This window comes from Pseudonocardia sp. GCM10023141 (assembly GCF_042653605.1).
The window spans coordinates 57,672-115,342 of record NZ_JBHSIR010000064.1 but is presented as its reverse complement, the minus strand read 5'-3'; the positions used below and the strand labels follow the sequence as shown (position 1 = coordinate 115,342).

44 protein-coding genes and 1 pseudogene (2 of these 45 cut by a window edge) are annotated in these 57,671 nt (G+C 72.8%); 23 read left to right on the top strand and 22 right to left on the bottom strand.

What is annotated here, in order from left to right; genetic code table 11:
• On the bottom strand, positions 1 to 5,974 hold part of the coding region annotated (locus tag ACFPFQ_RS36545; protein ID WP_379627275.1) for a DUF4781 domain-containing protein (this coding region is incomplete at its 3' end). The annotated region extends 14,635 nt beyond the left edge of the window; 5,974 of 20,609 annotated nt are visible.
• Between ACFPFQ_RS36545 and ACFPFQ_RS36540 the strand changes: the two genes are divergently transcribed.
• On the top strand, positions 5,952 to 6,719 hold the full coding sequence (locus ACFPFQ_RS36540) for a hypothetical protein (protein WP_379627273.1): 768 nt from the start codon (positions 5,952 to 5,954) through the stop codon (positions 6,717 to 6,719). The two genes, ACFPFQ_RS36545 and ACFPFQ_RS36540, sit on opposite strands and share 23 nt — an antisense overlap.
• A gap of 463 nt (positions 6,720 to 7,182) precedes the next feature.
• On the opposite strand, the gene ACFPFQ_RS36535 is transcribed toward ACFPFQ_RS36540, so the two are convergent.
• Positions 7,183 to 8,199 (bottom strand): MinD/ParA family ATP-binding protein, encoded by a 1,017-nt coding sequence (locus ACFPFQ_RS36535; RefSeq protein WP_379627272.1) that lies wholly within the window; start codon positions 8,197 to 8,199, stop codon positions 7,183 to 7,185.
• A gap of 141 nt (positions 8,200 to 8,340) precedes the next feature.
• Positions 8,341 to 9,003: a GntR family transcriptional regulator gene (locus tag ACFPFQ_RS36530; protein WP_379627279.1), complete on the bottom strand. Its 663-nt coding sequence runs from the start codon at positions 9,001 to 9,003 to the stop codon at positions 8,341 to 8,343.
• A gap of 440 nt (positions 9,004 to 9,443) precedes the next feature.
• Here ACFPFQ_RS36530 and ACFPFQ_RS36525 point away from each other — a divergent pair, with 440 nt between their 5' ends.
• Positions 9,444 to 11,783, top strand: a complete 2,340-nt coding sequence (locus ACFPFQ_RS36525) for a hypothetical protein (RefSeq protein WP_379627271.1) — start codon at positions 9,444 to 9,446, stop codon at positions 11,781 to 11,783.
• A gap of 128 nt (positions 11,784 to 11,911) precedes the next feature.
• Here the strand turns inward: ACFPFQ_RS36525 and ACFPFQ_RS36520 are convergent, their stop codons facing one another.
• The 6 genes from ACFPFQ_RS36520 to ACFPFQ_RS36495 form a co-directional block, all read right to left on the bottom strand.
• The gene (locus ACFPFQ_RS36520; protein WP_379627270.1) at positions 11,912 to 12,970 is read right to left on the bottom strand and encodes a MinD/ParA family ATP-binding protein; all 1,059 of its coding nucleotides are present in this window, start codon (positions 12,968 to 12,970) and stop codon (positions 11,912 to 11,914) included.
• A gap of 87 nt (positions 12,971 to 13,057) precedes the next feature.
• Positions 13,058 to 13,969 carry a MinD/ParA family ATP-binding protein gene (locus ACFPFQ_RS36515; RefSeq protein WP_379627268.1) on the bottom strand — a complete coding sequence of 304 codons (912 nt, stop codon included), beginning with the start codon at positions 13,967 to 13,969 and terminating at the stop codon, positions 13,058 to 13,060.
• A 249-nt stretch (positions 13,970 to 14,218) separates the two neighbouring features.
• The gene (locus ACFPFQ_RS36510) at positions 14,219 to 14,968 is read right to left on the bottom strand and encodes a DivIVA domain-containing protein (RefSeq protein ID WP_379627266.1); all 750 of its coding nucleotides are present in this window, start codon (positions 14,966 to 14,968) and stop codon (positions 14,219 to 14,221) included.
• Between the two features lie 124 nt (positions 14,969 to 15,092).
• Positions 15,093 to 15,575, bottom strand: coding sequence for a pantetheine-phosphate adenylyltransferase (coaD, locus tag ACFPFQ_RS36505; protein WP_379627264.1), 483 nt, complete (start codon positions 15,573 to 15,575; stop codon positions 15,093 to 15,095).
• 25 nt (positions 15,576 to 15,600) lie between these two features.
• On the bottom strand, positions 15,601 to 16,152 hold the full coding sequence (gene rsmD / locus ACFPFQ_RS36500) for a 16S rRNA (guanine(966)-N(2))-methyltransferase RsmD (RefSeq protein WP_379627262.1): 552 nt from the start codon (positions 16,150 to 16,152) through the stop codon (positions 15,601 to 15,603).
• A 199-nt stretch (positions 16,153 to 16,351) separates the two neighbouring features.
• A complete protein-coding gene (locus ACFPFQ_RS36495; RefSeq protein WP_379627260.1) occupies positions 16,352 to 19,729 on the bottom strand; it encodes a pyruvate carboxylase in 3,378 nt (1,125 codons plus the stop codon).
• A 548-nt stretch (positions 19,730 to 20,277) separates the two neighbouring features.
• Between ACFPFQ_RS36495 and ACFPFQ_RS36490 the strand changes: the two genes are divergently transcribed.
• Positions 20,278 to 21,075 (top strand): hypothetical protein, encoded by a 798-nt coding sequence (locus ACFPFQ_RS36490; protein ID WP_379627258.1) that lies wholly within the window; start codon positions 20,278 to 20,280, stop codon positions 21,073 to 21,075.
• Between the two features lie 21 nt (positions 21,076 to 21,096).
• On the opposite strand, the gene ACFPFQ_RS36485 is transcribed toward ACFPFQ_RS36490, so the two are convergent.
• Positions 21,097 to 23,325 (bottom strand): ATP-dependent DNA helicase RecG, encoded by a 2,229-nt coding sequence (locus ACFPFQ_RS36485; RefSeq protein ID WP_379627256.1) that lies wholly within the window; start codon positions 23,323 to 23,325, stop codon positions 21,097 to 21,099.
• Positions 23,326 to 23,329: 4 nt separating this feature from the next.
• Positions 23,330 to 24,985, bottom strand: coding sequence for a DAK2 domain-containing protein (locus ACFPFQ_RS36480; RefSeq protein ID WP_379627254.1), 1,656 nt, complete (start codon positions 24,983 to 24,985; stop codon positions 23,330 to 23,332).
• A gap of 126 nt (positions 24,986 to 25,111) precedes the next feature.
• Here ACFPFQ_RS36480 and rpmB point away from each other — a divergent pair, with 126 nt between their 5' ends.
• Entirely contained in the window at positions 25,112 to 25,303 is a 192-nt protein-coding gene (gene rpmB / locus ACFPFQ_RS36475; protein WP_379627252.1) for a 50S ribosomal protein L28, read from the top strand.
• A 75-nt stretch (positions 25,304 to 25,378) separates the two neighbouring features.
• Here rpmB and ACFPFQ_RS36470 read toward each other — a convergent pair whose 3' ends face one another.
• The 6 genes from ACFPFQ_RS36470 to ACFPFQ_RS36445 form a co-directional block, all read right to left on the bottom strand.
• On the bottom strand, positions 25,379 to 25,594 hold the full coding sequence (locus ACFPFQ_RS36470) for a hypothetical protein (RefSeq protein ID WP_379627250.1): 216 nt from the start codon (positions 25,592 to 25,594) through the stop codon (positions 25,379 to 25,381).
• A gap of 152 nt (positions 25,595 to 25,746) precedes the next feature.
• The gene (locus tag ACFPFQ_RS36465; protein ID WP_379627277.1) at positions 25,747 to 26,427 is read right to left on the bottom strand and encodes a uracil-DNA glycosylase; all 681 of its coding nucleotides are present in this window, start codon (positions 26,425 to 26,427) and stop codon (positions 25,747 to 25,749) included.
• Positions 26,428 to 26,429: 2 nt separating this feature from the next.
• Entirely contained in the window at positions 26,430 to 26,954 is a 525-nt protein-coding gene (locus ACFPFQ_RS36460; RefSeq protein ID WP_379627249.1) for a gamma carbonic anhydrase family protein, read from the bottom strand.
• Positions 26,955 to 27,262: 308 nt separating this feature from the next.
• The gene (locus ACFPFQ_RS36455; RefSeq protein WP_379627247.1) at positions 27,263 to 27,520 is read right to left on the bottom strand and encodes a hypothetical protein; all 258 of its coding nucleotides are present in this window, start codon (positions 27,518 to 27,520) and stop codon (positions 27,263 to 27,265) included.
• A 31-nt stretch (positions 27,521 to 27,551) separates the two neighbouring features.
• Positions 27,552 to 29,234 (bottom strand): sodium:solute symporter family protein, encoded by a 1,683-nt coding sequence (locus tag ACFPFQ_RS36450; RefSeq protein WP_379627245.1) that lies wholly within the window; start codon positions 29,232 to 29,234, stop codon positions 27,552 to 27,554.
• Between the two features lie 100 nt (positions 29,235 to 29,334).
• Positions 29,335 to 29,865 carry a GNAT family N-acetyltransferase gene (locus ACFPFQ_RS36445; protein WP_379627243.1) on the bottom strand — a complete coding sequence of 177 codons (531 nt, stop codon included), beginning with the start codon at positions 29,863 to 29,865 and terminating at the stop codon, positions 29,335 to 29,337.
• A gap of 108 nt (positions 29,866 to 29,973) precedes the next feature.
• Here ACFPFQ_RS36445 and ACFPFQ_RS36440 point away from each other — a divergent pair, with 108 nt between their 5' ends.
• From ACFPFQ_RS36440 to ACFPFQ_RS36430, 3 genes are read left to right on the top strand one after another with little or no spacing between them, the layout of a single operon-like run.
• Positions 29,974 to 30,867 (top strand): carbohydrate ABC transporter permease, encoded by an 894-nt coding sequence (locus ACFPFQ_RS36440; protein ID WP_379627241.1) that lies wholly within the window; start codon positions 29,974 to 29,976, stop codon positions 30,865 to 30,867.
• Positions 30,864 to 31,682, top strand: coding sequence for a carbohydrate ABC transporter permease (locus tag ACFPFQ_RS36435; RefSeq protein WP_379627239.1), 819 nt, complete (start codon positions 30,864 to 30,866; stop codon positions 31,680 to 31,682). The genes ACFPFQ_RS36440 and ACFPFQ_RS36435 overlap by 4 nt, the downstream gene beginning before the upstream one ends.
• Before the next feature lie 10 nt (positions 31,683 to 31,692).
• Positions 31,693 to 32,973: an extracellular solute-binding protein gene (locus ACFPFQ_RS36430; RefSeq protein ID WP_379627237.1), complete on the top strand. Its 1,281-nt coding sequence runs from the start codon at positions 31,693 to 31,695 to the stop codon at positions 32,971 to 32,973.
• A gap of 84 nt (positions 32,974 to 33,057) precedes the next feature.
• Here ACFPFQ_RS36430 and ACFPFQ_RS36425 read toward each other — a convergent pair whose 3' ends face one another.
• Entirely contained in the window at positions 33,058 to 35,187 is a 2,130-nt protein-coding gene (locus ACFPFQ_RS36425) for a malate synthase G (RefSeq protein ID WP_379627235.1), read from the bottom strand.
• 146 nt (positions 35,188 to 35,333) lie between these two features.
• On the opposite strand from ACFPFQ_RS36425, the gene ACFPFQ_RS36420 reads away from it, so the two are divergent.
• From ACFPFQ_RS36420 to ACFPFQ_RS36410, 3 genes are read left to right on the top strand one after another with little or no spacing between them, the layout of a single operon-like run.
• Entirely contained in the window at positions 35,334 to 36,788 is a 1,455-nt protein-coding gene (locus ACFPFQ_RS36420; RefSeq protein ID WP_379627233.1) for an FAD-linked oxidase C-terminal domain-containing protein, read from the top strand.
• Positions 36,785 to 37,948 (top strand): FAD-binding oxidoreductase, encoded by a 1,164-nt coding sequence (locus tag ACFPFQ_RS36415; RefSeq protein WP_379627231.1) that lies wholly within the window; start codon positions 36,785 to 36,787, stop codon positions 37,946 to 37,948. Before ACFPFQ_RS36420 ends, ACFPFQ_RS36415 begins: the two co-directional genes overlap by 4 nt.
• Positions 37,945 to 39,252 carry a (Fe-S)-binding protein gene (locus ACFPFQ_RS36410; RefSeq protein WP_379627229.1) on the top strand — a complete coding sequence of 436 codons (1,308 nt, stop codon included), beginning with the start codon at positions 37,945 to 37,947 and terminating at the stop codon, positions 39,250 to 39,252. Before ACFPFQ_RS36415 ends, ACFPFQ_RS36410 begins: the two co-directional genes overlap by 4 nt.
• 161 nt (positions 39,253 to 39,413) lie before the next feature.
• Here the strand turns inward: ACFPFQ_RS36410 and ACFPFQ_RS36405 are convergent, their stop codons facing one another.
• Positions 39,414 to 40,916 carry a PucR family transcriptional regulator gene (locus tag ACFPFQ_RS36405; protein ID WP_379627227.1) on the bottom strand — a complete coding sequence of 501 codons (1,503 nt, stop codon included), beginning with the start codon at positions 40,914 to 40,916 and terminating at the stop codon, positions 39,414 to 39,416.
• A 126-nt stretch (positions 40,917 to 41,042) separates the two neighbouring features.
• On the opposite strand from ACFPFQ_RS36405, the gene speB reads away from it, so the two are divergent.
• The 5 genes and pseudogenes from speB (at position 41,043) to lysS (ending at position 48,205) form a co-directional block, all read left to right on the top strand.
• Entirely contained in the window at positions 41,043 to 41,996 is a 954-nt protein-coding gene (gene speB, locus ACFPFQ_RS36400; RefSeq protein WP_379627225.1) for an agmatinase, read from the top strand.
• Positions 41,993 to 43,582 carry a 5-guanidino-2-oxopentanoate decarboxylase gene (locus ACFPFQ_RS36395; RefSeq protein WP_379627223.1) on the top strand — a complete coding sequence of 530 codons (1,590 nt, stop codon included), beginning with the start codon at positions 41,993 to 41,995 and terminating at the stop codon, positions 43,580 to 43,582. The genes speB and ACFPFQ_RS36395 overlap by 4 nt, the downstream gene beginning before the upstream one ends.
• A 39-nt stretch (positions 43,583 to 43,621) precedes the next feature.
• Positions 43,622 to 44,065, top strand: a pseudogene (locus ACFPFQ_RS36390) (sodium:solute symporter family transporter); the annotation flags it as partial.
• Between the two features lie 97 nt (positions 44,066 to 44,162).
• Positions 44,163 to 44,714, top strand: a complete 552-nt coding sequence (locus tag ACFPFQ_RS36385) for a sodium:solute symporter family transporter (protein WP_379627221.1) — start codon at positions 44,163 to 44,165, stop codon at positions 44,712 to 44,714.
• Between the two features lie 74 nt (positions 44,715 to 44,788).
• A complete protein-coding gene (lysS, locus tag ACFPFQ_RS36380) occupies positions 44,789 to 48,205 on the top strand; it encodes a lysine--tRNA ligase (RefSeq protein ID WP_379627219.1) in 3,417 nt (1,138 codons plus the stop codon).
• Here lysS and ACFPFQ_RS36375 read toward each other — a convergent pair.
• Positions 48,100 to 49,062, bottom strand: a complete 963-nt coding sequence (locus ACFPFQ_RS36375) for a DMT family transporter (RefSeq protein WP_379627217.1) — start codon at positions 49,060 to 49,062, stop codon at positions 48,100 to 48,102. The two genes, lysS and ACFPFQ_RS36375, sit on opposite strands and share 106 nt — an antisense overlap.
• A 102-nt stretch (positions 49,063 to 49,164) precedes the next feature.
• On the opposite strand from ACFPFQ_RS36375, the gene ACFPFQ_RS36370 reads away from it, so the two are divergent.
• A complete protein-coding gene (locus tag ACFPFQ_RS36370) occupies positions 49,165 to 50,190 on the top strand; it encodes an alpha/beta hydrolase (protein ID WP_379627216.1) in 1,026 nt (341 codons plus the stop codon).
• A gap of 38 nt (positions 50,191 to 50,228) precedes the next feature.
• Here ACFPFQ_RS36370 and ACFPFQ_RS36365 read toward each other — a convergent pair whose 3' ends face one another.
• Complete coding sequence (locus ACFPFQ_RS36365) at positions 50,229 to 51,215, bottom strand: thiamine-phosphate kinase (RefSeq protein WP_379627214.1); 987 nt, start codon at positions 51,213 to 51,215, stop codon at positions 50,229 to 50,231.
• Between the two features lie 74 nt (positions 51,216 to 51,289).
• On the opposite strand from ACFPFQ_RS36365, the gene ACFPFQ_RS36360 reads away from it, so the two are divergent.
• From ACFPFQ_RS36360 to ACFPFQ_RS36330, 7 genes are all read left to right on the top strand, one after another.
• Positions 51,290 to 51,526 carry an Lrp/AsnC ligand binding domain-containing protein gene (locus tag ACFPFQ_RS36360; RefSeq protein WP_379627213.1) on the top strand — a complete coding sequence of 79 codons (237 nt, stop codon included), beginning with the start codon at positions 51,290 to 51,292 and terminating at the stop codon, positions 51,524 to 51,526.
• A gap of 8 nt (positions 51,527 to 51,534) precedes the next feature.
• Positions 51,535 to 52,095 carry a DUF3515 domain-containing protein gene (locus ACFPFQ_RS36355; protein WP_379627211.1) on the top strand — a complete coding sequence of 187 codons (561 nt, stop codon included), beginning with the start codon at positions 51,535 to 51,537 and terminating at the stop codon, positions 52,093 to 52,095.
• A gap of 57 nt (positions 52,096 to 52,152) precedes the next feature.
• On the top strand, positions 52,153 to 52,836 hold the full coding sequence (locus ACFPFQ_RS36350) for a metal-dependent transcriptional regulator (RefSeq protein WP_379627209.1): 684 nt from the start codon (positions 52,153 to 52,155) through the stop codon (positions 52,834 to 52,836).
• Positions 52,837 to 52,870: 34 nt separating this feature from the next.
• Positions 52,871 to 54,133 carry an Nramp family divalent metal transporter gene (locus ACFPFQ_RS36345; protein WP_379627207.1) on the top strand — a complete coding sequence of 421 codons (1,263 nt, stop codon included), beginning with the start codon at positions 52,871 to 52,873 and terminating at the stop codon, positions 54,131 to 54,133.
• A 189-nt stretch (positions 54,134 to 54,322) separates the two neighbouring features.
• Positions 54,323 to 55,447, top strand: a complete 1,125-nt coding sequence (locus ACFPFQ_RS36340) for a sensor histidine kinase (RefSeq protein WP_379627205.1) — start codon at positions 54,323 to 54,325, stop codon at positions 55,445 to 55,447.
• On the top strand, positions 55,444 to 56,103 hold the full coding sequence (locus ACFPFQ_RS36335; RefSeq protein ID WP_379627203.1) for a response regulator: 660 nt from the start codon (positions 55,444 to 55,446) through the stop codon (positions 56,101 to 56,103). Before ACFPFQ_RS36340 ends, ACFPFQ_RS36335 begins: the two co-directional genes overlap by 4 nt.
• A gap of 67 nt (positions 56,104 to 56,170) precedes the next feature.
• On the top strand, positions 56,171 to 57,667 hold the full coding sequence (locus ACFPFQ_RS36330) for a hypothetical protein (RefSeq protein WP_379627201.1): 1,497 nt from the start codon (positions 56,171 to 56,173) through the stop codon (positions 57,665 to 57,667).
• Here the strand turns inward: ACFPFQ_RS36330 and ACFPFQ_RS36325 are convergent.
• Positions 57,606 to 57,671: the 3' portion of a LysE family transporter gene (locus ACFPFQ_RS36325; protein WP_379627199.1), read on the bottom strand. The gene runs 576 nt beyond the window's last position; 66 of the gene's 642 nt are visible here — the last part of the coding sequence; the start codon falls outside the window, past its right edge; the stop codon is at positions 57,606 to 57,608. The two genes, ACFPFQ_RS36330 and ACFPFQ_RS36325, sit on opposite strands and share 62 nt — an antisense overlap.

Here is a 57,671-nt window from a genome sequence, read left to right as displayed (position 1 = left end):
TCGCGGCACCCGAGCAGGACGCCCCCGCGTAGGCCTGGTTGCCCTTGGCGAAGGCCTGCGCGGACACCGACACCCCGCCGCCACCCATGCCGCCACCGCCGGAGCCGTGCGCGGCGGCGTGGGCCCACGAGCCGGTGGCGGGGTCGGATGCCGACGCCGAGGCCGATGCCGAGTAGGAGTGGCTGCAGCTGGTGCCGGCAGATCCCGTGCAGGAGGCGGAGGCCGCGGCGTAGCCGGGACCGCCGCTCGCGCTGGCGCTGGTGGCGACGTTGCCGCCGCCGAACGTGCCCCCGCCGTGCCCGACCGCATCGGCCCGCGCTCCCGGCGCGCTCGCGTGGCTCTCGGCGCGGTAGGAGTACGAGCAGCTCGAGCCCTCGCTACCGGCGCACGAGGCACCGGCCTGCGCGGACCCGTTGCCACCGGCGGCCATGGCGCTGGTGGCCGCCCAGCCGCCGCCGATCGCGCCCTCGCCGTGCCCGGTGGCCGTCGCGCTCGCGCCAGGGGCCGACGCGCTGCTGTGCGCCCGGTACGCGTAGTGGCATCCGGAGCCGGCGCTGCCCTGGCAGGCCGCCGACGCCATGGCGCCGTCGGCAGTGGTGTCGGCGACGGCGTTGGTGCCGCACCAGCCCGAGCCCGCAGCGCCCGCTGCACCGCAGGAGGCGCTCGCGGTGGCCGTGTTGCCACCGGTGGTGCTGGCCATCTCGCTCTTCGCCGAGAAGCTGTGCGTGCACGTCGAGCCGTCGGTGCCCGCGCACGCGGCCGTGACCTGCGTGCCGTCCTTCGACGCCCCGACCCGGCCGGACCCGGCGCACTGGCCGTCGGCGCCCGCGGTGCAGTCGGTGCGCGACGTCGCGGTGTTGGTGCCGTTGCCGCCCACACCCGCGGCGCTCGCCGTGCCCTCGGTGTGGGTCGTGCAGGCGGTGCCGGTGCAGCCCGCGGTGACCTCGGCGACGTCGGGGCCCGCGTAACCACCGGTGCCGGCCTGGCAGGCGCCTGCGGTCGCACAGGCCGCGGTGGCCGTGGCGGTCACCTTCGCGGCGCCGGTGGCCTCGGTCTGCGAGGACGCCCGCGTGGCACAGCCGGCCGTGCTGCCGTCGGTGCAGGTCGCCGCGACCGACGCGCTCGTCGTCGCGAACCGCGCGGCCTTGTCGGTGCCGGGCGCGGTGATCGCCGAGGTGGTGCCCGCGCTGATCTGCGCCTGGCACGCGGTGGTGCGGGCACAGCGGGTGTCGCCCTTCGCCGTGCTGTGGCTCAGCTCGCCGCGCGGGCCGGCCGTGACATCGGCGGATCCGGTGAGCGTGGCCGTGCAGCCGGCCTCGGGGCAGTCGGCCCGGGAGGAGGCCTGCGCGCTGCCGGAGAACCCGGGGATCGGCTTCGGGTCCTTGTCCTGCGTCTGGCCGGCGTTGCGCACCGTTGCGGTGGTGGCCGTGCTCGCCACGCCGCAGCCCGCGGCCGTCGATGTGCAGGCGGCGGTGGTGTGTGCGGCACCGGGGGCACCGGCCGTGTCGCCCGTGGTGGCGGCCCGGCAGCCGGCGCCGGCGCACTGCGCTGCCGCGGAGGACTGCGTCATCGTGGCCGGGGCGTCCGTCACCGGCTTGCGCGCCAGTGCCGCCGCGTCCGTGGCCGCGGTCCCGGCCGCCTTCGCGGCAGCAGCCGCGTCGGTGGCCTGCTTCTTCTCCTGCGCCGTCGCACCCGTGCGGGCGGCGATCTGCGCAGCCTGGTCTGCGTCCTGCTTCGCCTGCGCGGCCTGCTCGGCCAGCTGCGTGGCGTTCGTGTTCTGCTGCTCGGCGACCATGTCGGCGACGACCTGGCCGGATCCTGCGGTGGAACCCGTCTGGACATGGCAGGCGCTCGTCCCCGAGCAGCTGCCGGACGTGGTGGAGGTGCCCTGCCCCGGGGGGCCGCGGGCCCCGTTGGCGCCGTTCGTCGACGTCGGGCCGTCGTTGCCCGCTGCGGTGGTGCGTGCGGTGCCCGTGCAGCCGGCGGCGTCGCCCGCACAGTCGAGCGTGGCGTTGGCCATCGTCCACGAGGAGGCCCCCGCGACGGTCGGGCCGCCGCTGTTCGCGCTCGAACCCGGGGCCGTCGGGGCCGGCGGGGTCGCGGGCTGGTCCGGGCCGGGAGCCTTCTTGCCCTGGTCGGCGGGCTCCTGCGGCTGGTCGCCGGTGGTGCCGGAGGTGACCGTGGCGTTCTGCGTCGACCGGGCCTGCACCAGCGGGGCGATGCTGTTGGCGTCGGGCCCCGACGAGGCACCGGAGTTCGTCACCGCCTGGCACCCACCACCCGAGACACCCTCACACGAGCCCTCGCTGTGGGAACCGCGCGGATCCGGCGACACCGACGGATCGGTCGCGGTCGCCGCGCTCGTCACCTTGCCCGAGCACGCGCTCTGACCCTCGCAGGTCAACGCCGCACCCGAGGCCGACGCCGCCGACGGGCCCGTACCCAGCCGGGCAACGTTGGTCTTCTGCTCCGGGCCCGCCATCGCCAGCGCCGAACCGGGACCGGTCGAGGCGTTCGACACCGACTGCACCTGGCAGCCACCCGTGCCACCCGCACAGCTCGCCGTGCCCTCCGACGTGCGCGGCCTGCCGCCGTCAACCGCGCCGTCGAAGGCGGTGGTCGAGGTGTGGACCGTGCCCGAACAGGCCGCGCCCGCGGCGCAGTCGACGCTCGCACTCGAACTCGACATCGACGTCGGCCCACTGGTGGGCTGACCCGCCGCCGGCTTCCCCGTGGTCGGGTCGATCACGATGTAGTCCGCAGCGCTGGAGGCCTTCGACGACGACGCACCCTGGCAACCGCCACCGGTCACCGTGCAGTCCGACGCCGACGAGGTGCCACGCGCCGCCGGCGACACCGCGGTGTCACGGGCGCTCGTGGCGGTCGTCGTCGAGCCACCGCACGCGGTGGTGCCACCGGTGCACTGCACGCTCGCGGTCGCCTCCGACACGCTGGCCGGGCCCGACACCGCCTTGACCCCGGTGACCGGGTCGACCGTGGTGGAAGCGGCCCGGTCGGCGACGTTCGTGGTGGTGCCGGCCCGGCAGGAGGCGCCGGTGCCGTGCGCGGTGCAGTCCGACGTCGCCGTGCTGTCGCGGACGCCCGTGATGTCGCCGGACGCGGACCCCGAGGTGGTGCCCGAACCGCTACCCGTGCAGGTGGCACTCGCGCAGTCGACAGCGGCAGCGGCGGTGCTCGCCGCCGTCAGGTCGCGACCGGCCGCGACGGCGGGCTTCGCGGTGCCGTCGGCGGCGTAGGCGACCTGCTCGGCTGCCTTCTGGCTGTCCCCGACCTCGGAGGTGGACTCGCTGGAGCAGCCGCCCGCGGTCGCGGTGCAGCGCGTGTCGGCCTTGGTCTCGCGGACGGCCGCGGCGTCGCCCGCCTTCGCGGCAGGCGCGGTGACCTTGCCCGTGGTGGCCGTGGTGGCCGTGCCGGTGCAGCCCGCGGTGTCGCCGCAGTCGACGTGCGCCGAGGTGGTGCTGCGCGCACCGCCGGCACCGTCGGTCGGGGCGGCTGGGGCACTCACCGGGGTGGTGTCGAAGAACGAGCGGCGGGCCGCCTGCTGCGCGGTCACGGGGTTCTCGGCGACGGTGCTGCTGGCCGCGTCGCACCCGCCTGCGGTGACCGCGCAGGTGGCCGTGCCCGAGCCGGCGCGCGCCGTGTCGGCGGCAACGCCGGTGGCGTTCGCCTTCGTCGCGGCGTCACCCTTGCCGGTGCAGCCCTGCTGCGATCCGCAGTCGACCTGGACCGTGGTGTCGGAGCGGCCCTCGTCGCCACCCTCGCCCGCGGCCGAGCCGGAGTGGGCCCGGCAGCCGCCCGCAGCAACGGTGCAGTCGGCCGCACCGTCGGTGGTACGGGCCGGGGCGGCGGGCGCCTTGTCGGCAGTGGCGGTCTTGGTGGCGGCCTTGGCAGCGGTGGCGGGGACCGTCGTGCTGGTGGCGCCCGACTTCGTGGTGGCCGCACCGGAGCAACCGGTGGCGCCGTCGCCGCAGCGGGCCTGCGCGTCGGCAACGGCCTGGCGACCCTCGTCGAGCCGCACCGAGGTCGAGAGGTCGCAACCGCCGGTGGTGGCCTGGCAGTGGCCGGTGCCGCTCCCCGTGGCCTGCTGGTTGTCGGGGGCCTGCTGGTCGTCAGCGGCAGGTGTGCGGTTCGCCGCCTGCTTCGCCGCGGGCGGTGGAGTGTTGCGGGACGCGCCGGTGCTCGCCGCGTCACAGACCCCGTCGGCTGTGCGGCAGCCCGCGTCGGCACCCGCGCGGTCCGACACCCCGTCCACGCTGCAGCGGCCCGTGCACGAGACGGTGGTGGACGTCTTGTCCGCGGAGCCCGGTGCCACCGGCCCGCTGGTGGCGCCCTTGCAGCCGCCGGAGTCGGTGGCGCACGCCATGCCCGCGCCGTTGGTGGTGGCCTGGCTGTTCTGACCGCAGTCGCCGGCACCGGTGCCGAGGGTGCAGGACGCGTTCGCCGTGATGTCGCCCTTGCTGGTGGTGCTCGTGCAGCCCCGGTCGGCGCCGGTCAGCACGCACGACGCCGAGCCCTTCGTGTCACCCGACCCGGTTTCGACCCCGCATCCGGAGGAGACCCCGGCCAGCGCGACGCACCGGTCGCTCTGCTCGCCGCTCTTCGTCGCGCTCACCGAGCCGCACTCGACGAACACCCCGCTCGACCCGCATCCCGCGACCGAACCGTCGCCGTGCGGGCCGTCCTGCGAGACGGTGTTCGGAGCGCTGCGGTCGGTGGCCTGGCGCAGCTCGTCGGTGGCCGCGTAGACGTCGGCCTTCTGGTCCTCGTACTTCGCCACGTTCTTCTGGTGCGCCGCTGCGGTGACCTTCCCGGCGGCGACCTGCTTCTTCTCGGCGTCCAGAGCGGCCTGCGTCTTGTCCAGGGCGGCCTGCCCGTCGACGACCTGGTCGACCAGCTCCGCCCGCTGCGGATCAACGGCCTGCCGATCGGTGGCGAGCTGCTGCTCGCGCTTCTTCTGCGCGGCCTCGTGCTTGGCGTAGTCCGCCTCGGTGACCTTCCCGGCGGCCACCTGCTTCTTCTCGGCCGCAAGATCCTTCGCGCCCTTGTCGGACGCGATCCGGTCGGTGAGGAGCTTCTCGGTTCCGGCCGGGTCGTCGCCGTAACCGCCGTACCGGTAGCCCGCGTAGCGCGGGTCGTCCGTGATGGATCCGGCGATCAGCGAGCCGTCCCGCGGGGGTCCACGCGAGGCGGTGGTGCGGCCGGTGCCCGGCCGGGTGGCGGCTGCGGTGCCCTTCGGGGCAGTCGTTCCCGCTGCCGTTCCGGTGGCCTTCACACCACCCAGCAGGGCGACCGCCAGATCGACTGCGGCCTTCGGCGCGCTCTTGCTCGACAGCACCTTCTGCAACTCCGGCGCCGCCTTCTTCGCCAGCCGCTCCACATCCGCGGCGCAATCCGCGCCACGGCAATCCGAAACGGTGCGGAGCAATTCCTGCGACGCCGATCCCGCGTTCTTCGCGAGCTTCTGCGCCGCCTGCCGGACGGGCGCGGGCAGCGCCGCCACGAGCCGGGCCACGTCCTTCGGCGACGTGGTCGCGACGGCCGGCTTCGCGGCGGCAGCCTTCCCAGTAGCGACCTTCGCGGTTCCGGCCGTGCCCGTGGCCGGCTTCGGGGCCTTGTCGAGTGCGCCGGCAACGGCCCTGTCCGCCTGCTGCCGCACCTCGGCGGGCAGCGCGGCGGTCGCGGTGCGCACGAGCTTCTCGACGGTTCCGCGCACCGCGGCGGGCACCTTCGCCGCCGCCTGTGCCGCCGACCGTCGATCACCCTGCGTGACGGCCGACGCCGCTCCGGTCCGATCCGCGACGGCGTCCCGGATCACCTTCTCGAGAGCATCGGCGTCGACGTCCTTGCCGCCGGCGGCGTTCCGCACGGCCTCGGTGACCGAGTCCGTGATCCGGGCGGCCGAAGTCTTGTCACCGGCCTTGGTGCCGGCCTTGTTGCTGACCTTGTCGGTCACCGCGGCAACGGTTGCCTTGGCCTTGTCGACCGCCTTCGTCGCCGCCGCCTGGGCCTTTGCCGCAGCCGCCTGGGCCTTTGCCACAGCCGCTTCGGTCTTCGTGCGAATGTCGCGGGCGAGCGCGTCGGAATCGACAGCGGGCTTCGCCGTGGGGGTGTTCGTAACGGGCTTCTTCTCGGCGGGCTTCTTCTCGGCGGGCTTCTTTTCGGCGGGCTTCTTCTCATCAGGCTTCGCGGCGGGCGCCTTCTTCTCCGCGGGCTTCGCGGCGGGCGCCTTCGTCGTGTCGGTCTTCTTCGTATCCGTAGTGGTTGTATCCGTAGCGGTCGTGGTCGCCGCATTCGTGGCCGGCGTGGTAGCCGGTTCCTTCTTCGCGGGTTCCTTCTTCACCGGTTGCTTCTCGACCGGATCCGTGGTGCCGCCACTCGTCGGTACGGGCGTCTTCTTGGTGTCCGTGCCGGAGGGCTTGTTGTCATTCCCGGAGGGCTTGTCCTTGCCTCCCTTCGACGCGCCCTGGGACACGAGAGCCACCGGAGCAACCACGGAGGCCGATGCCGGCGTCGCGAGGAACACCGCGCCGACCCACATCACGACCACCGCGCCTGCGGTGCCGAGCAGGCACCGCAGCGCCCACCAGATCCGCTCGGCGAGAGACATCCGCAGGCGCACGGCAACGCACACGGCAGGGCTGAGGCCCTCACCGTCGTGTGCGGATTGCCGAAACACAGGATCTCCCGGGTTCGCGTGATCGAGGCTCGTTCAGCGGCCGGACCGGCCGCGAGAGCTGAAGTCGACATGCCTGAAGGCAGCTGGTGAATGCGCGTCGCGCCAGCGGCAGCGACCCGCAGCCGGACGGTCGTCTGCACGCCCGGCGGTCCTACGGTCCTTCGGCCTTGCTCCAGCGGTGGTACACCTTGCTCCCGGCGTCCGGAGAACCGTGTTGCGCTACGTCAGCAACGCGGTGGACCGATCGCCGTGGCCGACCCCGGAGGATCAACCGGTTCGAACGCTAGCAGAGCGGCGGCCCGGTTGTCCTCCCCTTCGCGCCGACTCTTCGCTCTCCCACGATCAAGATGCGGCAGACCCGGAGACGCACGCAGCGGCCCGCCCGGCAAGCTCCGGCATCGGTGCAGCACAGCGGGCCGCCGACCCCGAATGCCCGACCCATCGATCCCGATCCATGATCGTCGAACCGGACCCCCGATTCGGTCTCAGCCGCCCAGCGGACCCGATCCGGCGATCCCGAAATCGTCGGCGACCAGTGCCGCCAGTTCGAGGAACGCATCGGAGGTGGCGGGGCGCAACCGGCCCAGTTCGATGCGACCGCCGGTGGCCAGATGCGCATCGTGCGGGATCTCGACCACGGCGCGGCACCGCGTTTCGAAATGCTCACGCAGGCGCACCGCGTCGATCTCCTTGCTCGTGCGGTCGCGGGAAAGGACGACAACACCACGGGCGACGGCCTCGTGATGGCCGTGCGCCTCGAGCCAGTCCAGCGTCTTGCTCGCGCGGCCCGCACCATCGACGGTGAGAGAACCGACGATGACCAATCCATTGGCGAGAGCGAGCGTGCCCTCCATCGCGGAATGGACGAGGCCGGTGCCCGAATCGGTGATGACGATGTTGTAGTAGCGCGTGAGCACCGCGCACACCTGCTCGTACTCCTGGCGGCTGAACGCCTCGCTCATCGCGGGGTCCTGCTCGGACGCCACGACCTGGAGACGGCCCGCGAGGCTCGTGTAGCGGGCGACGTCGGGCAGCGCCTCGATGTCGTCGATGTGCTGGAGCAGATCACGGACGGTCACGTCGATCTCGCCGGTGAGCCGGTCGGCGAGGGTGCCTGCATCGGGGTTGGCGTCGAGCACGACCACCCGGTCACCGCGGTGCTCGGCGAGCATCAGCCCCAGCACCGCCGACACCGTGGTCTTGCCGACCCCACCTTTGAGCGACGTGACGGCGATCTGGTGGGCGCCCGGCAGCTGTCGCCGGGCCCGCAGCGTCAGCTCGTGGCGCCGCTCCTCGGCCGGGCCCGGCCCGGGGTTGATGACGCCGCCGCTGGCCGTGAACACGGCGCGCCGCCAGCCCCCGACCGGCTCGGCCGGCCGGGGCCGCACGATCGTGAAATCGGTCAGTTCCGAGACCGGACCGGGGTCGACGACCGCAACACGACCGCTTGCGCCGGGACGCAACGGGATGGTCTGCGTCGTTCCGCGTGCTTTCTTAGGCATGGTCGCTCACCTGCATGGCCACTTTCGACTTCCCCCGGTTCGCATTCTCGGCCGGCACAATTCGGCGGCGTTGTCGCGTTCGGCGATCATACGCACTCACCGCCCGCGCCACCCGCTCCGAGCATCGGCGCGCGGCGTGGTTCAGAGGTGCGCTGCCACCAGTTCGCTGCGCGCGTCGTTCAGGTAGCGGTCCAGCAGCATCGCGGCCTCGTCGCCGGCGCCCGCCTCCAGCGCCGCGAGGATCTCCCGGTTGCGCGCCAGGTACGGCACGTGGAAAGAGCGCGGGTCGGCCATCGCGTGGAACACCAACCGGACCTCGGCCAGCAGGCCGTCCATCAGCTCGTCGACGCGGCGGCTCCCGGCGAGCGCGGCGAGCGCCTGGTGGAACCGGAGATTGGCGGTGACGAGCCCGGCCGTGTCGTCGCGGGCCAGCGCGGCGGCGCCCTCGGCAACGGCAGCGGCGACCCGGTCGCAGCCGGCGGGCCGACGCCGGATCCCGCGCAGCGCACCGCCCTCGATGATCAGTCGGAGCCGGAAGAGGTCCTCCACGTCGGCCGTCGTCAGCGTCCGGACGAAGACCCCGCGGTTGAGCTCGTGGACGAGCAGGCGCTCGTGCGACAGCAACCGGAAGGCCTCCCGGAGCGTGTTGCGCGAGACACCGAGCGCCGCGCCGATGCTGTCCTCCACCAGTCGCGTGCCGGGTGGGAAGTAGCCCTCGAGGATGCGGCCCCGCAGGATGCCGGCCACGCGCTCCGCCGTGCTCGTGCGCACCAGCAGCGCCCGGTCGGCCGCGAGCCCTTCCATCACCCTCGCTTCCGCCGGTACCGTCCTGACGACGGATCCTACAACGGTCAGGTGTCGGAGCTCCCCGACGTGACCACAGCGGAGACCGCAGCCGCAATTTGTCGGCGCAACAATGGGGTGGCGAAATCGGCCGTTTCCGCCAGTCCAGATCACCGTGGGCACCGGCTCGAACACTCACCGCGACAAGGCTTTCACGATCTTCGAATCCTGCTCGCGCGCGCGTAAGGCGGTCCGTAGTCTGATCGCCGAGTCTTGATGCGGACATTCCGCCGTAATGGGGGGACATCAGCAGGCGATAGGCGATGTGCAGGGGGCCCGCGACAACTCGGGCCCACGAGTGGATCCGGGTAGCCACGACTGCTGAGCACCGCGGTCGCCCCACGGGTGGGGCGGCAGTGCGTGATCGCGGCGTGGCAGCTGGGGCTGTGTAGGGGGACTGCATGACCGACCAACCCACGAGATGTGCCCTTCCGGGTTGCACCTCCGTCATCGAACAGCCGCAGGACGGCGGGCCGCCCCGGCTGTACTGCACCGCGGCCCACCGGGCCGCCGCGCGCAAGCTCCGGCACGTCGCGCGGGCCGACTCCGCGGCGCCCACCTCGCCTGCCGCCAAGCCGGCCGCCCCGTCCGGCCCGGCCGAGGCGACCATTCCGATCAGCCTCCCGGGGGCAGCGGCAGCAGCTGTCACGACACCGGTCGCACCCGCGGCGTCCGCCACCCCGCCGCCGATCTCGGCACCGCGGCTCCCGGTGCCGCCGCTCGCACCCCCGCGGCTGGGCCGCACCGATCCGGGCCGCACCGATCCGGGCCGCACCGATCCGGGCCGCACCGATGCCGCCCCGACCGCGCCAAACACCCCGGCTGCGCCGCCCGTGGCCACGCCCCGTCGCGCGCCGCGCGTCCCGTCCGAGGAGCGCACGGTCCAGCTCCCGGCACCGGCCGCCACGGTGGCCGGCCCCGCCGCCGCACCCGCGCGCTCGCCGCTGGCCGACGGTCCCGTCGTCACGATCGTCTCGCGGCGCAGTGTCACCCGCCCCGCGAAGAAGAAGCAGCCCCGCGATCGCAAGCTGGCCGCCGTGCTGCGTCGCCAGCGCGCGGTGGCGAGCATCGCTGTCGCGAGCCTCGTCATCGGTGGCAGCAGCTACGTCGTCACCAACGCCTCCCTGAGCACCCCGCAGGACCCCACGCCGCAGCAGGCCAAAGCACCGGTCGATGCGGGCGACTGGGCCAACCGCGCCCAGATCGCGCTGGTGTCGATCACCAAGCAGCTCAACTCCGTCACGCAGACGGAGTCGGCGTGGCAGAACCTCCCGGCCGACGTCCGCGGTGCGCAGCCGCCCGCGGCCGTGCAGGCACTGCAGGCCCGCAAGTCACTGCTGGAGCAGCAGCAGGCCGCTTTGCGCTCGCAGCTGGCGGCCCTGCAGTCGCTCCCGCAGGCCACCACCGACCTCACCGCGGCGCAGAACGAGCTCAGCGCGATCGAGCGCGCGCTCGCCACCGCCCCGGCCGGCGCGCCCGATTCGGTGCAGGCGCTCAACGCTCAGCGGGAGCTGCGGGTCCAGCAGCGCGATCACTCGGTGGAGCAGCTGACGAACCTGCGTGCGGGGGTCGACAAGGCGCTCGCCGCGCCGCTGCCCGACACCACCGACCAGAGCGCTCCGGTGGTCCGGCAGGTGCAGGCCCTGATCGACGATCACCACACCCCCGACCGCCCGCCTGCCGTGCTCGCGCAGGCGCCCGCTCCGGACACGGCACGGTCGGCGCCGTCGGGTCGGGACAACGCGGCAGCCGCCACGCCGGCTCCCGCGCGATCCGCCGACACCGCCCGCAGCAGTGCTCCGGCCGTCGCCGACAAGCCGTCCGGTCCCGTCGGTGGTGTGGTCCGGGCCGTCGGCCAGACGGTCGACACCGTGGCCGACGTCGTGTCCGGGCCGTCGGCGTCCGATCGCGGCAGCTCCCACGACGAGGACGCGGGCGACGGCGGTTCCCGCGGTCGCGACCCCGGGAACCCCGACTCCGGCAACGCCGGCTCCCATGACGGGTCGAACCCGGTGGAGACGGTGACGCGCCCGATCAGCCGGGTCGCCGACACGGTCGGTGGTGTGCTGGGCGGTGGCGAGCGGGGCGGTGACGAGCGGGGCGGTGGCGAGCGGGGCGGCGACTCCCACGAGCACAAGCGCACCCCGGTCGGGAAGGTCAATCGCAAGGGCAACAACGGCGGTGTCAACAACGGCGGCGGGATCATCGGCGGCGTCGTGGGTGGCATCGTCGGCAGGGGCAACCAGAACGGCCCCGGCAATGCGGGCGTGGGGAATCCCCAGAAGCCCGGCAACCAGAAGCCCGGCAACCAGAAGCCCGGCAACCAGAAACCCGGCAACCAGAAGCCGGGATCCCCAACTCCGGGTTCGCAGAACGACCCGTCCCGAAACGGTAGCGGGAACGGGAACGGGAACGTTGGCGGGAACCAGGGCGGCAACAGCCACACGGGCAACGATCACTCGGGCGACCACCGCGGCAAGGGCGATTCCAAGCCGCTCACCAAGGCGCAGCGCGCCCAGGCCGCCGAGGTCGTCAAGCAGGCGAGCGACGAGATCGGCAAGCGGCTGGGCGGCTCGGACGGCAACGGCGCCGGTCAGGGTGCGCAGGGCGGCGATCGCAACACGGGCAAGCAGCACGACGCGGGCAAGCAGGGTGACTCGGGCGGGCAGGGTGGCTCGGGCGGGCAGGGATCCGGCGGTTCCGGTTCGGTTGCCAAGCAGTCGAACACCTCGAAGAGCTAGCACCGAGGCGCTACTGTCGAGTTCGACGGCAAGAAGTCTGGCGACGTCTGCGCCGTCGACGAAGCCGGGTGCGTTCCACCTCCGGGGGTGGTGGCACCCGGCTTCGTTGTGTCCGGCCGGAGGCCGGCTCAGCTCAGGCTCGGCACCGTCGTCGGCGGCGGTGGAGCGGGCAGGCGCGGCACCCCGAACCGGTCGGCGAGCAGCGCCGCCAGCATGAGGAACGCGTCGTGGGTGTCCTGGTGCAGGCGCGCCACCTCGATGCGCCCGCCGGTGGCGAGGTGCGGATCGTGGGGCACCTCGACGACTGCGCGGCACCGGGCCTCGAAGTGCCCGCGGAGGCGCTCGGTGTCGACCTCCTTGCTCGTGCGGTCGCAGCTCAGCACCACCACGGCGTCGGCCACCATCGCGGCGTAGCCGTGGGCGATGAGCCAGTCGAGAGTCTTGCTGGCGCGGCTGGCGCCGTCGACGGTGGGGGCGCCGACCACGACGAGGCTCTGGGCGAGCGCGAGCGTGCCCTCCATCGCGGAGTGCACGAGACCGGTGCCCGAGTCGGTGATCACCACGTTGTAGAAGCGGGTGAGCACCTCGCACACCTGCTCGTACTCCTCGCGGTTGAACGCCTCGCTCATCGCGGGGTCCTGCTCGGAGGCGAGCACCTGCAACCGGCCGGCGAGGCTCGTGTAGCGCGCGACGTCGGTGAGTGAGTGGGTGGAGGCCAGGTTGTCGAGCAGGTTGCGCACCGTCACCGACGTCTCCGACGTCAGGCGGTCGGCGAGCGTGCCAGCGTCGGGGTTGGCGTCGAGCGCGATCACCCGATCGCCGCGGTTCTCCGCCAGCACCAACCCGAGGCACGCGGCCACCGTGGTCTTCCCGACGCCGCCCTTGATCGAGCTGACGGCGATCTGGTGCGAGCCGGGCAGCGGCCTGCGGATGCGCCGCAGCTGGTCCTGGCGGATCTTCTCGAGCGGGCCGATGCCCGGGTTGATCAGACCGCCGGTGGTCTTGTAGAGGACACCACGCCACCCGTGCTGCGGGCGGTCGCTGCGGAACCGGACGATCGCGTCCTCGGTGAGCTCTGCTGAGCTCGTGGCACCCGGCCGCGGTGCGGGCCGCGACGGAGGTGCGGGCGGTGGCGCAACCGGGACGCCCGGGATCCCCCGTGGATCGGTGGGCTGGTGATTGGTCACCGGCGCTCCCCGTCAGTGCTGTGCTGGCCGATCATCGACCGGCTCCCCCTGCTCACTTCGTGCTCCCCCGAACTCGCCGTAGCGACGTCACGTGCCGAATCGATCAGCCATCAGCGCCGCGAGCTCGTACGCGGCATCCCTGGTGGCCGGGCGCAGGCGCGCGAGCTCCACCCGGCCGCCGGTGGCCAGGTGCGGATCGTGCGGGACCTCGACGACGGCGCGGCACCGGGCGAGGAAGTGCTCGCGGATGCGCCCGAGGTCGACGTCGGCGCTGGTGCGGTCGCACGACAGCACCGCCACCGCCTGGGACGCGAGCACGCCGTGGCCGTGTGCGTGCAGCCAGTCGAGCGTCTTGCTCGCCCGGCCCGCACCGTCGACCGTCGGGGCCCCGACGATGATCACGCTGTCGGCCAGCTTCAGCGTGCCCTCCATCGCCGAGTGCACCAGCCCGGTGCCCGAGTCGGTGATGATGACGTTGAAGAACCGGTCGAGCAGCGCGCAGATGTGCTCGTACTCCTCGCGGCTGAACGCGTCGCCCGCGGCCGGATCCTGCTCCGACGCGAGCACCTGCAACCGGCCCGCGAGGCTGGTGTAGCGCGAGACCTCGGTCCACGAGTGGATCCGGTCGAGGTCGCGCAGCAGCTCCCGCACCGTGACCGACGACTCGCCGGTGAGGCGGTCGGCCAGCGTGCCGGCATCGGGGTTGGCGTCGAGCACGACGACGCGGTCGCCGCGGTTCTCCGCCATCACGAGCCCGAGCAGCGTGGAGGCCGTGGTCTTGCCGACGCCGCCCTTGATGGACGTGACGGCGATCCGGTGCGACTGCAGCAGCGGACGGCGGATGCGGTGCAGGATCTCCCGGCGGCGCAGCTCGTCGTCGCTCGGACCGGGGTTGATCTTGCCGCCGGACATGCGCAGGACGGCGCGACGCCACCCGTGGCCGGGCTCGTCGGGACGGGCCCGCAGGATCGTCTCGCTGTTGAGCTCTGCCGCGCTCATGGGCTCGGCCCGCTGTGCGCGCGGGTCGGCCGGAGGGCCCGGTCGGTTCACTGCACTCCTCGGTTCTGCTGGACCCGCATCGGCACCCTCCTCCGCGTACTCGAGCCGGTGTCCATACCGGTCCCACCATGTCGAAGGGTCAGGCTCGACCTGGCGCCGCACCACCGGGCGAGAATACCCCGTACGGGCGCCGTGAGCTGAGCGTTCGGCACAACAAGGTGATCACTTCACGGATCTCGACGGGGCCGGTCAGTCGATCAGGTCCATGCCCGTTCCGGTGCGCCCGTTCAGGGGCGCCCCGACCGGCGATCCGTTGGGCGACCCACCGCGCCAGAGCTGGCTGCGCCCGCGGGTGACCGTGCGCAACGCCTTGGAGAGCGTGTCCTCGAACTCGGCGAGCTTCGCGTCGACGTAGCTGTCGCACTCGCGGCGCAGCCGCTCGGTGTCGGCACCTGCCGAGTCGAGGATCCGGGACGCCTCGGCGTGCGCCTGCTGCACCACCTCGGACTGCGACACGAGCCGGGCCTGCTCGGCGTGACCGTCGGACAGCAGCCGGTCGTGGGCCTCCCGGCCGGACTGCGCGAACCGTTCGGCGTCGGCCCGGGCACGGTCGGTGAACTCGGTGTACTGCCGGCGGCCCTCGGCCACGGCCCGCTCGGCCTCGTGGCGGGCCTGGGCCAGCGTCTGCTCGGCCTCGGCGCGGGCGTCGGCGACGAGCCGCTCGGCCGTCGCCCTGGCCTGCGCGATCGCGTCGGAGGCGTCGGACTGCGCGCTGGAGCGCGTCTGCTCGGCCTCCTGCGTGGCGTCGTCCACCAGCTCGTCGCGGCGGTCGAGCACGTCCTGCGCGTCGTCGAGCTCCCCCGGTAACGCCTCCCGGACGTCGTCGAGCAGCTCGAGCACGTCGCCGCGGGGAACCACGCAGTTCGACGTCATCGGCACGCCGCGTGCCTCCTCGACGACCGTGACCAGCGCGTCGAGCGATTCGAAGACCCGGTACACGAGAGCGATCCTCTCACCGCGCGGTGGTCTGGCCCTGTATTGGGCACGGCGCCCGCGTGTCAAGTTCCGACCGGGTGACGCTGAGCGTCCCACCCGGCACGGACCGCTCGGAGCTGCTACAAGCTCAGGCCCGCTCGGCGATGCGTTCCACGAGCCGCCGGTGCACCGACTCCGGCAGCAGGTGCGCGACGTCGCCGCCGTAGGTGGCGACCTCCTTGACCAGCGAACTCGCGACGAAGCTCCACTCGGGGCTGGTGGACATGAACAGCGTGTCCACGCCCGAGAGCTGCTGGTTCATCTGCGCCATCTGCAGCTCGTAGTCGAAGTCGGTGACCGCGCGCAGGCCCTTGACGATGGCCCGGATGTCGTTGGCCCGGCAGTAGTCGACGAGCAGCCCGTGGAACGACCCGATCGTGACGTTCGGGTAGGGCTCGACGATCTCCGTGAGCATCGCGATGCGCTCGTCGACGCTGAACAGGCTCTTCTTGTTCTTGTTCACCAGCACCGCGACGACGACCTCGTCGAACAGCGCGGACGCCCGGCCGACGATGTCGAGATGGCCGTTGGTCGGTGGATCGAACGAACCTGGACAGACTGCCCGCCTCATCGCGAAAGCCTCACGAGCCGGGACACTACCGCCCGCCGGTGTGCAGGACGGTGTCGCCGTAACGACGCTCACGCACCGGCTGCAGCGGCTCCGGCCAGGCGAACGGCCCGGTCCGCGCGGCCCGCTCCACCACCACCACGGCCTCAGGGGCGAGCCAGCCGTTGCCGTCGGCGGTGGTGAGCCAGCCGGCGATCTCGGCGTCGGGCACGTCGTAGGGCGGGTCGATGAGCACCACGTCGTAGGCGCGGTCGGCCGGCCCGGCCAGCACCGACGCGGCCGTGGCGGCGCGGACCGTGGCGCCGGGCAGTCCGACGTCGGCGACGTTGCGGCGCAGGACGCCGGCAGCGCGGCGGTCGGACTCGACGAACAGCGCGTGCGTCGCACCCCGCGACAGCGCCTCCAACCCGAGCGCGCCCGAGCCCGCGCACAGGTCGAGCACCGCCGCGCCGACGAGCCCGGGATCGTGGACCAGCGCCGAGAACAGCGCCTCGCGCACGCGGTCGGAGGTGGGCCTGGTCCCCGACGGTGGCACGGCGAGCCGCCTGCCCCCCGCGCTGCCCGCGACGATCCGTGTCACGCCTGGAGTCTGTCCCATCGTCGACGGCGGACGGCACTTCGGGGCCGTCATGCTGTTCAGCCCCCCGGAGATCAGCAGTGCGGCCCCGAAGTGTGTCCCCATCCGCCGGACACTTCCTACGACGCAACCGGAGCCGAAAAGGTTGGGGCCCGGCGCCGAAAAGATTTCCCGGCGCCGGGCCCCACCGCGGACGTGCCGATCAGGTGAGCTCGATCAGCAGGTCCCCGCCCTCGACCTGCTGGACCTTGCCGATCGCGAGCCTGCCGACGGTGCCCGCCTGCTGCGCGGTGATCGAGGCCTCCATCTTCATGGCCTCGATGGTGGCCACCGTCTGCCCCGCGTCGACGGAGGCACCCTCCTCCACCTGCAGCGTCACGACCCCGGCGAAGGGCGCCGCGACGTGGTGGGGGTCGGAGCGGTCGGCCTTCTCCGCGGCCTTGACGTCGGTGGCGACCGACGTGTCGCGGATCGAGACCGGGCGCATCTGGCCGTTGAGGGTGACGAGCACGTTGCGGAACCCGCGCTCGTCGGGCTCGGAGATGGCCTCGAGCCCGATCAGGAGCGTGACGCCCTGCTCGAGCACCACCGTGTGCTCCTGCTCCGGTTCCAACCCGTAGAGGAAGTCCTTCGTGGAGAGCACCGACGTGTCGCCGTAGGCGTCGAGGTGGCGCGCGTACTCCTTGGCGGGCGCCGGGAACAGCAGCCGGTTGAGCGTCGCCCGGCGGTCCTCACGCAGCCCGCGCCGGTCGTCGATGGACAGCTCGGGCTCCTCCTTCTTCGCCGAACGGCCCTCCAGGGCACGGGTGCGGAACGGCTCCGGCCAGCCGCCGGGCGGGTCGCCCAGCTCGCCGCGCAGGAACCCGATCACCGAGTCCGGTACGTCGAACCTGCCCGGTTCGGCCTCGAAGTCCTTGGCCTCGACGCCCGCACCGACCAGGTGCAGCGCGAGGTCGCCCACGACCTTCGACGACGGCGTCACCTTCACCAGGCGGCCCAGCATGCGGTCGGCGGCGGCGTAGAGGTCCTCGATCAGCTCGAACCGGTCGCCCAGACCCAGCGCGATGGCCTGCTGGCGCAGGTTGGACAGCTGCCCGCCGGGGATCTCGTGGTGGTAGACCCGCCCCGTCGGGGACGCGAGCCCGGACTCGAACGGCGCGTAGACCTTCCGCACCGCCTCCCAGTACGGCTCGAGGTCGCCCACGGCCTGCAGGGACAGCCCGGTGGCGCGCTCCGTGTGGTCGGTGGCGGCGACCAGCGCGCTCAGCGAGGGCTGCGACGTGGTGCCGGCCATCGACGCGACGGCCGCGTCCACGGCGTCGACGCCCGCGTCGATCGCCGCGACGAGCGTGGCGAGCTGGCCGCCCGCGGTGTCGTGGGTGTGCAGGTGCACCGGCAGGTCGAAGCGCTCCCGCAGCGCCGTGACCAGGGTGCGGGCGGCAGGCGGGCGCAGCAGGCCCGCCATGTCCTTGATCGCCAGCACGTGCGCGCCCGCCTCGACGATCTGCTCGGCGAGGCGCAGGTAGTAGTCGAGCGTGTAGAGCTGCTCGCCCGGGTCGGACAGGTCGGCGGTGTAGCAGAGCGCCACCTCCGCGACGGCGGTGCCGGTGGCACGCACGGCGTCGATCGCGGGACGCATCTGCTCGACGTCGTTGAGCGCGTCGAAGATCCGGAAGATGTCCATCCCGGTCTGCGCGGCCTCCTCGACGAAGGCGTCGGTCACCTCCGTCGGGTACGGCGTGTAGCCGACGGTGTTGCGCCCCCGCAGCAGCATCTGCGTGCAGATGTTGGGCACCGTCTCGCTCAGCGCCGCGAGCCGGTCCCACGGGTCCTCCGCGAGGAAGCGCAGCGCGACGTCGTAGGTGGCGCCACCCCAGCACTCCAACGACAACAGCTGCGGTGCCGTGCGCGCCACGTACGGCGCGACGGCCAGCAGGTCCCGGCTCCGGACGCGGGTGGCCAGCAGTGACTGGTGGGCGTCGCGGAAGGTCGTGTCGGTGACGGCGACGGCCGTCTGGGCGCGCAGCCGGGCGGCGAACCCCTCGGGACCCAGCTCGCGCAGCAGCTGCCGCGAGCCGTCCGGCGCCGGCGCGCCCACGTCGCACAGCGGCAGCTTGTCGACGGGCTCGACGACGACCGGGCGCGGACCGTTGGGCTTGTTGACCGTGGTCTCGGCGAGGTAGTGCAGCATCTTGGTGCCGCGGTCGGCCGGCTGGCGCGCGTGCAGCAGTTCCGGCCGCTCGTCGATGAAACTCGTGGTGACCCGACCTGCCTGGAAGTCGGGGTCCGACAGCACCGCGGCGAGGAACGGGAGGTTCGTGGAGACGCCGCGGATGCGGAACTCCGCGATCGCGCGCCGCGCGCGGCGCACCGCGTTGGGGAAGTCGTGGCCGTGGCAGGTGAGCTTCACCAGCATCGAGTCGAAGTGGGCGCTGACCTCGGCGCCGGTGTGCGTGGTGCCGCCGTCGAGCCGCACCCCGGGGCCGCCCGGCGAGCGGTACGCGCTGATCACACCCGTGTCGGGGCGGAAGCCGTTGGACGGGTCCTCGGTGGTCACGCGGCACTGCAGCGCGGCGCCGTTGAGCGTGACGAGGTCCTGCGTCAGGCGCAGGTCCGGCAGCGTCTTGCCCGACGCGATGCGCAGCTGCGCGATCACGAGGTCGCGGTCGGTGACCTGCTCGGTGACCGTGTGCTCCACCTGGATGCGCGGGTTCATCTCGATGAACACGTGCTTGCCGCGCTCGTCGAGCAGGAACTCGACGGTGCCGGCGTTGACGTAGCCGATGTGGGTGGCGAACTTCACCGCATCGGCGCAGATCCGGTCGCGCAGCTCGGGATCGAGGTTGGGGGCCGGCGCGATCTCGATGACCTTCTGGTGGCGCCGCTGCACCGAGCAGTCGCGCTCGTAGAGGTGCACGACGTTGCCGCTCGCGTCGGCGAGGATCTGCACCTCGATGTGGCGCGGGTTCACCACGGCCTGCTCGAGGAACACGGTGGCGTCACCGAAGGCCGACTCGGCCTCACGCATCGCCGCTTCGATCGATTCCCGCAGGTCGGCGGGCTCCTGGACGCGCCGCATGCCCCGCCCACCGCCACCGGCGACGGCCTTGACGAAGATCGGGAAGCCGATCTCGTCGGCGCCCGCCACGAGCGTGTCGATGTCGTCGGACGGCTCGGAGGAGGCCAGCACGGCAACGCCGGCCTCGCGCGCCGCGGCGACGGCCCGGGCCTTGTTGCCGGTCAGGTGCAGCACCGAGGCGGGCGGGCCGACGAACGTGATGCCCGCTTCCTCGCACGCCTCCGCGAGGTCGGGGTTCTCCGACAGGAAGCCGTAGCCGGGGTAGATCGCGTCGGCACCCGCCTTGCGCGCCGCCTTGATCACCTCGTCGACCGAGAGGTAGGCACGGACGGGATGCCCGGGCTCGCCGATCTGGTAGGACTCGTCGGCCTTCGCGCGGTGCAACGAGTTGCGGTCCTCGTACGGGAAGATCGCGACAGTGGAGACGCCCAGCTCGTAGGCCGCACGGAAGGCCCTGATGGCGATCTCTCCGCGGTTCGCGACGAGCAGCTTGCGGAACACGACGTGTCCTCCTTGGATGATCGACCCCGACGGTCACGGGCACCTCGCTGCGCTGCGACCACCCGGCTCGGGAACCGTACAGGCGCTCGCCCGATCAGGCCTGTGCAAGAACTGCCGCCGGCGCTGTCCAGGGCGGTGATACGAGGGAGTTGTGCGACGGTACGGGCGCGACACATGCGGTGATCGGGGTGCCGATCCCGGGCTGCTGCATCGGGATCGCGATCGCCGACGTCGCACACCGTCTGCGGTCCTCGCACGCGTTCCAACCCGTGCGAACACGGGTCACGGCGTGCGAAGTCGGGACGCCGTGTGCGAAGTCGGACCTCTCCCGCAGCCGTGCTGCTGACCTCGGCGTCCGCGGATCGACCCCTTTACCCGGCCTCGTACTCGATCGGCCCCGTGCGCAGCCGTCACCCTTCCGGTACCAAGGAAGGGTGCGACCACACCATCGCCATCACCAGGCCGCCTTCGCGGCCCCGGTACCGCCCCAGCGGCCGAGTCAGGCCGCGGCGTTCGCCGAGGGCCGCCGGATGCGGGAGGAGGCCCGGATGAGACGGCGGTCCGCACGGATGTACTCACGGCAGCCGCGGCGGCCCACCCCGTTGCCGCCCCTGCTGCTGCTGATCTTCGTGGTCATGGTGGTGCCCGCGGTGGGATCGATCGGGGCCGGCTTCATCGGCATCGCCATCGCCGGCGCCTTCATCACTGCCATGATCATGCCCGTACTGGTGGTCGGCGCAGGTGTGTACGCCGTCAACCAGCGCCAGCGTCGCCGGGCCCTGCGCCGTGGCGCCGCTGGCACCGCTCCCCTGCCCGCGCGGCCGGCGGCACCGCCCCGTCCCGACCTGGTGTGGGTGGCCGCCCGGCAGCGCTTCTACGCGCTGCGCGGCGAGTACGCCGCGTTCGAGTGCGACACCATGCAGGTGCTGCGCCTCCCGGCATTGGCCGACGTGTCCGTGCCGAGCACGGCCCGGTTCGTCGACGCCTTCGCCGAAGCGCAGGCGCTGGAGACCGACGCCTACCCCCACGACCCGCACGGGGCGCAGTTCGTGGCCGCCGCCGACAAGGCCGAGCGGGCCTGGCGGGCTGCGCGCGATGCCGCGGAGCGCATCCGCCTGTCGGGCCTGTCCCCCGCCGAGCGCGGCACCGTCGAGCGGGTGATCAAGCTCCTCACCACCGCCCGCGATTCCGACAGCGACCCCGAACGACTGGCCGCCTACGCGCGCGCCCGCTCCGAGCTCGCGAAACTCGACCGCGCCGGTGTGATCCACCTGCCCCGCACCGCGCAGGCCGCACTCGACAACGCCGCCCAGGGCGCGCTGCCGCCAGCCCGCGAAACCGCCTGACCCCCGCTCACATCCCTCGGCTCAGACCTTGTCGAGGTAGGCAGCGCGCTCCTCGTCGCCCACGGTCTCGGCGACGAGCGCGGCGAGGCCGGGGTGTGCCTCGAGGGCGGGATCCTGCTCGACGATGTCGCCCGCGTACACCTGCGACTTGGCGATGATCTCCTCGTGGCGCAGCAACGACAGCAGCCGCAGCCCTGATCGGCGGCCCGACTGCACGGCGCCCAGCACGTCGCCCTCGCGGCGCAGCTCCAGGTCGAGGCGCGCCAGCTCGAACCCGTCGGTGGTGCCGGCGACGGCGTCGAGCCGCTCCCGGGACGCCGTGGCCGCGGGCATGTCGGTGACCAGCAGGCAGACGCCGGGCGCCGAGCCGCGACCGACCCGGCCCCGCAACTGGTGGAGCTGCGAGAGCCCGAACCGGTCGGCGTCGAGGATGACGATGCACGTGGAGTTGGGGACGTCGACGCCCACCTCGATCACGGTGGTGGCCACCAGCACGTCGAGCTCGTCGAGCTCGAAGCCGCGCATGGAGGCGTCCTTCTCCTCCGGCGACATCTTGCCGTGCAGGATGCCGATCCGCAGGCCCTCCAGCGGCCCCTCGATGAGCTTGGGCGCCACCTCCAGCACCGCCATCGGGGGCCGGCGGGCCGTGCCGTCGTCGGAATCGGCACCCTCGTCCGGATCGTCGGTGTCGATCAGGTCGATGTCGGGATCCTGCTCGGCCCCCTTGGCGGCCCCGTCGACGTCGCCGACGCGCGGGCAGACGACGTAGGCCTGGTGCCCGGCCGCCACCTCCTCGCGGACGCGCCGCCAGATGCTGGCGAACCACGCCGGCTTCTCGGCCAGCGGTACGACGGTGGTGGCGATCGGCGAGCGCCCGCGGGGCAGCTCCCGCAGCGAGGAGATCTGGAGATCGCCGTAGACCGTCATGGCGACGGTGCGCGGGATCGGCGTGGCCGTCATGACGAGCATGTGCGGGGCCAGCTCGCCACGGCTGCGCAGCGCGTCGCGCTGCTCGACGCCGAACCGGTGCTGCTCGTCGACGACGACGAGGCCCAGGTCGGCAAAGCCGACGGTGTCCTGGATCAGCGCGTGCGTGCCGACGACGATGCCGGCGTGGCCCGACTGCGCGTCGAGCAGCGCCTGGCGCTTGGCCTTGGTGCCCAGCGAGCCCGTGAGCAGCGTGACGCTCGTGGCCTCCTCGGCGCCACCGAGCTCCCCCGCCCGCGCGAGCGGACCCAGCATCGCCCGCAGCGAGCGCGCGTGCTGGGCGGCGAGCACCTCGGTGGGCGCGAGCAGGGCCGCCTGGCGACCGCCGTCGATGACCTGCAGCATCGCCCGCAGCGCGATGATCGTCTTGCCGGCCCCGACATCGCCCTGGACGAGCCGGTTCATCGGGTGCTCGCGCGACAGGTCGGCCGCGATCTCGGCGCCCACCTCGACCTGACCCGCGGTGAGCGTGAAGGGCAGGCGGGCGTCGAAGGCCGCCAGCAGGCCGCCGGTGCGGGGCGGGCAGGCCGCGGCCGGCCGGGCCGCCGTGGCGTGGCGGCGCTGGGCGAGTGCGAGCTGGACGCCCAGCGCCTCGTCCCACACCAGCCGGTTGCGGGCCGCGTGGTAATCGGCCTCGGTCTCCGGCACGTGGATGCGCCGCAGCGCGCTGCCGAGCTCGGCGAGGCCCTCGCGCTTGCGCATGGCCTCGGGCAGCGGATCGCTGAGATCGACCCGGCCGCCCTCGACGAGGACCTCGAGCACCTGCCGGACGGAGAAGGCGATCTGCTGGGAGGTGATCTTGCCGGTGGCCGGGTAGACGGACAGGAACGGGCGCATCTCGTCGGCCTCGTCGAGCGGCTCGAACTGCGGGTGCGTGAGCTGGAGCTCCCTGTTGAACATGCTGACCTTGCCGGAGAACATCGCCCGCACCCCGGGGTAGATCAGGTGACCCACCTTGTGCCCGTTGAAGAACGTGCACTTGAGGACGGAGCCCTTCTCGTCGCGCAGCTCGACGGCGAGCAGCTTGCCGCGCCGGGCCCGCATCTCGCGCAGCGTGGCCTTCTGCACCACCGCGATCAGCGTGGCCTGCTCCCCGACCACCAGCCCCGAGATGTCGGTGAGCTTGCCGCGATCGACGTAGCGGCGCGGGTAGTGGCGCAGCAGATCACCGACGGTGTGGGCCTCGAGCTGCGCCGCCAGCAGATCGGCGGTCTTCTTGCCGACGATCGGCAGCAGCGGGCTGAACATGTCGAACTCGGACATCGGGTCACTCCACCCCCAGCACCAGCGGGAAATCGCTCTGCCCGCCCCGGTGGACGATGACGTCGACCTCGGGATGGGTGCGGCGCAGATCGGCCGCGAGCCCCTCGCCGAGCGAGGCGTCGACGCCCTCGCCCAGCAGCGCGGTGACGAGCTCACCGCCTGCCAGCAACATGCGGTGAGCCAACCACAGCGCACCGACAGGAAGATCCGGGGCGATCAGCACGACCTCCCCGTCGGAGATGCCGAGCACGTCACCGGGGTCGCAACGGCCCACCCACGTCAGCGCCTCGGACTCGGCCACCATGAGCCCCGCCGTGCGGGTGCCGGCCGCGGCCTCCGCCATCGCGACCACGTCCTCGCCGGGACGGCGCTCCGGGTCGTGCACGGCCAGCGCCGAGAGGCCCTGCAGCACCGAGGCCGTGGGCACCACCAGCACGTCCTGCCCGTCGCGGCGCGCGACCTGCGCGGCCCGCTCGGCCACGGCGGTCAGCTCGGAGTCATCGGGCAGCAGCACGACGTGGCGCGCCCGCGTGCCGGCCAGCGCCGCCACCAGCTCGGCCTCGTCGAGCGGGCCGCCCGGACCCACCTCCAGCACCGACGCGCCCGCCGACCGGGCCAGCTCGGCCACCTCGGCACCCGTGACGATCATCAGCACCGCGCGCGACCTCGCGAACCGCCCGCCCGCCTCGGCCGTGACGTCGGCGCCGGGCTGATCGGCGAACCGGATCACCGTGATCCGGTGCGGGCGACCGGCGGCCATCCCGGCCTCGACCGCCGCGCCGACGTCGGCGCAGTGCACGTGGACGTTCCACATGTCGCCGTCGCCGACCACCGCGACGCAGTCGCCCAGCGCGTCGAGCTCGGAGCGCAGCCGCTCCACCGCGGCGTCGGTGGTGCCGTCGAGCAGGTACATCACCTCGTAGTCGAACGCGGGCGAGCCGGACTCGCGCTCGGCCGTCAGCGCGTCCCGGCCGCGGGCGGGCGGGCGGACCGCCGCGCCCGTCGTCGGGAGCCGGGCCACCGGCGGACGTCCGGTGGTGAGCCCCACCAGCGCATCCAGCACGAGGTAGAGGCCCAGCCCGCCGGCGTCGACGACCCCGGCCCGCGCCAGCTCGGGCAGCTGCGCGGTGGTGCGCGCGAGCGCGGCGGCCGCGGCGTCGGTAGCGGCGATGGCGACCTCGCTGATCACGTCGGACGCGACGGCCGCCGCCGCCACCGACGCGGCGGTCAGCACCGTGAGCACCGTGCCCTCGCGCGGGTGGGTGACGGCGGCGGTGGCGAGCCGGGACGCCCTGGCCAGCCCGTCGGCGAGCACGGCGCCGCCCAGCCGCGGGCCGCCCGCGCACGCGCCGATCGCCTCCGCGACCCCCCGCAGGATCTGCGAGGCGATCACGCCGGAGTTGCCCCGCGCGCCCAACAGCGCACCCCTGGCCAGCGCGACGGCCACCGCGGCGACGTCGTCGGGAAGGCTCTCCTCGCGTACCCCGCGGCGCACCGCGTCGGTGGCCGAGCGCATCGTCAGCAGCAGGTTGGTGCCCGTGTCGCCGTCCGCCACAGGGAAGACGTTGATCCGGTCGATCTCCGCGCAGTGGCGTTCGAGCGCCTGCGTCGCCGCGTCGGCCCAGGCGGTGAGCAGGGCGGCGTCGAGCGTCAAGTGCACCCGCGAGAGGCTACTGGGAGCCGCGGTGACCGGGTGGTGTGCGCCCCTGCTGGAGGCGCAGGTACTCTGACTCATTGCGACCGGGTGTTTCCCGGCTTCTGTACACATCTACTCGAGGAGTTCGACGTGGCTGCCGTCTGCGACGTCTGTAGCAAGGGTCCGGGCTTCGGCATGTCCGTCTCGCACTCGCACCGCCGTACCAAGCGCCGTTGGGACCCGAACATCCAGACCGTTCGGACTCGCATCAACGGTGGCAATCGCACGCGTCTCAACGTGTGCACCTCCTGCCTGAAGGCGGGCAAGGTCGCGCGCGCCTGAGCGCACGCGACCCACGCACGGACTGTTCACCAGGGCCCCCGTCCGGATTCCGGACGGGGGCCCTGGTGCGTCCGCTCAGAAGCCGCGATCCTGCGCCGGGGTCGGCCGGGCCACGGCGGCGGCATCCCATCCGGGGCACTGGTCGACCGGCAGCAGGAACCAGTGCCGGTGCAGGCAGCGCACCTTGACGTGGTCCACCGGCCCGCTCGTGCTCGCGAGGACCATCCGGTCCACGATCTCGGCGGGGCCGCCGCACTCCGGGCAGCCGACGACGTCGAAGTCCTCGTCCATGATCCACCTCCGGTGGCGCGGGACATCCGCCCGATCGCCTCATCAGAGGGAGCACCGGCAGCGCCGCCTGGATACCCACTCTCCCGAGGTTCCAGTGCGGAACGCTCACCGCGCCTGGCACATCCCTGTGACCAGGCGCGGCGTGACGATCGCTACGGAAGTTTCCAGTCCACGGGATCGCCGCCGAGCTCGTCGAGCAGCTCGTTGGCCCGGCTGAACGGCTTGGACCCGAAGAAGCCGCCCGCGGCCGACATCGGGCTCGGGTGCGCCGACTCGATGCACGGCACGTCCTGCAGGAGCGGCACCAGGTTGCGGGCGTCGCGGCCCCACAGGATGGCCACGAGCGGCTCGCTGTCGCGCTCGACGAGTGCCTTGATCGCCTGCTCGGTGACGGCCTCCCAGCCCTTGTCGCGGTGCGAAGCCGGTGAGCCCGGCGCCACCGTCAGGACCCTGTTGAGCAGCAGCACGCCCTGCTCGGCCCACGGCGTCAGATCGCCGGTGGACGGGGTCGGGTGGCCGAGGTCGTCGCTGTACTCCTTGAAGATGTTGCCCAGCGACCGCGGCACCGGCCGCGTGTCGGGCGCCACGGAGAACGAGAGCCCGATGGCGTGGCCCGGCGTCGGGTAGGGGTCCTGCCCGACGATCAGCACCCGCACGTCCTCGAACGGCTGGGTGAAGGCGCGCAGGACGTTGGCGCCCGCGGGCAGGTAGCGCCGCCCGGCGGCGTTCTCGGCGCGGAGGAACTCCCCCATGTCGGCGATGTTCTGCGCCACCGGCGCGAGCGCCCGCGCCCACCCGGCCTCGACGACCTCTTCCAACGGCTTGGCCATGATGCTCAGTCCCCCAACCGACGAAGCTCGGCGCGGAACCGCTTCCCGCGCCGGATGTAGCTCTGCACCGCGTAGTCGAACGCGCCACCGGGCACCTCGTAGCCCTCGCGCACCCGCGCCGGGACACCCAGCGCCATCGTGCGGGGCGGGATCTGCGCGTTGGGCGAGACGACCGCGCCCGCTGCCACCACGGCGCCCGCGCCGACCGTGGAGCCGTTGAGCACGACCGATCCCGACGAGATGAGCGCGTTGTCGCCGATGGTGGCGCCCTCGATGTGGACGTTGTGGCCGACCGTGACCTCGGCCCCGATGATCGTGGGCTGGTGCGGGGTGCAGTGGATGATCGAGCCGTCCTGGATGCTGGTGCGTGGGCCGACCTCGATCCGGCCGTCGTCGCCGCGGAGCACGGCGGTGGGCCACACGGTGGCCTCCGCGCCGATCGTCACGTTGCCGATGACCACCGCGTCCGGGTGGACGTAGGCGTCGGGATGGATGTCGGGCTCGAGGTCTCCGAGCGCGTAAACAGGCACTCGGGAACTCTAGTAGCGCGCGGGTGAGCAGCCTCACGACCCACTTCTGGAACGATACAGAAGATCAACGCGCTATACCTGACGTGACTCGAGAGAACAGGAACCCAGCCCTGACGGCCCGCCTCCTGCGCGCACTGCAGCGCGTGAACGACTGGACGCTGGTGGCCTTCAACCCCCGCTACCCCACGCCCTCGCGCGACCGCTGACCCGGCAAGCCCTCGCCTTGCAGGAAAGCCACTTTCCCGCAACGTGGTTGCGGGAAAGTGGCTTTCCTGCCATTCAGCGCCCGATGAAAATCCGGGGGCGATCTACCCCTTCGCCGCCACCGTCGGGCGCAGCCGCACCCAGGCGAAGAAGATCGCGGCCAGCACCAGCATCACGATCCCGGCCCACAGGTTCATGTGGATCCCGGCCGACTTGGCCAGCTGTTCGGGCGTGCTGTTGACGATGCCGATGATCACGAGCAGCACGCCGTAGACCCCGAACAGCAACGCGATGACGGTGCGCAGGTCGAACAGCGTCGACGCCGCGCTGTGGACCTCTTCGGTACCTGTCTCCTCGGACATGGGGACTCCTCTCCGGGCCAACGGATCCAGGTCAGAAAACGATGTAGAGCGCGACCGTCAACGCGATCACGATGGCGCCCAGCGTCACGGGCTGGCGGTACCAGCCCGCGTCCTCGCCCGTCGTGCTGTGTTCGCGGGAGGACTTCGGCGTGAGCGACCACACGAGGCCGACGAGCTCGGCGTCGGGCTTGGGCTGGGTGAAGGTCGAGACCACGATCGCGACCGCGATCCCCACGACGAACGCGGCCGACGCGCCGATGAAGCTGCCGGCCTGACTCGACACCGCGATGGCACCACCCGCGACCAGCCGGTCGATGGCGACCGCGGCGATGGTCCCCGAGACCAGGCCCGTCCAGCCGGCCGGACCGGTCATCCGCTTCCAGAACAGCCCGAGGATGAAGATCGCGAACAGCGGCGCGTTGAAGAAGCTGAACAGCGTCTGGATGTAGTCCATCAGGTTCTGGCTGCCGCTCGCGATGAACGCGGTGCCGATGGCCAGGATGCAGCCGACCACCGTGACCGCGCGGCCGACCCGCAGGTAGTAGCGGTCGTCGCGACCGGGGCGGATCCAGTCCTGCCACAGGTCGTAGGTGAACACCGTGTTGAGCGAGCTGACGTTCGCCGCCATACCGGCCATGAACGCAGCCAGCAGACCGGCCAGTGCCACGCCGAGCAGGCCGTTGGGCAGCACCTCGCGCATCAACAGCGTCAGGGTGTCGTTGGGGGTGACCCCACTGCTCATGTCGCCCGCCTTGACGGCGACCAGCTGCGGCACCAGCACCCCGGCGACCATGCCCGGCACGACGACGACGAGCGGGATGAGCGCCTTCGGGAACGCTCCGATGATCGGCGTGCGGCGCGCGGCGGACATGCTCTTCGCCGACAGGGCCCGCTGGACCTCGGCGAAGTTCGTCGTCCAGTACCCGAACGAGAGCACGAACCCGAGCCCGAACACGATCCCCACGACCGAGAGGAACCCGTTGGGGATCTCGGTGAGCGAGGTGCCCGGCCACGACTGGAGATCGGCCGGGTAGCCGCCCGCCGCGATCTTCTCCTTCAACCCGTCCCAGCCGCCGACGCGGGCGAGCCCGGCGACGGTGATCGGGACCAGCAGCGCGAGGATCACGAAGAACTGGAGCACCTCGTTGTAGATGGCCGCCGACAGGCCCCCGAGGAAGGTGTAGGCGAGCACGACCAGCGCGGCGACCGGGATCGCGAGCGCCAACGACCAGCCCAGCAGCGCCTCCATGATCAGGCCGAGCGCGAACAGGTTCACACCGGCGATCAGGACGGCGGCCAGCGCGAACGTGATGCCGTTGACGCGTTGGGTCGTCGCGTTGAACCGCTTCCGCAGGAACTCGGGGACCGACCGCGCCTTGCTCCCGTAGTAGAACGGCATCATCACGATGCCGAGGAACACCATCGCCGGGATAGCGCCGATCCAGTAGTAGTGCACCGTCGGAACGCCATACTTGACCCCGTTGGCGGTCATGCCGATGAGCTCGAGCGCCCCGAGGTTCGCCGAGATGAACGCGATGCCCGTGACCCATGCCGGCAGGCTGCGCCCGGAGAGCAGGAAGTCCAGGCTCGACGACACCGAGCGGCGCGCGGCCAGCCCGATGCCCAGCACCAGCACGAAGTAGAAAACGATGAAGACGTAGTCGTACCACGCCGTGTCCAGCCGAACGTCGGCTTGCGCCAACACCGTCGTCATCGAGACCCCCGCCCACACTGCCGAATCCGCGAGGACGCGCCCGCGGGTAGCGGGATCTTGCGCCCGCGGGGGCGGGAACGCCAGCGCTGACGCGCCGGTGTCACCGAGCCGTGGCCGAGTCCCTCCGATCGGTGCTGCTGACGGGTGCAGCGGACGACAGCCGTTTGGCGTAGGAGCGGGTCAGTGGGGAGTCGCGATAGTGGCCGAATCCGCTGATCGGGACGTAGCCCGTGGCCGTGTAGAGCGCGATGGCCGCCGGCTGCGGCGTGCCGGTCTCGAGCACCATGCGGGTGCGCCCGGCCGCCGCGGCCGTGCGCTCCAGCTCGGCCAGCAGCAGGCGGGAGCATCCCAGCCTGCGGTGCGCTGCGCTGACGAAGACCCGCATCAGCTCGGCGTCCCCCGGCGCCAGTGCGGGGTGATGGTCCGGGCCGACGGTCCGCCAGCCGCCGCATGCCACCGGGACGCCGTCGAGGAAGCCCACCACGAACAGACCGTGGGGCGGTGCGAAGACCTCCGCGCCGACGGTGTGAGCATCGCCCTCGCCGTAGACAGCCACGTAGTACCGATCGAGCTCGGCACGCAGCCGGACGGCGTCGGGGTGATCGAAGGACGTGGGGCGAAGCTCGAGCACGGTTCGAGATTACGAGACCCGCCGCTCGACCTTGCCCGACGGCGCGCGGCGTGCCATCGTCGCGTCTCCGGCCGGGGGGCGGCCGGGGCAACGGGGCGGGGGGCGCACATGACCCGTGCGGCCGTCGGGGAGCGCGAGACGTCCGCACCGCGCGCGCCGGGACGCCGACGCCGCGACCGCGACGCATGGCCGCTGCTGCTGCCGGCGCTGATCCCCGTCGCGCTCTTCAGCGTCTACCCGCTGCTGCAGGGTCTCTACCTGGGCTTCACCGACAGCCGAGCCGGCCGCAACGTCGTCACCCACTTCGTCGGACTCGACCAGTACGCCGCGCTGCTGGGCAACGAGCTGTTCTGGTCGTCGTTCCGGATCGGGCTGATCTGGGCGTTCGCGGTGACGATCCTGCAGTTCGTCGCCGCGCTCGGGCTCGCGCACCTGCTCGACGCCGACCTGCGGCTGCGCGGGCTGGCCCGCACGCTCGCGCTGATCCCGTGGGCGATGCCGCCGGTGATCATCGCGATCATGTGGCGGCTGCTGCTCAACCCCAACTACGGCATCGCGGGCAACGTCAACTGGCTCGGCGAGTTCAGCACCGCGCTGCCCGCGGTGATCGTGGTCGGGGTGTGGGCGGGGATGCCGCAGACCACGATCACGCTGCTGGCCGGGCTGCAGTCGATCGACGCGTCGCTGCACGAGGCCGCCGCCGTCGACGGTGCCGGGGCGTGGCGGCGGTTCTGGCACGTCACGCTGCCCGGGCTGCGGCCGGTGATCGTCGCGATCACGACGCTGGACTTCATCTGGAACATCAACTCGTTCGGGCTCGTCTACGTCCTCACCGCGGGCGGTCCGGGCGGGCAGACGATGCTGCCGATGCTCTTCGCCTACAACGAGGCGTTCAGGTACGGGAACTTCGGGTACGCGTCGGCCATGGGCGGCGTGCTGGTCGTGCTGATCGTCGGCTTCCTGCTGTTCTACCTGCGCTCCCAGCTGCGGCGGCAGCCGTGAGGAGGACGGGGCAGTACGTCGCGCTGGCCTGCTACGTCGTGTTCCTCGGCTTCCCGCTGCTGTGGCTGCTCGCGAGCGCGCTCAAGTCGCCCGCCGAACTCGACGTCGCCGGTTCGGGACTGCTTCCCACGGCGCCGACGCTGCAGAACTTCGCCACAGCGCTCGATCGTGCCGACCTCGCCGTGGCCGCCTGGAACAGCCTGCGAGTGGCACTGGGTGCGACGGTGCTCGTGCTGGTGCTCGGCCTGCCCGCCGCGTACGGGCTGGCGCGGTTCCGCAGTCGGCTCAAGGTCGTGGCCAACGGCTGGGTGCTGGTGAGCCAGGTCTTCCCGGTGATACTCGTGGTGATCCCGCTGTTCCTGATCCTGCGCCAGTTCGGCCTGGTCGACAGCCTCGTCGGGCTCACGATCGTGCACGCGGTCTACGCGCTGCCGTTCGCGCTGTGGATGCTGCAGGGCTTCATCTCCGCGATCCCGCGCGACATCGAGGAGGCGGGCACGATGGACGGTGCCGGCCGCGTCCGCGTGCTGGCCAGCATCGTGGCGCCGCTGCTGGTGCCGGGGCTCGTCGCCACGGCGATGTTCACGTTGATCTCGTCGTGGAACGAGTTCTTCTTCGCGCTCGTGCTGATCCAGGATCCGGCGAAGGTGACGCTGCCGCTCACGCTCGCCCGGTTCGTCGGCGCGGAGGGCCAGGTGCAGCTCGGCGCGCTCGCGGCGGGCGCGCTCCTGGCCACCGTGCCCAGCCTGCTGTTCTTCGCCGCCGTCCAGCGCCGGCTCACGTCCGGGCTGCTCAGTGGTGCCGTCAAGGGATGAGGGAGCGATCATGAACGGACGCCGGCTCGGCCTCGTGGCTGCGGCGGCCGCCGCGCTGCTCGTGGCGGGTTGCGCCACCGCGCCGTCGGGGCCCGACGGGGGTGGCGGCGGGCCGGTCACGCTGAAGTTCCAGAGCCTCGCGTTCCAGGAGCCCAGCGTCGCGGCCACGAAGAAGATCGTGGACAGCTGGAACGCCGCGCACCCCGACATCCACGTCGACCTCACCCAGGGCAGCTGGGACGCGGTGCACGACCAGCTCGTCACGCAGTTCCAGGGCGGCACCGCCCCGGACGTCATCCACGACGAGTCGGCCGACATCACCGGCTTCGCGAGGCAGGGCTACCTCGCCGATCTGGGTCCGGCGCTCTCGCCCACGACCCGGGCGAGCATCCCGGACGGCGTGTGGCAGACCGTCACCGTCGACGGGAAGACCGTGGCGGCACCGACGCTGCTGCAGTCCTACGTCGTGTTCGCCAACACCGCGCTGCTCGCGCAGGCCGGGGTGACGCCGCCGACCGGCGCCACCTGGACGTGGGACCAGCTGGCGGCGGCCGCGCGCGCGGCGACCACCGCCACGTCCAAGGGGCTGGGCTGGGGGCTGCGCCAGCCCACGGCCACCGTCGTCAGCATGGGCGTGAACTTCGGGGCGCAGTTCTTCACGGGCACCGGGCCCGCCACGGCCGTGCAGATCGGCGACGCCGAGCTCGAGGTGCCGCGGCGCATCCACGACATGGCGTGGGTCGACAAGTCGCTGGACCAGACGTCGCTCACCCAGAGCGGCTCGGACGTGGTCAAGGCGTTCCTCGACGGCCGCTACGCGATGATCGTCGCCGGCAGCTTCGCGGCGCAGCAGATCAAGGCCGCCGCGCCGGCCGGGTTCTCCTGGACGGTGCTGCCCGCATTGGCCGGGGCGTCGGCGAACCAGGCCGCCAACCCACAGACGCTCTCGGTGCCCGCCGACAGCAAGAACGTCGCGCAGGCCACGCAGTTCATCGAGTACTACCTGCAGGCCCAGAACCTCGCCGCGGTGGCGCAGGGTGAGTGGCTGATCCCGACGTCCGGCGCGGCCCGTACCGCCGTCGCGTCGGCCACGGGCGGCGCCGACGGCTGGGCCGCGACGCTGGCCGGTGCCGAGCACCTGACCACGGCCCCGTTCCAGTCGGTGGAGCGCTACCCGCAGTGGAAGGACCAGATCGCCACCCCGGCCCTGCAGCGCTACCTGGGCAACCAGATCGACCTGCCGACCCTGCGCACCCAGCTCACCGACGGCTGGAAGCAGGTATCACGCTAGGTCACAGCACCCCGTCGAGAACGACGTTACAATGATCAACAGAGCCTTTTGATCATCACAACGTCGGTCTCGACGGGGCTCTGGCTACGCTGAGTGCTTGGCCTTGCGGCGCCACTGGGTGAGGGCGCGTTCGGTGTAGCCGTTCGGTTCCGCGCGGCCGCTGAACACCAGGTCCAGTGCGGCCTGGAACGACTCGCTGCCCTCCAGGTCCTTCGCCATCGGGGGGTAGCCGGGCTCCCCCGCGTTCTGCTCGTCGACGACGGCGGCCATCCGCGCGAACGCGTCGCGCACCGTCGCCTCGTCGACGAGCCCGTGGTGGAGCCAGTTGGCCAGCAGCTGGCTGGAGATCCGCAGCGTGGCGCGGTCCTCCATCAGCCCGACGCCCTCCAGGTCGGGCACGGTGGAACAGCCGATGCCCAGCCCCACCCAGCGCACGACGTAGCCGAGGATCGACTGCGCGTCGGTCTCCAGCTCGTGGCGCTTCTCCTCCTCCGTGAGCTCGACGTCGAGCACGGGCACGCGCAGCAGCTCGCGCCGGTCGGTGGTGCGGCCGGAGAGCTCGCGCTGGCGGGCGTGCACGTCGATGCGCAGGTAGTGCAGCGCATGCAGGGTGGCGGCCGTCGGCGACGGCACCCACGCGCAGTTGGCTCCTGCCAGCGGCTGGGCGCCCTTCTGCTCCAGCATCGCGGCCATGGCGGCCGGCTTGGCCCACATGCCCTTGCCGATCTGCGCCTGGCCGGGGAAGCCGGCACGCAACGCGACGTCGACGTTGCGGTCCTCGTAGGCGGTGAGCCACGCGGTGGCGCGCATGTCGTCCTTGCGCACCACCGGACCCGCCAGGAAGTCGGTGTGGATCTCGTCGCCGGTGCGGTCCAGGAAGCCGGTGTTCACGAAGATGACGCGCTCGGCGGCCTGCTCGATGCACGCGTCGAGGTTGACCGACGTGCGGCGTTCCTCGTCCATGATCCCGAGCTTGAGGGTGTTGGCGGCGAGGCCCAGCGCCCCCTCGACGGCCGCGAAGAGCTCGACGGTGAGCGCCACCTCCTCAGGCCCGTGCATCTTCGGCTTGACGATGTAGACGCTGCCGGCGCGCGAGTTGCGGTAGCGGCCCAGCCCCCGCAGGTCGTGCAGCGCCGCCGTGGCCGCGACCAGCAGGTCGAGCACGCCCTCCGCGACGTCGGCGCCCCCGACGGTGACGGCGTCGGTGGTCATGTGGTGCCCGACCGTGCGCACCAGCAGCAGCGAGCGCCCGGGCAGGGTCAGCGCCGCGCCGTCGGGTGCGGTGTAGTCGCGGTCGCCGTGCACGGTGCGCTCGACGGTCTCGCCACCCTTGCGGAAGCTGGCGACCAGCGTTCCGGTCATCAGCCCCAGCCACGTCCGGTAGGCCTCGGTCTTGTCGGCCCCATCGACGGTGGACACCGAGTCCTCGAGATCGACGATCGTGGTCACCGCCGACTCCAGCACGATGTCGGCGATCCCCGCGTGGTGCTGGCGGCCTACCCGATGGGCGGGGTCGATCACGAGCTCGGCATGCAACCCATTGCGGCGCAACAGGATCACCCCGTCGCCCGAGCCGGCGAACTGTCCGGAGTCGGCCACGGTCTGCTCGCCGTCGCCCGTGTCGACCACGAGCGCGCCGTCGACCACCCGGTAGCCCGACGCGTCGGCGTGGCTGCCGAGTGCGAGCGGGAACAGCTCGTCGAGCAGCCGGTCGGCCTCGGCGATGACCTGCGCGCCGCGGGCCTCGTCGTAGCCGCGGGCGAGCTCGTGGCTCGCGTCGATCTCTCGGGGCGGCAGGGCGTCCGTGCCGTAGAGCGCGTCGAACAGCGACCCCCACCGCGCATTGGCCGCGTTGAGCGCGTAGCGCGGCACCGTGGAGGGCACCACGAGCTGTGGACCTGCGACGGTGGCGATCTCGGCGTCTACGTCGCCGATGTGCACGCGCGGTTCGGCGGGCGCCACCAGGTAGCCGATCGAGGTGAGGAACTCCTCGTAGGCGTCGAGGTCGCCGACGCCGTGTTCGCGGTGCCAGGCGTCGATCTGCGCCTGCAGCTCGTTGCGGCGGGCGAGCAGGCGGGCGATCGATGGGGCGAACCGCGCCTGCAACGCGGCGCACGTGTCCCAGAACCACGAGGGCTCCAGGTCCAGCCCGCGCAGCAGTTCCTCGGCGACGAACGCGCGCAGCGCGGGGGCGATCTGGAGTTCCTCGGTCACGGACCCTACCTTCCTCGGCATGCCCTTGTGGGGGCAAGTTTCTATCAGGCGGATTACATTTTTCACATCGTGAAAACTTGCGGTCGCATCTCGGAGTCTCTCGACGTAGGCTTCCCGTTGTTCAGCCCGGCATTCAGGAGGACTCGATGACGCTCGGCGCCACCGTGCAGCGCGCCTTCGAGACGGCGCTCGAGCCCCGCGACGTCATCAGCGACCCCGCACGCTGCCGCGCCTACGAGTGCGACGGGCTCACCGGGTACCGCGTCGTGCCCGGACTCGTCCTGCTCCCCCGCACCGCGGAGCAGGTGGCCGCGGCCGTGCGCGTCTGCGCGCAGCACGGCGTTCCGTTCGTCGCGCGGGGCGCGGGCACCGGCCTGTCGGGCGGTGCGCTGCCCGTCGCCGACGGCGTCGTCATCAGCCTGACCCGGCTCAAGCGGGTCCTCGACGTCGACCCGGTCGACCGCCGTGCCGTTGTCGAGCCGGGCGTCACCAACCTCGAGATCACGGCCGCGGCCGCGCCCTACGGGCTCTACTACGCGCCCGACCCGTCGAGCCAGCAGGTCTGCACGATCGGCGGCAACGTCGCGGAGAACTCGGGCGGGGCGCACTGCCTCAAGTACGGGTTCACCACCAACCACGTGCTCTCGGCCGAGGTCGTGCTCGCCGACGGCTCGATCGTCACGCTCGGGAGCGACACGGGCGAGCAGGCCGGGCCGGACCTGCGCGGGGTGTTCCTCGGCTCCGAGGGCACGCTCGGCATCACCACGAAGATCACCGTCCGGCTGCTGCGCACGCCGGAGTCGGTGCGCACGCTGCTCGCCGACTTCCCCTCCATCGGCGCCGCAGGCGATGTCGTGTCCGACATCGTGGCCGCCGGGATCGTGCCCGCGGCCGTCGAGATGATGGACACCCTGGCCATCGAGGCCGCCGAGCAGGCCGTCCACGCCGGTTACACGGTGGGCGTTCCGGCCGCGCTCGTCGTCGAGCTCGACGGCCCCGACGCCGAGTGCGACCTGCAGTTCGAGCAGGTCAAGGCCATCTGCGAGAAGCACGGATGCACCCGCCTGCACATCGCGGGTTCGATCGAGGAGCGCGCCGCCATCTGGCGCGGGCGCAAGGCGGCGTTCGCCGCCGTCGGGCGCATCTCGCCGGACTACTTCGTGCAGGACGGCGTGGTGCCCCGCACGCGGCTCGCCGAGGTGCTCGACCGGATCGCGGCCATGGGCGTCGACGCCGGTCTGCGCGTGGCCAACGTCTTCCACGCGGGCGACGGCAACCTGCACCCGCTCGTGCTCTACAGCGCCGCGGCGGGCGAGACGGAGCAGGCGGAGGTGCTGTCGGGCAAGATCGCCGAGCTGTGCGTCGAGCTGGGCGGCTCGCTCTCGGGCGAGCACGGCATCGGCATGGACAAGGCCTGCTCGATGCCCAAGATGTTCAGCGAGGACGACCTCGCCGTGATGGGACGGGTGCGCGGCGCGTTCGACCCCCACGGGCTCTGCAACCCGGGCAAGATCATCCCGACGCCGCGCCTGTGCGGCGAGCGTCCGGGCAAGTACAAGGCACATCCGCTCGAGGAAGCAGGGGTGATCGAGCGGCTATGAGCGAGCTCGCGAGCACCACAACGAGGCTGGCGCCCACCGATCTGCGGTCGGTGCGCGATGCCGTGCTGGACACCTCCGGCCGGATCGCGATCGCCGGCGCGGGCACGGCAGCCGACTGGGCGGGCCGGCTCGGCGCGGTCGACGCCGTGCTCGACACCACCGGCCTGACCGGCGTGATCGTCCACAACCCCGGGGACATGACGGCCGCGGTCAACGCCGGCATGCCGCTGCGTGCACTGTGCGACGAGCTCTCGTCGCACGGTCAGTACGTGGCCCTGGACGCGGCCCGGGTGGGCGACGGCGCCACCGTCGGCGGCCTGCTGGCCACGGCCGACGCGGGGCCGGGCGCGCTGGTGCACGGCTCGCTGCGCGACCTCGTCATCGGCGCCACGCTGGTGCTGCCCGACGGCACGGTCGCCCGCACCGGGGGGCACGTGATCAAGAACGTGGCCGGCTACGACCTGACCAAGGTCGTGCACGGCTCCTACGGCACCCTCGCCGTCATCGCCGAGGTCGTGCTGCGGCTGCACCCGCTCCCCCGCGGGTCGGTGACGATCGTGCTGCCCTGCTCCCTCGCCGAGGCCGCCGAGCACGCCGTGCGAGTACTGGCGCAGCCACTCGAACCCGCAGCACTGGAGTGGGTGGGCGAGAGCGACGTCGACGGCGAGCTCCTCGTGCGCCTCGAGGGCTCCGCAGGCGCTCTCGAACAGCGTGCGGAGCGGGTGAGCCGGCTGCTCGGTTCGAGCGAGCGGCACGATGGTGCACCCGGTGTGGACGAGAGTGCCGTTCGCTCGGGCGCCGATGCCTTCGCCCGCCACGTCGAACTCACCGGTGGCGCCACCGGAGCCGCCGTGCTGCGCGTCGGTGCCCGACCCTCCCGGCTCCCTGCGCTGCTCGCGTCGCTGCCCGGAGTGGTGTCGATCACCGCGGGGCTCGGCACCGGAGTGGCCACCGTCGCGCTCGCACCCGGCTCCGTCGCCGACGCCCACGCGCTCGTGCACGCCGCAGGCGGCACGTCCGTGGTGCGGGCCCGCCCGGCTGGCGCCGACGTCCCCGCGTGGGGACCACCACCCTCGGCGCTCGGCGTGCTGAAGGCCGTCAAGACCGCGCTGGACCCGCAGGACCGATTCGGCTCCGGCCGGTTCAGGGAGTGGATGTGACGGAGTTCGACATCCGGAGCTCGGCGTTCGACGCGCACCGCCCGCCGGAGCGGGAGCTGCTCGACGACTGCGTGCACTGCGGGTTCTGCCTGCCGACGTGCCCCACCTACCAGCTGTGGGGCGAGGAGATGGACTCGCCGCGTGGCCGGATCCTGCTCATGGACCTCGCCGAGAAGGGCGAGATCCCGCTCGCGGGTGCGCTCACCGACCACGTCGACGCCTGCCTGGGCTGCATGGCCTGCGTGACGGCGTGCCCGTCGGGTGTGCAGTACGACCGGCTGCTGGAGTCGGTGCGCCCGCAGATCGAGCGCAACGTGGAGCGGTCGCGCCCGGACCGGCTGTTCCGCAACGCGATCTTCGCGCTGTTCCCCTACCGGCGCAGGCTGCGCGCGGCCGCGCTGCCGGGCGCGCTCTACCAGCAGCTGCGCAAGGCCCCGATCGTCGCGAAGCTCGCGGCGAAGCTGCCGGGGCGGCTGGCGGCGATGGAGTCGCTGCTGCCACCGGTCTCGCTGCGCGACGCGTTCGCCACGCTCCCGGTGATCACGCGGGCCGTCGGGGAGCGTCGCGGGCGGGTAGCGCTGCTCACCGGCTGCGTGCAGGACGTGTTCTTCCACCGGGTCAACGCCGCGACCGTGCGGGTGCTCGCCGCCGAGGGTTACGACGTCCTCGTGCCCCGCGCGCAGCAGTGCTGCGGCGCGCTGGAGCTGCACGCCGGGCGCGAGGACCCGGCGCTGGTGCGGGCCCGGCGCACCGTCGAGCGGTTCGGGACGCTGCCCGTCGACCACGTCGTCACCAACGTCGCCGGTTGCGGCTCGTCGATGAAGGAGTACGGCCACCTGCTGTCAGACGACCCGGAGTGGGCCACGCGGGCACAGGAGTTCAGCGCGAAGGTGCGCGACGTGCACGAGGTGCTCGCCGCCGGCGAGCCGCGCGCCGTGCGGCACCCGGTCCGGGCGCGCGTCGCCTACCACGACGCCTGCCACCTCGGCCACGCCCAGCAGGTGCGGGAGCAGCCCCGGGCGGTCCTGCGCAGCATTCCCGAGGTGCAGCTCGTCGACCTGCCGGAGGCGGCGCTGTGCTGCGGCTCGGCGGGGATCTACAACATGATCGCGCCGGAGGCGGCCTCCGAGCTGGGGGTGCGCAAGGCCGAGAACGTGCGATCGGTGGAGCCGGACGTGATCGTCACCGCCAACCCCGGCTGCCTGCTGCAGATCGGCAAGCACCTGGGGGTCGACATCCCGCTGCTGCACCCGGTCCAGCTGCTGGATGCCTCGATCCGCGGGGTGGCGGTGCCGCGGACGTAGGGCCCTCCTCCCGCGTCGCCGACGTTGCAGGAAAGCCACTTTCCCGCAACGTCGTTGCGGGAAAGTGGCTTTCCTGCCATCGCCGCGCGCGGGTGGCCTGCCGACGGGGCTCCCTGCAACGGCACCCGACGGGCCCGCGCCGCCCCACCGCCCCGGCCCGACTACTCCTCCACGCTCATGCTGGAGACGTCCCGGGCCCGCAGCGCCAGCCACAGCTCCTGCCGGTCCTGTGCCGACGCCATGCGCCGCCCGGTCAGCTTCTCCACCGCCTCGATCCGGTTGCGCACGGTGTGGCGGTGCACCCGCAGCGCCGCGGCCGCCGCCTCCCAGTGCCCGTTGTGCTCCAGGAACACGGTCAGCGCGCGCAGCAGCTCCGCCCCCCGCTCCGCGCTGTCGATGTGGCCCAGCACCGCATCGGCGTAGGCCCGCAGCCGGTCGGGTTCGACGGCTGCCAGCAGCAGCCTGCTGCTCGCGATGTCGCTCGCGTGGGCGTGGCGCCCGCTGATCCGGCTGTCGGGCAGCGCCGAGCGCGCCTGGCGCAGCGACACCGCGACCGCGCCGGGGCGCACCCCGATGCCGATCCCGGCCGCCCGGGTGGGCACGAGCGTCGCCAGCGCCGCGGGGAGGTCGGCGTCCACCGGCACCGCCAGCTCGACGATCTCCCCGGCCACCCGCACGAGCGCGCCGGGCATGGCGGCGGCGAGGTCGGCCGCGAGGTCGTCGGCGTCCGACGGCGCGGCGACGGCGGCGGCCCGCAGGTCGGTGTCCGGCAGCCCGACGGACTCCAGCCACTTCGCCGCGACGAGGTCGTCCACCGTGCCGCGGGCGAGCCGCGCCAGCACCTGCGCCCGGCCGCGCCGCTGCGCCGCGCCCAGCCCGTGCCGGCGCTCCAGCTCCAGTGACAGCAGTGACACGAGGTCGCCGGTGACCTGATGCGACACCGCCGCGTCCGACGGCCCGTCGAGCAGCAGCCAGGCCCGCAACCGCCGTGACCCCAGCGGGTGCACCTCGCGCCGCCGCTGCGGCGTCACGTCGACGCCCGCCGCGAGCAGCCCCTGCCCGCGCACGGTGTCGACGAGTTCCGTCAGCTCGGCCGCCAGCTCCGCACCGCCCGAGCCGGACTCGGCGACGAGCCGCCCGAGCAGGTCGACGACCAGCCCGGTCCGCCCGGTCGCACGGGCGTGCGCGGCCAGGATCGCGCCCGGCCCGCCCGGTGCGGCGGCCGCCGCCGTCAGCGCCCGCTGGGTGCGCACCGCCCACTCCAGCTGCTTGCGCTCCTCGCGGGCGTGGAACCCGAACACCGCCTTCGTGACGGCGACGAACGGGATCTCCTCCGGCACCGCCAGCAGCGGCAGCCCCGCCGCCTCCGCGGCGGCGACGAGCTCGGGCGGCACCTCCTGGAACCGCAGCTCCGCGCCCAGCCCGATCCCGAGCGCCGGCACCCCCGCGGCGTCGAGCCCCTGCACGTAGGTCGTGCAGGCCTCGGCGGTGAGCGGGAGCATCAGCCCGATCGTCAGCAGCAGCTCGCCACCTTGGAGCCACGCCCACGGCGTGATCAGCTCCGACACCGCGGCAGCTTCGATCGACCGGCCCATACCGGCGTGACCCGCGCAGACCCGCAGGCCCAGCGACCGGTCGGCGACCAGACCCTCGACCGTCAGCATCGCGCCATCCTCCGCCACGTTGTCCGATTCGGCGAGTCTCGATTCCCGTGCTTGGACAGTTCCGCTATTCGCGCAGGTCCGCCCGGCCGTCACCCTTCTGGACACAACCCGCAGAGGAGGAGCCCGGTGACCCAGCCAGCCCCGATCGGACCGGTCGACGCGTCCGCCGTCCCCCGCTACGCGGGACCCGCGACGTTCGCCCGGCTCCCCCGCCTCGACCAGGTCACCCGGGCCGACGTCGCGGTACTCGGCCTGCCGTTCGACACCGGCGTCTCCTACCGGCCGGGCGCGCGCTTCGGGCCCGCCCACGTCCGGGCGTCGTCGAAGCTGCTGCGCCCCTACCACCCGGCGCTGGACGTCTCGCCGTTCGCGGCGCAGCAGGTGGCCGACGCCGGTGACCTCGGGATCAACCCGTTCGACATCGAGGAGGCCATCCGCACCGTCGAGCACGCGTCCAACGACCTGCGCGAGGGCGGCACGAAGCTCCTCTCGATCGGGGGCGACCACACCGTCGCGCTGCCGCTGCTGCGGTCGGTGCACCGCGACCACGGCCCGGTGGCGGTGCTGCACTTCGACGCGCACCTCGATACCTGGGACACCTACTTCGGCGCCGCGTACACCCACGGCACGCCGTTCCGCCGCGCGTCGGAGGAGGGCCTCATCGATCCCGAGCGCAGCATGCACGTCGGCATCCGCGGACCGCTCTACGGCGCCCATGACCTCACCGCCGACGGCGTGCTCGGCTTCCAGGTCATCCACACCGACGACTACCAGCTGCAGGGACTGGCGACGGTCATCGAGCGCATGCACGCACGCCTGGGCGACGGGCCGGTCTACGTCTCGGTCGACATCGACGTGCTCGACCCCGCGCACGCTCCCGGCACCGGCACCCCCGAGGCGGGCGGGCTCACCAGCCGCGAGCTGCTGCACTCGCTGCGCGCGCTCGTCGGCACGGACATCGTCGGCGCCGACATCGTCGAGGTCGCGCCCGCCTACGACCACGCCGAGATCACCGGCATCGCCGCTGCGCACGTCGCGTACGAGCTGCTGTCGGTGCTGGCACTCGGGAAGCCGTCATGACCGACCACCGCAACGGTGGCGCCGCCGTCGTCGAGACGCTCGCGGCCAACGGCGTCGACACGATCTTCGGCATACCCGGCACCCACAACCTCGAGCTCTACCGGCACCTGCGCGACGCCGGGATCCGGCCGGTCACATCGCGCCACGAGCAGGGCGCCGGGTACGCCGCCGAGGCCTACGCGCGGGTCGGCGGGCGGCCCGGTGTCGTCGTGACGACGAGCGGGCCCGGCCTCACCAACGCCATGACCGCGGCGGCCACCGCGTACGCCGAGTCGCAGCCGATGCTCGTGCTCTCCCCCGGCGTCCCGACCGGCAGCGAGGGCCGCGACCTCGGCCTGCTGCACGAGACCAAGGACTCCCGCGCCGCCATGGACCACCTGGTGCGCTGGAGCCGCCGCGTCCGCAGCGCCGACGAGGCCGCCGACGCCGTCACCGACGCGTTCGCGTCGTTCCGCGGCACGCGTCCGCGGCCGGTGCACGTCGAGATCCCGATCGACGTGCTGGAGCAGGTCTGGACCGGCACCGCACGCGCCGCGACGACGGCGAGCGCCCCGGCACCGGACCCGGTCGCCGCCGCCCGTGCGGCCGCGCAGCTCGCCCGCGCGCAGCGCCCGCTGATCATCGCCGGTGGCGGTGCCGTGGACGCGGCCACCGAGGTGGCGGCGCTGGCCGAGGCCATCGGCGCACCCGTCGCCACCAGCGTGAACGGCAAGGGTGTGCTCGACGAGGGGCACCCGCTGTCGGTCGGTGCCGCGATGCGGCTGCGGGCGCTGCAGGACGCCGCCGCCGCGAGCGACGCGCTGCTCGTCGTGGGCAGCGAGCTCGGCGACGCGGACCTGTGGGACGGCCGGATCGGCGGTCAAGCCGTGATCAGGGTCGACGTCGAGGCCGGGCAGCTGCACAAGAACTGCCGCGCCGACGTCACGCTGCTCGCCGACGCCGCCGAGGCGCTCTGGGCGGTGCTCACCGCGCTACCCACCGACCGGCCGCGCGCTACGACCGGTTCCGCCCGGGCCGCCGAGCTGCGCGCCGCCTGTCGCGCCGAGGCCCGCCACGACGCCGGTCCCTACGAGGCCGTCAACGCTGCGGTCCGGGCGGCACTGCCCGCCGACGGCGTGCTGACCGGCGACAGCTCGCAGGTCACCTACTTCGGCTCGGTGCACTTCTTCGACGTGCCCGCGCCGCGGCGGTTCTGCTACACCCCGGGCTACGCCACGCTCGGCTACGGCCTGCCGGCCGGGATCGGTGCCTCGCTGGCCCGGCCGGGTTCCCCGGTCGCGACGCTGCTGGGCGACGGCGCGTTCATGTTCTCCGTGCAGGAGCTCGCCACCGCCGTCGAGCTGCGGTTGCCGCTGCCGATCGTGGTGGTGGACAACGGCGGTTACCGGGAGATCCGCGACCAGGAGCACAGCCGCGGCATCGCGCCCGTCGGCGTCGACCTGCACGTGCCCGACCTCGCGCTGCTCGCCACCGCCTTCGGTGCGCACGGCACGCGCACCACCGACACCGCCGCCATCGGCGAGCTGGTGCACGACGCGCTGGGCGCCGACCGCCCGACCGTGATCCACCTCGACTGGACGGAGTGAGCTGTGGACGTCGCCATCGTCATCGTCTATCTCGTCGCCATGATCGCGTTCGGCTTCTGGGGGAAGCGCCGGGCCACCACCACATCGGACTTCCTCGTCGCCGGGAGACGGCTGGGCCCGCTGCTCTACTCCGGCACCATGGCCGCGATCGTGCTGGGCGGGGCGTCCACGATCGGCGGCGTCGGACTGGGCTACCAGTACGGCCTGTCCGGGATGTGGCTGGTGGTCGCGATCGGCACCGGCATCCTGGCGCTGTCGCTGCTGTTCGCCGGCCGGATCCAGCGCCTGCGCGTCTACACCGTGAGCCAGATGCTGGAGCTGCGCTACGGGCCGGGCTCGAGCGTGCTCTCGGGCGTGGTGATGTTCCTGTACACGCTGATGCTCTCGGCCACCTCGACGATCGCGTACGCCACGATCTTCGGTGCGCTGCTCGACCTGGACAAGGTGCCGGCGATCCTCATCGGCGGCGGTGTCGTGGTGGTCTACTCGACGCTGGGCGGCATGTGGTCGATCACGCTGACCGACTTCGTCCAGTTCGTGATCAAAGGACGACGCCTTTGCCGCCGTCGTCGAGGCGACGATGCCGGCTGCGCTCGCCGGTCTCGTGCTGGCGGCCGCGCTCGCGGCGGTCATGTCGACCTCCAGCGGGGCGCTCATCGCGACGGCCACGGTGTTCGGCCAGGACATCCTCGGCCGCCTGCGCCGGTCGCCGGGTGCCACCACGGAGGACGCCCACGTGCGCGGTAACCGGTGGCTCGTGGCGGTGTTCGGCATCGTGATGATCATCATCGCGGCCGTGCTCAAGGACGTGGTGGCGGCGCTGACGATCGCCTACGACATCCTCGTCGGCGGCCTGCTGATCCCGATACTCGGCGGGCTGGTGTGGCGGCGCGGCACCAACGTCGGCGCGCTGGTGGCGATCGGGCTGGGCATGGTCGCCACGCTGGTGACGATGGCGGTGGTCGGCGACGTCTACGCCAACGAGCCGGTGTACGTCGGCCTCGGCGCCGGGCTGGTCGGCTACGTGGTGGCGAGCCTGCTCTCACCCCCCACCCCCGCCGCGGTGCTGGCCGAGTGGGACCGGCGGTCGAAGGGCGACGCGGAGGTCCCGGTCCCCGTACCGACCTCCTGAACCCGCCTGCGTCGAGGCCGATAGGGCCCGTTCGCGGGATGTACGGGCCCGGCCATGATCCCTATCGTGTGCCGGTGAGCTCCGAGGTGGACCCCGAGATCCATCCGGTTGCGCAGCCCGATCAGCGCGAACACCGGCTGGCGAAGCTGGCCGCCGCCCGGGACGCGGGCCGCGTGCCCTACCGGTATCCCACCGATCACTCCGCCGCGCAGATCCGGTCGGCGCACGCCGCACTCGCGCCCGACGTCCGCACCACGGACCGCGTGCGCGTCGCCGGGCGCGTCGACCTCATCCGGCGCCAGGGCGGCCTCACGTTCGCCGTGCTGCGCGACCGCACCGGCACGGTGCAGCTGTTCGTCGACACCGCGGTGCTGGGGGTCGCCGAGCACCAGGCGTTCGACGCGCTCGACCGCGGCGACTGGGTCGGCGCCGAGGGCACGGTGATGACCACCCGCCGCGGCGAGCTGTCGGTGTTCGTGGAGACGTTCGCCCTGCTGGGAAAGGCGTTGCTGGACGCGCCCGCCAAGCACCACGGCCTCACCGACGTCGAGACCCGGTACCGGCAGCGCTACGTCGACCTCGCCGCCAACGAGCGAACGCGCGAGATCTTCCGGATCCGCCACACCGCGATCCGTGCCATCCGCCGCCACCTCGAGGACCAGGGCTTCACCGAGGTGGAGGGGCCGGTGCTCGGCTCGATCCAGGGCGGCGCATCGGCCCGGCCGTTCGTCACCCACCACAACGCGCTCGACATCGACCTGTACCTGCGCATCGCGCTGGAGCTGCACCTCAAGCGGCTCATCGTCGGCGGCCTGGAGCGGGTGTTCGAGATCGGCCGCGTGTTCCGCAACGAGGGCATCGACACCCGGCACAACCCCGAGTTCACGATGCTCGAGGCCTACCAGGCGTTCGCCGACTACCACGACATGATGGACCTGGTCGAGGGCATGGTCACCGCCGCCGCACACGCTGCGCTCGGCGATGACGTCGTCGTCCACCACGGCGGTCGGGCCATCGACCTGGGTGCCACCCCGTGGCCGCGCAAGCGGTTCGCCGACATGATCGCCGAGCAGACCGGCGAGGTCATGCACCCCGGGATGCCCGTCGACGACGCGCGGGCCGCACTGGACCGGCTGCGCATCCCCTACGAGCGCACCTGGGGCGCCGGGCGGCTGATGAAGGAGGTCTACGACGAGAAGGTGCAGCACGACGTCGTCGGCCCCGTGTTCTGCATCGACTACCCGCGCGAGGTGTCGCCGCTGGCCCGCGTGCACCGCGACGACCCCGACTACGTGGAGCGCTTCGAGCTGATCGTCGCCGGGTTCGAGCTGTGCAACGCCTACTCCGAGCAGAACGACCCGGTGCAGCAGCTCGCCGCGTTCGAGGCCGAGGCGCGCGCGAAGGCAGGGGGTGACCCCGAGGCCGGCGACATCGACCTCGACTACATCCGCGCGCTGGAGCACGGCCTGCCCTGCACGGGCGGCTTGGGCATCGGGATCGACCGGCTGGTGATGCTGCTGGCCAGCGTCGACTCGATCCGTGAGGTGATCCTCTTCCCGACACTGCGCCCGGAGTTCGCGCCGGCGCCGGGCGAGGGGCCCCAGGGTGGTCCGCGACCGGTGCTGCCGCCGACACCCGGTGGCATCGGCGGCACGGCGCAGGGCTCGACCCCGGTTGCCGGCGCCCCGCTCGACGCCGTGACGGCGAGCCTGGTGGCGCTGCCGGACATGGCCCCGTCGGCGCACCCGATCACACCGCCGGTGCGACCGGCCGAACGCGGCCGGGTCGCGATCCGGGTGCTCGCCGTGCTCACCGCGCTGTGCGGGGCGCTGCAGCTGCTCTCGATGATCCCGTTCGTCCACACCGGTCTCGACGGCGCGGCGGCGGGGTTCGGGCCGCTGTGGGTGCCGGTCACCGGGCACGTCGTCTCCGTGATCGTCGGGCTGGTACTGATCCTGCTGGCCGACCAGCTGGCCAAGCGCAAGCTGCTGGCCTGGCGGGTGGCGGTGGTCCTGTTCGTGCTGGGCGGGATCGCGCACATGGTGAAGGGTCCGCACCCGGTGGCCGTCGCGCTGTGCGTCGCGATGCTCGCCGCGCTGCTGTGGCGACGGTCGGACTTCCGGGCCCGCGCCGACCCGCCGTCGCTGCTGCGGCTGGTGCGGTTCGTGCCGATCTACCTGGCCGTCGTCCTCGCGTTCGGCTGGATCGGACTCGGGCTGGAGAGCAGTCGCGTCGAGCCCGACCTCTCACTGGGCGGCGTGCTCGCCACCACGTTCGGCGGGCTGGTCGGGATCGACGGGCCCTACACGTTCGACTCGCCGTTCTTCGCGACGTTCTTCCCCGCCGCGCTCGTCGCACTCGGCGTCGCCGGGCTGGTGGTGTTCGGCATCCTGCTGTTCCGCCCGCTCATCGGCCGCAGCCCGCACACCGAGGACGACTGGGAGCACGCCAACCGGCTCGTGCACGACTACGGCTGGGACACACTGGCCTACTTCTCGCTGCGCGACGACAAGAGCTTCCTGTTCTCCTCCGACGGCGAGGCCGTGCTCGCCTACACCTACCTCGGCGGCTACGCGCTCGTCTCGGCCGACCCGATCGGCGCGCGCGAGTCGGTGGTGCAGGTGCTCGACGAGTTCCTCGCGATGTGCGACGAGCGTGCCTGGCACCCGGCGTTCCTCGCGGTGCGCGAGGCCAGCATGCCCCTGTACGCGTCGCGCGGGTTCACCAGCTTCTACCTCGGCGACGAGGCGATCCTCGACTGCGCGCGCTTCTCGCTGGCCGGCTCGGCGCGCAAGAGCCTGCGGGCCGCCGTGCGTCGGGTCGGTCGCGGCTACCGCTTCCAGTTGATCACCGAGGCGAACGCGGCTCCGCGGCTGGTCGAGCAGCTCAACGCGATCAGCGCGAAGTGGCGGGGCAAGGCGCCCGAACGCGGGTTCACGATGTCGCTCTCGCAGGACATCACCGGCGCCGGCGCCAACCCCGAGTTCCTGCTGTGCGTCGCGCTGGACGAGAACGGCGTGCCCGGCGGTTTCCTCCGCGTCGTGCCCGCCTACGGGCCCTCGTTCGGTTACACGCTCGACCTCATGCGCCATGACCCCGGCGCCCCCAACGGCATGACGGAGTTCCTGATCGCCTCCACGGCCGCCGCCCTCGGCGGGCGGGGCGTGCGACGGCTGTCGATGAACTTCGCCATGTGGGGCAGGCTGTTCGACGAGACGATCCCCACCACACCCGCCCAGCGGGCGGCCCGGTGGGCGGTGGGCGTGCTCAACCCGTTCTTCCAGATCAAGTCGCTCCACGACTTCAACGCGAAGTTCGATCCCGAGTGGCTGCCGCGGGTGCTGGCCTACCGCAACGCGGTGGATCTGCCGCGCGTCGGCCTGCTCTACGCCGGGGCGGAGGGATTCCTGGCGCTGCCGGGGGTGGGCGAGCTGCTGGTGCCCAAGGCCGTCGGCGGCGTCGCGTCACCGTCGACGCCGCGGGCGGCCTGAGCGACCTGCGGCGTGGCCCGAGCCGACGAGCGCGCGAGCGCGATCGTCGCGGTTGCCATCACCACGACGAGGACGGCGATCAGCACCCACTCGGCACCGTCGGAGCGCAGCTCCTCCTGCAGGACGAGTGCCCCGATGGCGACGGCCACCAGCGGCTCCCCCACGATCATGGTGGGTAGCGAGGCGCCGAGCCGGCCCGCCTGGAACGCCGACTGCTGCAGCAGCGTGCCGAGCACCGACACGGCCACCAGCGCGTAGGTCTCCCAGGCCGTCAGGAGGACGCCGAGGCCGTCACCGAGGCCGTCGACCACGCCCTTGGTCAGCGCCGCGGCGATCCCGTAGCAGAGCGCGGTGGCCGCGGCGAGCAGTACCGCACGCACGGTGCCCCGGGCCCGCACCGAGGTGATCAGCACCACCGCCAGCACGCCGGCGAGGACCGAGCCGGTGGGCAACCAGGCGTCGGCGCCTGCGCGGTCGACGCCCTCGGTCGGGTCGCCGGACACCACGAACACCGCCAAGGCAACGGCAAGCACCACTGCCCAGATCCAGTCGGCCCGGCCCAGCGGCCGGCCGACCCACCGCGCTCCCAGCGGCAGCGCGAACAGCAACGTCGTGACCAGCAGCGGCTGCACCAGCAGCAACGAACCGACACCGAGCGCGGCGGCCTGCACCGCGAAGCCGCCGGCGTCACCCACCAGCCCCGCCCACCACAGCGGACGGCGAACCAGCACGCGGATCAGGCCGAGCCCGCGCGCGCTGTCGTCGGAGACCATGGCCGCCGACCGCTGCTGCGCCACCGACGCCACGGCGAACAGTGCCGCGGCGACGAGCGCGAGTACTGCCGCGAGAACGGTCACCGCCACTATCATGCCGCGATCGATGCCCTCGCGAACGTCTCGCTGACCAGTTGGTGGCCGCTGGGGACGCTGCTGGTCACGTTCGCGGTCGCCGCGCTCGCGGTGGCGGTGCTGGTGCTGCGCCGCGCATGGGCACGCACGCTCGCCGTGCTGGTGGGCGTGGTGCTGCTGCTGGCGAGCGCCGCGCAGGCCGTCAACGCCTACTACGGCTACTACCCCACGCTGTCGGAGGCGCTGGGCGGGCCCTCTCCCGGCGAGGCCTCCCTCGCCCGCGCCGAGGCGGGGGCCGCCGACGGCACCATCCCGGCCGCGGGCCAGGTCGTGCCGGTGGACCTGCCCGGCACCGTCTCGGGCTTCGCGGCCCGCCAGGCCCGCGTGTACCTCCCGCCGGCGTGGTCGGTGAAACCCCGCCCCACGCTGCCGGTGGTCATGCTGCTGCACGGCACGCCCGGTGACCCGGCCAACTGGACCGACGGCGGCGCGGCGCAGACCACCGCCGACGCCTGGGCCGCCCAGCACCACGGCGTGGCCCCGGTGCTCGTCATGCCCGACATCAACGGCTCGCTCACCGCCGACACGGAGTGCGTCGACAGCCCGGTCGGCAACGCGGAGACCTACCTGACCGTGGACGTGCCCGCTGCCGTCCAGAAGGTCTTCGGCACCGCCGCCCCCGGCCCGCAATGGGCGATCGCAGGGCTCTCCGAGGGCGGCACGTGCGCGATCATGCTGGCGCTGCGGCACCCCGCGCTGTTCAGCGCGTTCGGTGACTTCGGCGGGCTCGTCGGCCCGCGCGTCGGGGAGTCCAACAGCGACACCGCCGACACGATCACCCAGCTGTTCGGCGGCTCGCAGCAGGCGTTCGAGGCCCACGAGCCGGCAGCCCTGCTGAGATCGACCCGGTTCCCGTCACTGGGCGGCTGGTTCCAGGTCGGCACCGACGACGCCGAGCCGCTCGCCGGGACCCGGGAGCTCGTGCCGCTGGCGAAGGCTGCCGGGATCTCGAGCTGCCTCGTCGAGATGCCCGGCCAGGGCCACACGTTCGACGTCTGGTCGGCCGCGTTCCGCCAATCGCTGCCCTGGTTGGCGGGACGCGTCGGGCTCGTGCCCCGGACCGATGCCTGCCCCTGAGAGTGCGTGACGTCGGACCTCAGCTCACCGCGCGACGGTCAGCGGGCGAAGTGGTCCCACCCCGCCGCGCCGCCGTCGTAGGGCTTCCCCGACACCAGCACGCGCGGTGACCCCTCCCGCGCCTCCCCGATCGCCGCCCAGCCCGCGGGCAGGCCGGCGTCCGGCGGGAACGTGGCGACCAGCGCGTGGTCCTCACCGCCGGTGAGGAGCCAGTGCACCGGGTCGACGCCCAGCGCGGCGCCGACATCGGCGAGCCGGGCAGGCACCGGCGGCGGCCGCACGTCGATCTCGACCCCCGACGCTGCCGCGATGTGGCCCAGGTCCGCCAGCAGCCCGTCGGAGACGTCGATCATCGCCGTGGCGCCTGCCACGGCCGCGGCCGGGCCCGCCGCGTAGGGCGGCTCCGGTACCCGCTGCGCCCCGACCACCACCTTCGGCGAGCGGAACCCCCGCGCGAGCACCGCCCAGCCTGCGGCCGCCCAGCCCGTGCGGCCGGCCAGCGCGACGATGTCGCCGGGTCGGGCACCGGATCGGGTCACCGGCTCCCGGCCCTCGAGCGAGCCGAGCACGGTGATCGACAGCACCAGGGTCGCCGACGACGTCACATCGCCCCCCACCACACCCGCTCCGGCGGCCGTGGCCTCGGCCCACAACCCGTCGCCGATCTCCGTGAGCGTCGCGATCGGCGTGCTCTCGGGGCAGGACAGCCCGAGCAACAGGGCCGTGGGCACGGCGCCCATGGCCGCGATGTCGGCCAGGTTCGACGCGGCGGCCTTGCGCCCGACCTGCTCCGGGGTGGACCAGTCGAAGCGGAAGTGCACGCCCTCCACCAGCACGTCCGTGCTGACCACGACCCGCCCGTCGGGCGCGGCCACGATCGCGGCATCGTCGCCGGGCCCCAGCAGCGTGCTCGCCGGCTGCACCCGGCCGGCCGTCAGCCGGGCGATCAGCCCGAACTCGCCGACGCCAGCAAGTGTGCCGCTCGTCTCGGATCCCTCCCCATCTGGTGGTGACGATGTGGGCAACGCGTCCACCTCCGGTACGTTCGGCTTCCGACTTTCCTATCCGGAAGTCATTCCGACTCCGAAAGGGGCACGCCGTGGTGCAGGCCTACATCCTCGTCCAGACGGAGGTCGGCAAGGCAGCCGCCGTCGCTGCCGAGATCGCCGGTCTCGCCGGCGTGGTGTCCGCCGAGGATGTCACCGGCCCCTACGACGTGATCGTGCGCGCCCAGGCCGATGACGTCGACCAGCTCGGCCAGCTCGTGGTGGCCCGCGTGCAGGGCGTCAGCGGTATCACCCGCACGCTGACCTGCCCGGTGGTCCACCTCTCCTGAGCAGCACAATGAGCGGCGTGAAGCAGCGCCTCCAACCGGCCGTGGTGTTCGCGATCGCTCTGCCGCTGCTGCTCGCCGTGGTGGTGGCCGGGATCGCGATCACCGCGCGCGTGCGGGGCGACGACGCGGTCGCACCACCCGTCGCCGAGACCGGTCCGCTCGCCCTCGCTCCGGTGGACGCACCGGACGCGGGCAGCGGCTCCTGCACCACGCTGCTCGACGCCCTGCCCGCCACGCTCGACGGCGGCCGCGCCACCCGTCCGCTCGCTGCGCCGGCACCACCCGCCAGCCGCGCCTGGGCGGCGGTCCCGCGCCCGGTGGTGTTGCGCTGCGGGCTGCCCCGACCGGCCGAGCTCACGCCCACGTCCGCACTGCTGGCCGTCAACGGCGTCAGCTGGCTGCGCCTCGACGACGGCGTGCCCGATCCCGTGGTCATCACCTACGTCGCCGTCGACCGCCCCGTATACGTGGTGCTCACCGTGCCCGTCGACGCCGGCAGCGCGCCGCTGCAGCAGATCTCGGACGTCGTGCGCGACAAACTGCCCACCACGGCGGTGGCTGTGCGCTAGGTCTCAATCTGAGACGAGCCTGGTTCCGCTTGTTAGCCGTGTCTAACATCGCCGTTCATGGTGACTATGTCCCGGGCCACCGAGGACTACCTCAAGGCGATCTACCACCTCGCCACGCGCGGTGAGCCCGTCACCACCGGCCTGCTCGCCACCGAGCTGGGCGTCTCGGCACCTTCGGTGTCGGCCATGGTCAAGCGCCTCGAGGACGGCGAGCTCGTCGACCGGCCCGACACCCGCTCGCTGCGCCTGACCGACTCCGGTGAGCAGGCCGCGCTGCGCGTGGTGCGCCGCCACCGGCTGCTGGAGACGTTCCTCGCCGAGGCACTCGACGTGCCGTGGGACGAGGTGCACGCCGAGGCGGAACTGCTCGAGCACGCGCTGTCGGACCGCCTCGAGGAGCGCATCGACGCGGCACTCGGCTACCCCACCCACGATCCACACGGCGACCCGATCCCGCCACGCCACGGCCGCCACGACGAGGGCTGGGGCATCGCGCTCGACGCCGTCGCGCCGGGCTGCCGCTTCCGCGTCGAGCGGGTCTCCGATCGCGACTCCGCCGCGCTGCGCCACCTCGGCGAGCTGGGCGTGCGCCCCGGGGTGGCCATCGACATCGACGAGCAGGGCCCGTTCGGCGGGCCGCTCTGGATCCGGGTCCGTGGCGCCCGCCACGGCCTCGGCACGCAGTTGACCAGGTTGATTCACGGCCACGTCCTGGACGCCGGAGTCGAGGAGGACACATGACCGTCGAAGCGCTCATTTCCACGGAGGAGCAGCTGTGACCGCCGTCCAGGAGCCCGCGAAGACCGTCGCGGAGATCCGCGCGACGCGCGGGATGCGCAGCAAGCTGATCTTCTTCGGCCCCGCGTTCGTCGCCGCCATCGCCTACGTCGACCCCGGCAACTTCGCCACCAACTTCTCCGCGGGCGCCCAGTACGGCTACCTGCTGCTCTGGGTGATCATCGGGGCCAACCTGCTCGCGATGCTGATCCAGACGCTGTCGGCCAAGCTCGGCATGGCCACCGGGCGCAACCTGCCGGAGATGTGCCAGGAGCGGTTCCCCAAGACGGTGTCGCGCCTGATGTGGGTGCAGGCCGAGCTGGTGGCCATCGCCACCGACCTGGCGGAGGTCATCGGCGGCGCCATCGCGCTGAACCTGCTGTTCGGCATCCCCCTGTTCACCGGCGGCGTCATCACCGGGATCGTCGCGTTCGCGCTGCTGGCACTGCAGAACCGCGGGTTCCGGCCGTTCGAGCTGGCGATCGCCGGCCTGTTCGGCGTGATCCTGCTGGGCTTCCTCACCACCGTGTTCCGCATCGGGATCGACGGTCCCGACCTCGCCGCCGGCCTGATCCCCCGGTTCGAGGGCACCGACAGCCTGCTGCTGGCCACCGGCATCCTCGGCGCCACCGTGATGCCCCACGTGATCTACCTGCACTCCGCGCTCACCTCCGGCCGGATCCCGGCCGTCACCGCCGACGACCGCCGGTTCCTCATGCGCCGCCAGCGGGCCGACGTCCTGATCGGCATGGGCCTGGCCGGTGTGGTCAACGCCGCCATGCTGGTGATCTCCGCGGCGCTGTTCTTCGGGAGCAACATCCCCGACACCGACACCCTCGAGGGCGTGCACGCCGGCCTCGCGCGGGTGCTCGACCAGCCTGCCGCCTTCGCCTTCGCGCTGGCGCTGCTCGCGTCGGGCTTCGCGTCCTCGGGTGTCGGTACCTACGCGGGCCAGGTCGTCATGCAGGGGTTCATCCAGCGCCGCATCCCGCTGCTGCTGCGCAGGCTCCTCACGCTCACCCCGGCACTCGTGGTGCTGGGTCTCGGGCTCGACGCCACGCGGGCGCTGGTGCTCTCGCAGGTGGTGCTCTCCTTCGGCATCCCGTTCGCGCTCGTGCCGCTGGTGCTGATCACCCGCGACCGCGCGGTCATGAAGGAGCTGGTCAACCACAAGATCACCACGGCTGTCGCGAGCGTCGCGGCCGCGCTGATCATCGGCCTCAACGGGTTCCTGATCTGGCAGACCGTCACCGGCGCCTAGCGCCGCTGCGCCGAACGCCGGTCTGCGGGCAGCGGATACCCTGACGGCTGCATCGATCGGCAAGCCACTCAGCGTCACCAGACACCGTCGAGAACGACGTTGTGATGATCAACAGGGCCTTTTGATCATCGTACCGTCGTTCTCGACGGGCCCTTGGGTGACGCAGGGTGGCGGGCCACCTCGACAACCATGGGGGCCGTGATCGCCGTCGCCGATACTCACACCGGCGCCGACGCAGGCCTGCCGCGCCGGGCCCGGACGCTGGCGGTGGCCGCCTGCGTCGTGGTGCTGCTGCCCACCGTCCTCCTCGGCTCCGACGTCTCGCTGTGGGGCCGGCTCGTCGCGGCCGCACTCGTGGTGGTCCAGGCCGCGGCGATGTGGTTGATGGGCAGCTCCCCGGGCCGGGCCGTGGCCGTCGTGATCGTCGCGGGGGCCGGCATCCAGCTGTTGGCGCCCGCGGTCGGGTTCGGCATCGCGTTCGTCGCGCTCTGCACGCTGGCGTGGCTGCGACCGCCCCGGACGTCGCTGTGGGCACTGGCCGGCACGCTGGTGCTGGCCGCGCTCGACGGGCTGGTGGCCCGGCCGTGGACCGAGGCGATGCTGTGGGCGGCCGGAGCGGTGCTGGCGTGGACCTGGGGTCAGCTCGGCCGGCTCAGCGCGGCCCGGCGACGGGCCGAGACGCGCCGGGCGATCCTCGAGGAACGCGCCCGGATCTCCCGCGAGCTGCACGACGTGCTGGCCCACACCGTGTCGGTGATGGTGGTGCAGGCGGGCGCCGCCGACGACGTGTTCGACGTCAGCCCGGACCGGGCGCGGGAGGCGGTGCGGGCCATCGAGACCACGGGCCGGCAGGCGCAGGCCGAGCTGCGCCAGCTGCTGCGCACGGTGCGTCCCGACGCCGGCGCCGAGCAGGCGCCGCAGCCCGGGCTCGCCGAGCTGGCGGCGCTGGGCCGCTCGGTCGCCGCGGCCGGGCTCGACGTCCGGATGCAGGTGGATGCCGGTTCGGGCGACCCGATCCCCGCCGGCATCCAGCTCTCGGCCTACCGGATCGTGCAGGAGTCGCTGACCAACGCGCTGCGCCACGCCCACGCCGCTCGGGCGGAGGTGGCGGTGCGAGTCGTCCGCACCGCCGACGGTCACCACATGCTGGTCGGCGTGCACGACGACGGGCGGGGCGGGAGCGGGCGGGCCGGAAGCGGTCAGGGCCTGCTGGGGATGCGGGAGCGCGCCGAGCTGTTGGGCGGCACGTTCGAGGCGGGTCCCGATCCGGCAGGTGGGTTCCGGGTCTCGGCGCTGCTGCCGGTGCCGCGATGACGAGCGTGCTGATCGCTGATGACCAGGAGCTCGTCCGCACCGGGTTCCGGATGATCCTCGACATCCGTGACGACCTGGAGGTGGTCGGGGAGGCCGAGGACGGCGAGCAGGCGGTGCGGCTCGCCGCGGCGCTCCGTCCCGACGTCGTGCTGATGGACGTCCGCATGCCCGTCATGGACGGGATCGCGGCGACGCGGGCGCTGGTGGCCTCCGACGCCGCCCCCAAGGTGATCATCCTGACCACCTACGACCTCGACGAGCCGCTGCACGCCGCCCTGCGCGCCGGGGCCAGCGGGTTCCTGCTCAAGACCGCCCGGCCCACAGAGCTCGTGGAGGCGATCCGCGTGGTCGCCCGCGGGGACGCGCTGCTCGACCCCGTCGTCACCCGCCGGCTGCTCGACCGCTTCGCCGACGCCGTCCCGCACGACGATCCGCGGCCCCGGCTGGCCGATCTCACCAGTCGCGAGATGGACGTGCTCGCGCTCGTCGCCCGCGCGGCGTCCAATGCCGAGATCGCCGCGCAGCTGGTCGTCGCGGAGGCCACCGTGAAGACCCACGTGTCGGCGATCCTGCGCAAGCTCGGCGTCCGCGACCGGGTGCAGGCGGTGGTGCTGGCCTACGACGCCGGGCTGGTGCGCCCCCGCAACTCATCCTGAAGTCGTAGATCGAAGACCGGCGCCGCGACGGAGGCGCCCCGGCCCGCCCGGACCTACGGTGATCATCATGGCGATCGTGCCCGACCGGCCCCGGCCCCACCTGCGCGTCATCGTCGTCCTGCTGTTCGTGAACCTCGGCGTCAGTGCCGTGTTCGGCGTGCTCACGCTGCTCTTCCGGACCGAGATCGTCGACTTCCAGCTCGCCGGCGGCTCCGACCAGACCCGCGACGACCTCGAGCTGTCGCTGTGGATCCGCGCGCTGCTGCTCATCGTCGTGGCCGTCGCCTACATCTGGATCGCCCGCCGGCTGCTCGCCGGCCGCCGCGCGGCCTACCTGCGGGTGCGCGCGATCTCGATGATCGGGCTGGTCGCCGTCGGCTACCTGCTGCTGTCCGGCGCGTATCCGGTGTGGCTGCGGTCGATCGAGGTGGTGCAGGTGCTGCTGCTCGCCGCTCTGGTCGTCGCCACGAACCTGCGGGTCGTGCGCCAGGCGTTCCCGCGGTCGACGACACCGGACCCGCGGCCGACGAACCGCAGGGCCGCGCTGCTGCTGGTCGTGCTGGCGCCGGTGGTCGCCGAGGTGATGCTCGGCAACGTCTCGCTCGCGCTGGCGTGGACGGTGCTGATCTACGTTCCGATCTACGGCGCGGGTGCGCTGCTGGTCCGGGAGCTGGTGCGCCGCGTCGGCGGCGGGCTGGGCAGCCTGCTGCTGATGGGCCTCGCCTACGGGTTGTTGGAGGAGGGCCTGGCGCTGCAGGGCCTGACCAGCCCGACGCTGTACGGCGCGAGTCACTGGGCCCCGCCGCTGTTCGGCGTCAACGTCGCCTATGCCGAGCTCAACCTGCCCTACCACGCCGTGTTCAGCGTCCTGATCCCGATCATGCTGGTGGAGCTGGTGTTCCCGCAGCACGGCAGGCTCCCCTACCTGCGCAGGCCGGGCGTCATCATCACGGGCGTCGTCACCCTGCTGGGGGCGGCACTCATGCGCCTCGCCGTGCCGCCGACGATCGATCCCGACTACGTGATCCCGCTCCCCGCGGCGATCACGATCGTCGTGCTGATCGCCGCGGCGACGCTGCTCGCGCTGCGGATCCTGCCGCGCCGGAGCCCGTGGCGGCCGGCGCCGCTGACGCCGCCGTCACGGACGGTCGTCGGCACGGTGTGCGGTCTGGCCGCGCTGGCCTACATCGGGCTCACCTTCCCGTTCGACGGTGCGAAGCAGCCGGCGTTCACCCACGGGCTGTGGGTGCTGCTGCCGATGGCCGCGGCCGCGGTGATCGCGCTGACGGGCGGGATGCTCGCCCTGCGGTGGAGCGCGGCACCGGAATGGTCGGACCGGTACCGGCTGGTCGCCCTCGGCGGCGCGCTGATCGGGCACACCGTCTTCGCCGTCGCCGCGAGGGCCACCACCTGGCCCGACCGCATCGCGATGGTGGTGGTCCTCGCGATCACGGCGGTGCTGCTCGTCCGTCTCGACCGGCGGCAGGCCGCGGGCGTTCCGGTCAGCCCAGGACGATCCGCAGTGCCAGCACCGCCATCACCACACCGCTCGCCACGGCGGTGACCCG

Excerpts from the sequence above, each read along its gene's own strand:
- ACFPFQ_RS36535 (WP_379627272.1), bottom strand. The coding sequence starts at position 8,199 with ATGCCTAAGAAAGCACGCGGAACGACGCAGACCATCCCGTTGCGTCCC.
- ACFPFQ_RS36530 (WP_379627279.1), bottom strand. The coding sequence starts at position 9,003 with ATGGAAGGGCTCGCGGCCGACCGGGCGCTGCTGGTGCGCACGAGCACG.
- ACFPFQ_RS36525 (WP_379627271.1), top strand. The coding sequence starts at position 9,444 with ATGACCGACCAACCCACGAGATGTGCCCTTCCGGGTTGCACCTCCGTC.
- ACFPFQ_RS36515 (WP_379627268.1), bottom strand. The coding sequence starts at position 13,969 with ATGAGCGCGGCAGAGCTCAACAGCGAGACGATCCTGCGGGCCCGTCCC.
- coaD (WP_379627264.1), bottom strand. The coding sequence starts at position 15,575 with ATGAGGCGGGCAGTCTGTCCAGGTTCGTTCGATCCACCGACCAACGGC.
- ACFPFQ_RS36490 (WP_379627258.1), top strand. The coding sequence starts at position 20,278 with ATGAGACGGCGGTCCGCACGGATGTACTCACGGCAGCCGCGGCGGCCC.
- ACFPFQ_RS36485 (WP_379627256.1), bottom strand. The coding sequence starts at position 23,325 with ATGTCCGAGTTCGACATGTTCAGCCCGCTGCTGCCGATCGTCGGCAAG.
- ACFPFQ_RS36470 (WP_379627250.1), bottom strand. The coding sequence starts at position 25,594 with ATGGACGAGGACTTCGACGTCGTCGGCTGCCCGGAGTGCGGCGGCCCC.
- ACFPFQ_RS36455 (WP_379627247.1), bottom strand. The coding sequence starts at position 27,520 with ATGTCCGAGGAGACAGGTACCGAAGAGGTCCACAGCGCGGCGTCGACG.
- ACFPFQ_RS36450 (WP_379627245.1), bottom strand. The coding sequence starts at position 29,234 with ATGACGACGGTGTTGGCGCAAGCCGACGTTCGGCTGGACACGGCGTGG.
- ACFPFQ_RS36440 (WP_379627241.1), top strand. The coding sequence starts at position 29,974 with ATGACCCGTGCGGCCGTCGGGGAGCGCGAGACGTCCGCACCGCGCGCG.
- ACFPFQ_RS36430 (WP_379627237.1), top strand. The coding sequence starts at position 31,693 with ATGAACGGACGCCGGCTCGGCCTCGTGGCTGCGGCGGCCGCCGCGCTG.
- ACFPFQ_RS36420 (WP_379627233.1), top strand. The coding sequence starts at position 35,334 with ATGACGCTCGGCGCCACCGTGCAGCGCGCCTTCGAGACGGCGCTCGAG.
- ACFPFQ_RS36415 (WP_379627231.1), top strand. The coding sequence starts at position 36,785 with ATGAGCGAGCTCGCGAGCACCACAACGAGGCTGGCGCCCACCGATCTG.
- ACFPFQ_RS36405 (WP_379627227.1), bottom strand. The coding sequence starts at position 40,916 with ATGCTGACGGTCGAGGGTCTGGTCGCCGACCGGTCGCTGGGCCTGCGG.
- ACFPFQ_RS36395 (WP_379627223.1), top strand. The coding sequence starts at position 41,993 with ATGACCGACCACCGCAACGGTGGCGCCGCCGTCGTCGAGACGCTCGCG.
- ACFPFQ_RS36385 (WP_379627221.1), top strand. The coding sequence starts at position 44,163 with ATGCCGGCTGCGCTCGCCGGTCTCGTGCTGGCGGCCGCGCTCGCGGCG.
- ACFPFQ_RS36355 (WP_379627211.1), top strand. The coding sequence starts at position 51,535 with ATGAGCGGCGTGAAGCAGCGCCTCCAACCGGCCGTGGTGTTCGCGATC.
- ACFPFQ_RS36350 (WP_379627209.1), top strand. The coding sequence starts at position 52,153 with ATGGTGACTATGTCCCGGGCCACCGAGGACTACCTCAAGGCGATCTAC.
- ACFPFQ_RS36340 (WP_379627205.1), top strand. The coding sequence starts at position 54,323 with ATGGGGGCCGTGATCGCCGTCGCCGATACTCACACCGGCGCCGACGCA.
- ACFPFQ_RS36335 (WP_379627203.1), top strand. The coding sequence starts at position 55,444 with ATGACGAGCGTGCTGATCGCTGATGACCAGGAGCTCGTCCGCACCGGG.
- ACFPFQ_RS36330 (WP_379627201.1), top strand. The coding sequence starts at position 56,171 with ATGGCGATCGTGCCCGACCGGCCCCGGCCCCACCTGCGCGTCATCGTC.